This is a genomic window from Nocardioides sp. NPDC000445 (assembly GCF_040300245.1).
Lineage (GTDB): Bacteria > Actinomycetota > Actinomycetes > Propionibacteriales > Nocardioidaceae > Nocardioides.
Map to the genome: position 1 here is coordinate 56,075 of NZ_JBEPDH010000023.1, position 52,764 is coordinate 108,838.

61 protein-coding genes and 3 pseudogenes (1 of these 64 running past the window's edge) are annotated in these 52,764 nt (G+C 66.8%); 28 read left to right on the forward strand and 36 right to left on the reverse strand.

Annotation, left to right across the window (positions count from 1 at the left end):
• Window positions 1–938 carry the 3' portion of a putative type IV secretion/conjugal transfer ATPase gene (locus ABT304_RS25740; RefSeq protein ID WP_350719574.1) on the forward strand. The gene continues 367 nt to the left of window position 1, outside the view, so 938 of the gene's 1,305 nt are visible here — the last part of the coding sequence; its start codon lies beyond the left edge, outside the window; the stop codon is at window positions 936–938.
• Between the two features lie 101 nt (window positions 939–1,039).
• On the opposite strand, the pseudogene ABT304_RS25745 reads toward ABT304_RS25740, so the two are convergent.
• From ABT304_RS25745 to ABT304_RS25800, 12 genes and pseudogenes are all read right to left on the reverse strand, one after another.
• A pseudogene (locus ABT304_RS25745) lies at window positions 1,040–1,376 on the reverse strand (YnfA family protein).
• A 12-nt stretch (window positions 1,377–1,388) separates the two neighbouring features.
• Window positions 1,389–1,694, reverse strand: a complete 306-nt coding sequence (locus ABT304_RS25750) for a hypothetical protein (protein ID WP_350719576.1) — start codon at window positions 1,692–1,694, stop codon at window positions 1,389–1,391.
• Window positions 1,691–2,113: a MerR family transcriptional regulator gene (locus ABT304_RS25755; RefSeq protein WP_350719577.1), complete on the reverse strand. Its 423-nt coding sequence runs from the start codon at window positions 2,111–2,113 to the stop codon at window positions 1,691–1,693. The genes ABT304_RS25750 and ABT304_RS25755 overlap by 4 nt, the downstream gene beginning before the upstream one ends.
• Complete coding sequence (locus tag ABT304_RS25760; protein WP_350719579.1) at window positions 2,110–2,433, reverse strand: hypothetical protein; 324 nt, start codon at window positions 2,431–2,433, stop codon at window positions 2,110–2,112. Before ABT304_RS25760 ends, ABT304_RS25755 begins: the two co-directional genes overlap by 4 nt.
• A gap of 122 nt (window positions 2,434–2,555) precedes the next feature.
• Window positions 2,556–3,029, reverse strand: coding sequence for a YdeI/OmpD-associated family protein (locus ABT304_RS25765; RefSeq protein WP_378901115.1), 474 nt, complete (start codon window positions 3,027–3,029; stop codon window positions 2,556–2,558).
• Entirely contained in the window at window positions 3,026–4,054 is a 1,029-nt protein-coding gene (locus ABT304_RS25770) for an alkylmercury lyase family protein (RefSeq protein ID WP_350719583.1), read from the reverse strand. The genes ABT304_RS25765 and ABT304_RS25770 overlap by 4 nt, the downstream gene beginning before the upstream one ends.
• Window positions 4,051–4,473, reverse strand: a complete 423-nt coding sequence (locus tag ABT304_RS25775; RefSeq protein WP_350719585.1) for a MerR family transcriptional regulator — start codon at window positions 4,471–4,473, stop codon at window positions 4,051–4,053. Before ABT304_RS25775 ends, ABT304_RS25770 begins: the two co-directional genes overlap by 4 nt.
• A 312-nt stretch (window positions 4,474–4,785) precedes the next feature.
• A complete protein-coding gene (locus tag ABT304_RS25780; protein WP_350719587.1) occupies window positions 4,786–5,103 on the reverse strand; it encodes a hypothetical protein in 318 nt (105 codons plus the stop codon).
• Entirely contained in the window at window positions 5,100–5,633 is a 534-nt protein-coding gene (locus tag ABT304_RS25785) for a hypothetical protein (RefSeq protein WP_350719589.1), read from the reverse strand. Before ABT304_RS25785 ends, ABT304_RS25780 begins: the two co-directional genes overlap by 4 nt.
• 123 nt (window positions 5,634–5,756) lie before the next feature.
• Window positions 5,757–6,503 (reverse strand): cation diffusion facilitator family transporter, encoded by a 747-nt coding sequence (locus ABT304_RS25790; RefSeq protein WP_350719591.1) that lies wholly within the window; start codon window positions 6,501–6,503, stop codon window positions 5,757–5,759.
• Between the two features lies 1 nt (window position 6,504).
• A complete protein-coding gene (locus tag ABT304_RS25795) occupies window positions 6,505–6,876 on the reverse strand; it encodes an ArsR/SmtB family transcription factor (RefSeq protein ID WP_350719655.1) in 372 nt (123 codons plus the stop codon).
• 56 nt (window positions 6,877–6,932) lie between these two features.
• Window positions 6,933–7,493: a hypothetical protein gene (locus ABT304_RS25800; protein WP_350719593.1), complete on the reverse strand. Its 561-nt coding sequence runs from the start codon at window positions 7,491–7,493 to the stop codon at window positions 6,933–6,935.
• A gap of 137 nt (window positions 7,494–7,630) precedes the next feature.
• On the opposite strand from ABT304_RS25800, the pseudogene ABT304_RS25805 reads away from it, so the two are divergent.
• The 4 genes and pseudogenes from ABT304_RS25805 to ABT304_RS25820 all read left to right on the forward strand — a co-directional run.
• A pseudogene (locus tag ABT304_RS25805) lies at window positions 7,631–7,957 on the forward strand (transposase); the annotation flags it as partial.
• Window positions 7,958–8,059: 102 nt separating this feature from the next.
• Complete coding sequence (locus ABT304_RS25810) at window positions 8,060–9,130, forward strand: ArdC-like ssDNA-binding domain-containing protein (protein ID WP_350719657.1); 1,071 nt, start codon at window positions 8,060–8,062, stop codon at window positions 9,128–9,130.
• Window positions 9,127–9,579 (forward strand): hypothetical protein, encoded by a 453-nt coding sequence (locus ABT304_RS25815; RefSeq protein ID WP_350719594.1) that lies wholly within the window; start codon window positions 9,127–9,129, stop codon window positions 9,577–9,579. The genes ABT304_RS25810 and ABT304_RS25815 overlap by 4 nt, the downstream gene beginning before the upstream one ends.
• Window positions 9,579–11,471 (forward strand): type IV secretory system conjugative DNA transfer family protein, encoded by a 1,893-nt coding sequence (locus ABT304_RS25820; RefSeq protein WP_350719596.1) that lies wholly within the window; start codon window positions 9,579–9,581, stop codon window positions 11,469–11,471. The genes ABT304_RS25815 and ABT304_RS25820 overlap by 1 nt, the downstream gene beginning before the upstream one ends.
• Before the next feature lie 430 nt (window positions 11,472–11,901).
• Here ABT304_RS25820 and ABT304_RS25825 read toward each other — a convergent pair.
• The 7 genes and pseudogenes from ABT304_RS25825 to ABT304_RS25855 form a co-directional block, all read right to left on the reverse strand.
• Window positions 11,902–12,212 (reverse strand): annotated as a pseudogene (locus ABT304_RS25825) (IS3 family transposase); the annotation flags it as partial.
• A gap of 157 nt (window positions 12,213–12,369) precedes the next feature.
• Entirely contained in the window at window positions 12,370–12,825 is a 456-nt protein-coding gene (locus ABT304_RS25830; RefSeq protein WP_350719598.1) for a hypothetical protein, read from the reverse strand.
• A gap of 78 nt (window positions 12,826–12,903) precedes the next feature.
• A complete protein-coding gene (locus tag ABT304_RS25835) occupies window positions 12,904–13,062 on the reverse strand; it encodes a DUF1059 domain-containing protein (RefSeq protein WP_350719599.1) in 159 nt (52 codons plus the stop codon).
• A gap of 3 nt (window positions 13,063–13,065) precedes the next feature.
• Window positions 13,066–13,647: a class I SAM-dependent methyltransferase gene (locus ABT304_RS25840; RefSeq protein ID WP_350719600.1), complete on the reverse strand. Its 582-nt coding sequence runs from the start codon at window positions 13,645–13,647 to the stop codon at window positions 13,066–13,068.
• A gap of 8 nt (window positions 13,648–13,655) precedes the next feature.
• Window positions 13,656–14,258, reverse strand: coding sequence for a DUF305 domain-containing protein (locus tag ABT304_RS25845; RefSeq protein WP_141780808.1), 603 nt, complete (start codon window positions 14,256–14,258; stop codon window positions 13,656–13,658).
• A gap of 31 nt (window positions 14,259–14,289) precedes the next feature.
• Complete coding sequence (locus tag ABT304_RS25850; RefSeq protein ID WP_141780809.1) at window positions 14,290–15,813, reverse strand: multicopper oxidase family protein; 1,524 nt, start codon at window positions 15,811–15,813, stop codon at window positions 14,290–14,292.
• A complete protein-coding gene (locus tag ABT304_RS25855) occupies window positions 15,810–16,019 on the reverse strand; it encodes a hypothetical protein (RefSeq protein ID WP_141780810.1) in 210 nt (69 codons plus the stop codon). Before ABT304_RS25855 ends, ABT304_RS25850 begins: the two co-directional genes overlap by 4 nt.
• Window positions 16,020–16,142: 123 nt before the next feature.
• On the opposite strand from ABT304_RS25855, the gene ABT304_RS25860 reads away from it, so the two are divergent.
• The 6 genes from ABT304_RS25860 to ABT304_RS25885 all read left to right on the forward strand — a co-directional run bounded on the left by ABT304_RS25860 (window position 16,143) and on the right by ABT304_RS25885 (window position 22,913).
• A complete protein-coding gene (locus tag ABT304_RS25860; protein ID WP_350719602.1) occupies window positions 16,143–18,653 on the forward strand; it encodes a heavy metal translocating P-type ATPase in 2,511 nt (836 codons plus the stop codon).
• A gap of 3 nt (window positions 18,654–18,656) precedes the next feature.
• Complete coding sequence (locus ABT304_RS25865; protein WP_141780812.1) at window positions 18,657–19,382, forward strand: response regulator; 726 nt, start codon at window positions 18,657–18,659, stop codon at window positions 19,380–19,382.
• An 11-nt stretch (window positions 19,383–19,393) separates the two neighbouring features.
• Entirely contained in the window at window positions 19,394–20,527 is a 1,134-nt protein-coding gene (locus ABT304_RS25870; protein WP_350719604.1) for a HAMP domain-containing sensor histidine kinase, read from the forward strand.
• 214 nt (window positions 20,528–20,741) lie between these two features.
• Window positions 20,742–21,596 (forward strand): sialidase family protein, encoded by an 855-nt coding sequence (locus ABT304_RS25875; RefSeq protein WP_350719606.1) that lies wholly within the window; start codon window positions 20,742–20,744, stop codon window positions 21,594–21,596.
• Between the two features lie 26 nt (window positions 21,597–21,622).
• Window positions 21,623–21,970 (forward strand): BlaI/MecI/CopY family transcriptional regulator, encoded by a 348-nt coding sequence (locus ABT304_RS25880; protein ID WP_350719608.1) that lies wholly within the window; start codon window positions 21,623–21,625, stop codon window positions 21,968–21,970.
• Window positions 21,963–22,913 carry a M56 family metallopeptidase gene (locus ABT304_RS25885; protein WP_350719610.1) on the forward strand — a complete coding sequence of 317 codons (951 nt, stop codon included), beginning with the start codon at window positions 21,963–21,965 and terminating at the stop codon, window positions 22,911–22,913. Before ABT304_RS25880 ends, ABT304_RS25885 begins: the two co-directional genes overlap by 8 nt.
• A gap of 9 nt (window positions 22,914–22,922) precedes the next feature.
• Here the strand turns inward: ABT304_RS25885 and ABT304_RS25890 are convergent, their stop codons facing one another.
• A complete protein-coding gene (locus ABT304_RS25890) occupies window positions 22,923–23,423 on the reverse strand; it encodes a M15 family metallopeptidase (RefSeq protein ID WP_350719612.1) in 501 nt (166 codons plus the stop codon).
• Between the two features lie 260 nt (window positions 23,424–23,683).
• Window positions 23,684–24,307 (reverse strand): GNAT family N-acetyltransferase, encoded by a 624-nt coding sequence (locus ABT304_RS25895; protein ID WP_350719614.1) that lies wholly within the window; start codon window positions 24,305–24,307, stop codon window positions 23,684–23,686.
• Between the two features lie 188 nt (window positions 24,308–24,495).
• On the opposite strand from ABT304_RS25895, the gene ABT304_RS25900 reads away from it, so the two are divergent.
• Window positions 24,496–24,750 (forward strand): hypothetical protein, encoded by a 255-nt coding sequence (locus ABT304_RS25900; protein ID WP_350719615.1) that lies wholly within the window; start codon window positions 24,496–24,498, stop codon window positions 24,748–24,750.
• Between the two features lie 31 nt (window positions 24,751–24,781).
• Here ABT304_RS25900 and ABT304_RS25905 read toward each other — a convergent pair whose 3' ends face one another.
• Window positions 24,782–25,171, reverse strand: coding sequence for a M23 family metallopeptidase (locus ABT304_RS25905; protein ID WP_350719616.1), 390 nt, complete (start codon window positions 25,169–25,171; stop codon window positions 24,782–24,784).
• Between the two features lie 672 nt (window positions 25,172–25,843).
• Between ABT304_RS25905 and ABT304_RS25910 the strand changes: the two genes are divergently transcribed.
• The 6 genes from ABT304_RS25910 to ABT304_RS25935 all read left to right on the forward strand — a co-directional run bounded on the left by ABT304_RS25910 (window position 25,844) and on the right by ABT304_RS25935 (window position 30,549).
• A complete protein-coding gene (locus ABT304_RS25910; protein WP_350719618.1) occupies window positions 25,844–26,293 on the forward strand; it encodes a DUF6153 family protein in 450 nt (149 codons plus the stop codon).
• Window positions 26,294–26,378: 85 nt separating this feature from the next.
• The gene (locus tag ABT304_RS25915; RefSeq protein ID WP_350719619.1) at window positions 26,379–26,945 is read left to right on the forward strand and encodes a DUF305 domain-containing protein; all 567 of its coding nucleotides are present in this window, start codon (window positions 26,379–26,381) and stop codon (window positions 26,943–26,945) included.
• A 63-nt stretch (window positions 26,946–27,008) separates the two neighbouring features.
• Window positions 27,009–27,857 (forward strand): F510_1955 family glycosylhydrolase, encoded by an 849-nt coding sequence (locus ABT304_RS25920; RefSeq protein WP_350719621.1) that lies wholly within the window; start codon window positions 27,009–27,011, stop codon window positions 27,855–27,857.
• 12 nt (window positions 27,858–27,869) lie between these two features.
• Window positions 27,870–28,703 carry a DUF3152 domain-containing protein gene (locus ABT304_RS25925; RefSeq protein WP_350719623.1) on the forward strand — a complete coding sequence of 278 codons (834 nt, stop codon included), beginning with the start codon at window positions 27,870–27,872 and terminating at the stop codon, window positions 28,701–28,703.
• Window positions 28,704–28,792: 89 nt separating this feature from the next.
• The gene (nicT, locus tag ABT304_RS25930) at window positions 28,793–29,869 is read left to right on the forward strand and encodes a Nickel transporter NicT (protein ID WP_350719625.1); all 1,077 of its coding nucleotides are present in this window, start codon (window positions 28,793–28,795) and stop codon (window positions 29,867–29,869) included.
• Between the two features lie 272 nt (window positions 29,870–30,141).
• Window positions 30,142–30,549, forward strand: a complete 408-nt coding sequence (locus ABT304_RS25935; protein WP_141780824.1) for a four-helix bundle copper-binding protein — start codon at window positions 30,142–30,144, stop codon at window positions 30,547–30,549.
• A 9-nt stretch (window positions 30,550–30,558) separates the two neighbouring features.
• Here the strand turns inward: ABT304_RS25935 and ABT304_RS25940 are convergent, their stop codons facing one another.
• Window positions 30,559–31,098, reverse strand: a complete 540-nt coding sequence (locus ABT304_RS25940; protein WP_350719627.1) for a DUF2269 domain-containing protein — start codon at window positions 31,096–31,098, stop codon at window positions 30,559–30,561.
• On the reverse strand, window positions 31,095–31,346 hold the full coding sequence (locus ABT304_RS25945) for a hypothetical protein (protein WP_350719629.1): 252 nt from the start codon (window positions 31,344–31,346) through the stop codon (window positions 31,095–31,097). The genes ABT304_RS25940 and ABT304_RS25945 overlap by 4 nt, the downstream gene beginning before the upstream one ends.
• A 57-nt stretch (window positions 31,347–31,403) precedes the next feature.
• Here ABT304_RS25945 and ABT304_RS25950 point away from each other — a divergent pair, with 57 nt between their 5' ends.
• Window positions 31,404–32,006, forward strand: coding sequence for a TetR/AcrR family transcriptional regulator (locus ABT304_RS25950; protein ID WP_350719630.1), 603 nt, complete (start codon window positions 31,404–31,406; stop codon window positions 32,004–32,006).
• A 78-nt stretch (window positions 32,007–32,084) separates the two neighbouring features.
• Here the strand turns inward: ABT304_RS25950 and ABT304_RS25955 are convergent, their stop codons facing one another.
• The 6 genes from ABT304_RS25955 to ABT304_RS25980 all read right to left on the reverse strand — a co-directional run bounded on the left by ABT304_RS25955 (window position 32,085) and on the right by ABT304_RS25980 (window position 38,152).
• Window positions 32,085–33,431: an MFS transporter gene (locus ABT304_RS25955; RefSeq protein ID WP_350719631.1), complete on the reverse strand. Its 1,347-nt coding sequence runs from the start codon at window positions 33,429–33,431 to the stop codon at window positions 32,085–32,087.
• Window positions 33,432–33,701: 270 nt separating this feature from the next.
• Window positions 33,702–33,914, reverse strand: coding sequence for a heavy-metal-associated domain-containing protein (locus tag ABT304_RS25960; protein WP_141780828.1), 213 nt, complete (start codon window positions 33,912–33,914; stop codon window positions 33,702–33,704).
• A gap of 118 nt (window positions 33,915–34,032) precedes the next feature.
• Window positions 34,033–36,405 (reverse strand): heavy metal translocating P-type ATPase, encoded by a 2,373-nt coding sequence (locus ABT304_RS25965; protein ID WP_350719633.1) that lies wholly within the window; start codon window positions 36,403–36,405, stop codon window positions 34,033–34,035.
• A gap of 52 nt (window positions 36,406–36,457) precedes the next feature.
• Entirely contained in the window at window positions 36,458–37,495 is a 1,038-nt protein-coding gene (locus ABT304_RS25970; protein WP_350719635.1) for a DUF8832 domain-containing protein, read from the reverse strand.
• Between the two features lie 74 nt (window positions 37,496–37,569).
• On the reverse strand, window positions 37,570–37,794 hold the full coding sequence (locus ABT304_RS25975; protein WP_141780831.1) for a heavy-metal-associated domain-containing protein: 225 nt from the start codon (window positions 37,792–37,794) through the stop codon (window positions 37,570–37,572).
• A gap of 52 nt (window positions 37,795–37,846) precedes the next feature.
• Window positions 37,847–38,152 (reverse strand): metal-sensitive transcriptional regulator, encoded by a 306-nt coding sequence (locus ABT304_RS25980; protein WP_211352433.1) that lies wholly within the window; start codon window positions 38,150–38,152, stop codon window positions 37,847–37,849.
• A 154-nt stretch (window positions 38,153–38,306) separates the two neighbouring features.
• On the opposite strand from ABT304_RS25980, the gene ABT304_RS25985 reads away from it, so the two are divergent.
• Complete coding sequence (locus ABT304_RS25985; protein ID WP_141780833.1) at window positions 38,307–38,612, forward strand: CDGSH iron-sulfur domain-containing protein; 306 nt, start codon at window positions 38,307–38,309, stop codon at window positions 38,610–38,612.
• 82 nt (window positions 38,613–38,694) lie between these two features.
• Here ABT304_RS25985 and ABT304_RS25990 read toward each other — a convergent pair whose 3' ends face one another.
• The 4 genes from ABT304_RS25990 to ABT304_RS26005 all read right to left on the reverse strand — a co-directional run bounded on the left by ABT304_RS25990 (window position 38,695) and on the right by ABT304_RS26005 (window position 44,044).
• On the reverse strand, window positions 38,695–40,122 hold the full coding sequence (locus ABT304_RS25990) for an MFS transporter (RefSeq protein ID WP_350719637.1): 1,428 nt from the start codon (window positions 40,120–40,122) through the stop codon (window positions 38,695–38,697).
• Window positions 40,119–41,120, reverse strand: coding sequence for a 2,3-diaminopropionate biosynthesis protein SbnA (gene sbnA, locus ABT304_RS25995; RefSeq protein ID WP_141780835.1), 1,002 nt, complete (start codon window positions 41,118–41,120; stop codon window positions 40,119–40,121). The genes ABT304_RS25990 and sbnA overlap by 4 nt, the downstream gene beginning before the upstream one ends.
• Window positions 41,121–41,199: 79 nt before the next feature.
• Window positions 41,200–41,709, reverse strand: coding sequence for a hypothetical protein (locus ABT304_RS26000; protein ID WP_350719639.1), 510 nt, complete (start codon window positions 41,707–41,709; stop codon window positions 41,200–41,202).
• Between the two features lie 328 nt (window positions 41,710–42,037).
• Window positions 42,038–44,044, reverse strand: a complete 2,007-nt coding sequence (locus ABT304_RS26005) for a copper resistance CopC/CopD family protein (RefSeq protein WP_350719659.1) — start codon at window positions 44,042–44,044, stop codon at window positions 42,038–42,040.
• 264 nt (window positions 44,045–44,308) lie between these two features.
• On the opposite strand from ABT304_RS26005, the gene ABT304_RS26010 reads away from it, so the two are divergent.
• The 3 genes from ABT304_RS26010 (at window position 44,309) to ABT304_RS26020 (ending at window position 46,296) form a co-directional block, all read left to right on the forward strand.
• On the forward strand, window positions 44,309–45,415 hold the full coding sequence (locus tag ABT304_RS26010) for a sulfite exporter TauE/SafE family protein (RefSeq protein WP_350719641.1): 1,107 nt from the start codon (window positions 44,309–44,311) through the stop codon (window positions 45,413–45,415).
• 16 nt (window positions 45,416–45,431) lie between these two features.
• The gene (locus ABT304_RS26015) at window positions 45,432–45,707 is read left to right on the forward strand and encodes a heavy-metal-associated domain-containing protein (protein ID WP_141780840.1); all 276 of its coding nucleotides are present in this window, start codon (window positions 45,432–45,434) and stop codon (window positions 45,705–45,707) included.
• Between the two features lie 109 nt (window positions 45,708–45,816).
• Window positions 45,817–46,296, forward strand: coding sequence for a DUF2752 domain-containing protein (locus ABT304_RS26020; protein ID WP_141780841.1), 480 nt, complete (start codon window positions 45,817–45,819; stop codon window positions 46,294–46,296).
• A gap of 56 nt (window positions 46,297–46,352) precedes the next feature.
• On the opposite strand, the gene ABT304_RS26025 is transcribed toward ABT304_RS26020, so the two are convergent.
• Together ABT304_RS26025 and ABT304_RS26030 are read right to left on the reverse strand one after the other, a co-directional pair.
• Window positions 46,353–46,988, reverse strand: coding sequence for a methyltransferase domain-containing protein (locus tag ABT304_RS26025; RefSeq protein ID WP_350719642.1), 636 nt, complete (start codon window positions 46,986–46,988; stop codon window positions 46,353–46,355).
• Window positions 46,989–47,401: 413 nt separating this feature from the next.
• A complete protein-coding gene (locus ABT304_RS26030) occupies window positions 47,402–47,947 on the reverse strand; it encodes a hypothetical protein (RefSeq protein ID WP_350719644.1) in 546 nt (181 codons plus the stop codon).
• A gap of 281 nt (window positions 47,948–48,228) precedes the next feature.
• Between ABT304_RS26030 and ABT304_RS26035 the strand changes: the two genes are divergently transcribed.
• From ABT304_RS26035 to ABT304_RS26055, 5 genes are all read left to right on the forward strand, one after another.
• On the forward strand, window positions 48,229–48,651 hold the full coding sequence (locus ABT304_RS26035) for a single-stranded DNA-binding protein (protein ID WP_350719645.1): 423 nt from the start codon (window positions 48,229–48,231) through the stop codon (window positions 48,649–48,651).
• An 8-nt stretch (window positions 48,652–48,659) separates the two neighbouring features.
• On the forward strand, window positions 48,660–49,211 hold the full coding sequence (locus tag ABT304_RS26040; protein WP_350719647.1) for a hypothetical protein: 552 nt from the start codon (window positions 48,660–48,662) through the stop codon (window positions 49,209–49,211).
• Between the two features lie 132 nt (window positions 49,212–49,343).
• Window positions 49,344–49,670 (forward strand): hypothetical protein, encoded by a 327-nt coding sequence (locus tag ABT304_RS26045; protein WP_350719649.1) that lies wholly within the window; start codon window positions 49,344–49,346, stop codon window positions 49,668–49,670.
• Between the two features lie 311 nt (window positions 49,671–49,981).
• On the forward strand, window positions 49,982–50,974 hold the full coding sequence (locus ABT304_RS26050; RefSeq protein WP_350719651.1) for a hypothetical protein: 993 nt from the start codon (window positions 49,982–49,984) through the stop codon (window positions 50,972–50,974).
• Window positions 50,975–51,347: 373 nt separating this feature from the next.
• On the forward strand, window positions 51,348–52,178 hold the full coding sequence (locus tag ABT304_RS26055) for a DUF7669 domain-containing protein (protein ID WP_350719653.1): 831 nt from the start codon (window positions 51,348–51,350) through the stop codon (window positions 52,176–52,178).
• Window positions 52,179–52,764: the final 586 nt, after the last annotated feature.

Sequence of the window (52,764 nt, forward strand, 5' to 3'; positions counted from 1 at the left end):
TCGGCGGACGCGCCATCGCCCTCGGCCACGGCATGCCCAACCGCCTCAACCCCCTCGACGAGGGTCACCGCCCGGCGGGGCTCGACGACGTCCATTGGGCCGCTCAGGTCACCGCGCGCCGCCGCGACCTGCTCGGAGCACTCGCCGAAACCGTCCTCGACAGGACCCTCACACCACTCGAACACACTGCGATCGACGTCGCGCTTGCCGCAGTCGTCCGGTCGTACGAGGTCCCAATCCTCCCCCTCGTCGTCGACCGGCTTCTCTCCCCCGACCCCGCCGACGACCCCGACCACCGGCTCACCGACGATGGCCGCCTCGCCGCCCATGCCCTCCGCCGACTCGTTGCGGGTGACCTCGCCGGACTTTTCGACGGACCCTCAACCGTACGGTTCGACCCCACGCTGCCCATGATCTCGCTGGACCTGTCCCGCGTCACCGAGAACGCCATGCTGATCTCCGTGCTGATGACCTGCGCCTCAGCCTGGATGGAGTCGGCACTGCTCGACCCGGCAGGTGGACAGCGGTGGGTGGTGTACGACGAGGCGTGGCGCCTGATGTCGCACCCTGCGCTCCTGCGACGGATGGACGCCCACTGGCGACTCGCCCGCCACTACGGGATCGCGAACATGCTGATCTTCCACAAGCTCTCCGATCTCGACAACGTGGGCGACCAGGGCAGCGCAATGCGCGCGCTAGCCTCGTCGCTCCTCGCGAATGCGGAAACCCGGATCGTCTACCGCCAGGAGTCCGACCAGCTCGGCTCGACCGCGACGTCTCTTGGATTGACCGGGACCGAGCAGTCGCTCCTACCGACCCTCGGCACCGGTCAAGGGCTGTGGCGCATCAAGAACCGCTCGTTCGTTGTCCAACATCAGCTGCATCCGGCCGAGCTCGAATTGTTCGACACCACGGGCCGGATGAACGCGGCGGGTTAGAAGTTCGCATGAATATTGACGGTTTCAGCCTGAACCTGGGCATCCATCGCGCTCGGAACGTACGTGGGTGCTCAGGTTCGGTGAACCTGCAGTGCTGTGGATCAACTGGTTCGTGGGGAGTACATGATCACGGCGACGCCGGCCAGACAGATGAGTGCGCCGGCGATGTCGTAGCGGTCGGGCTTGAACCCGTCGAGCGCCATGCCCCAGGCGAGCGAGCCCGCGACGAACACGCCGCCGTAGGCGGCAAGGATGCGTCCGAAGTGGGCGTCGGGCTGGAAGGTGGCGACAAAGCCGTAGATCCCCAGGGCGACGATGCCGGCGCCGATCCAGGCCCACCCTCTGTGCTCTCGGACGCCCTGCCAGACCAAGCCAGGCACCGCCGATCTCGGCGATGGCGGCGGCGACAAACAGGGCGATCGATCGAAGCGTGTCCACGAGGAAGTCTTGTCAAGGGCGCGCGTCGGAGTCCTTCGGTGCATCCGATGGGCGAGCGCGGATGACCACATCGACCGGTCCGTCCTGCGCGCAAACTGCCGAGGCGACGACGCGGCGGCGGCGTGCCCACACGGCGAGCGCGGACGCGGCCAGCACGACGGCGCCGAAGGCGAGTCCGGCGAACGCGACGGTGGCGATGGTCGCGGCGAGGCCGGCACCTGCGATACCGAGCAGCGCGAGGAGTGGTGGTACGCAGCAGAGCGCGCATGCCGCGACTCCGGCCCCGAGGAGGTGCCGGTCCTTGATCTTCGCGCTCACGCGGTGGCCTCTCTGGTGGTGATCTCGACGAATGGGAGCGGGCAGCAGTCGCTGGTGGCGCACTGGTGGAGGTCGTCGCAGCCGGCGTCGAGGGCCGCGCGCAGGTTGTCACGGATGGCGGCGAGGTCTGCCATCCGGTTCTCGACCTCGAGGAGCTTGGCGTGAGCGCGGGCCTGGAGCCCGGAGTCCCGGCCCCGGCGTTGGCCGACCTCGATCAGATCGGCCACCTCGTCCAGGGTGAATCCGAGGCGTTGGGCGGCCTTGATGATCCGCAGAGTCTGTACCGCGCGTTCGTCATAGAGACGGTGTCCGCCTGGGCTGCGCTCGGGCGGGTCGATGAGGCCGCGACGTTCGTAGTACCGCAGCGTTTCCCGATTGACCCCGGCGGCCTGGGCGACCTGGTTGATCCGCAGGCTCACGCCGAGAGTTCCTCGGCGCGCTCGACCAGAGCGGCGAGGATCTCCTGGCGTGCCGGCGGTACCGAGATGTCCAGGATGAGGGCTTCGTCGGTGCCCTCGATCCCGAAGGTGAAGAACGAGCAGCATGAGGACTCCCGCTCGGTCAGGTCGCGGACGTGGTCGACGAGGCCGTCCCCGCCGGTCAGGTGGATCCGGACGTCGTCTCCTCGGCGTTCGACGGTGCGTACCGCGGTGGCGAACAGATCGTCGAACTCCGCCAGTCGAAGCGGTCGCTCAGCGGTAGGCATGGTGCAGGCGTCGGTGGTCAGCAGGTTCTCCATACCGACCACGGTAAGTCCGTACCTGCGTACAACTTGCAAGCCCTTGGTCGACCCCGAATTCGGGGCCGCGGCACTTCGGCCTGAACCCGACCTCGATCGTGGTGGGCTTCGTCTGGCCGAGGTCATGGCCGCTCCTTGTGGCCTTCGGCGAGCAGTCGGACCATCTCGGCGATCCGGACCGGGCGCTGGTCGGGTCGGCGCTTGGTTGAGTCGATCCACCGCAGCCACTGGTTGCGGTAGAACTGCGCGAGCCCGTCGAAGAACGCCGCGGCCGTGGGCGCAGCGTCCAAGGCTTCGGCGATGTCGGGCGCCAGGTCCTCCCGTTGTGGCCCTTCGGGCTCGAGGACGACGTCGACCTCGGCGCCGTCGTGAAGCGGGAGACAGGTCCAGGCGGGACCGAGTTGGATGACCGGTCCGCTGCCGCGCTTCTCGATGATGCCGCGCATGGAGTGGTTGTCGACCGTCCCGGTGACCGGGTGCCGCGGCTTGGTGCCCCAGGCTTGGTCGGGGTCGAACGGGATCGGGAGCAGGGTGCGTCCCCGTCGGTCGACTGCGACGGCGGTGCGGAACCGCTGCTTCTTGCTCACGGGTTTCATCGTGGCATCGGCCGCGCGTGTAGGGCTCCGAACAGGGAGGTGGCGAGCTCTTCGGCCTCGATCTTGGTCAGCACTTGTCCAGGAACCCTCGGGTGCGCGGCCGCCCACGCCTGTGCGGTGGCGCTGCTCGTGAAGAGGTTGATGTAGTCGCAGCAGCAGTCCGCCGACGGGCCGCCGCCGGCGTCCGCGCCGACGAACGCGACCGCACCAGGTGGGTTCCAGGTGGTTCGTCCGGCGGTGCTGGTCACGGTGATCGGATCGCCTGTGACCGGGTCGGTGGTGTCGATGCGGACGTCCTCGTGGAGCATCGCGGAGATTCCCAGGGCGTCGATGCCGCACATCGCATGGACTGTGACGCCGTCACCGATGCGGACGCGGTGTCGGGTCGGCCTTGCGGAGAAGGGATAGGCGACCGCGACCGCACCCCTGCTGTCGAGCCGGATGGCGTCGGTGTCGTGGAGCCGGCCTAGCACGCCGTGGAGCACGGGGCGGCTGGCTGCGGACTCATGAAGCAGGTCCTCGAAGGAAGGAGGTTCGCCAGTGGTGGCGAAGGTATGCAGGATCGCTTGGTGCACCGCCCGTTCCAGCGGGTTCATTGGCACCGCCTCGGTTCGCCATGCACTCAGGACACCCGCAGGAGACCTCGTCCCGGTGCCGTACCGGTCGGGCTCTTCGGGCAGAGCGGGCGCCGGTTGGTGCACTTTGGTCAGTGCTGCCCGGATCTGCTCGGCGGAGGGCGCGGACACGATCTGGTCGTTCTCGTCGCGGTATAGCCGGCAGGCGATCCCGCACTCGCAGGCGTCGGGGTCGGCGAACGGGTCGTCCCCGTTGATCAGCAGGGTGGGTGAGCCCGCCATGCCGAAGGCGGCTGCCTCGGCGTCGGTGCGGACCTCCCGTGTGGAGACGGGGATGTCGGTGACCTGGTGCAGGCGATTCAGCATCGGGGCCAGGTTGGGGCAGTCGGGGACGTGGAGGACCTCGATCCTCACGCCGCCCGTGCCGCTCGGCGGGTTCGCCGTGGTCACGGGGTGCTCCTGGTCGTTGAGGACAGTGACGGCATCGCAATCGCATCGAGCAGGGCGCAGGCTCGGTCAGCTGTGGGGCGTTCGCAGGTGGCGATCAGGTCGGTCAATGAGGCTTGCATGCGCTGCAGGTCGGCGACGCGCGCCTCGAGGTCCGCCCGGCGGGCCTCGGCCAGCGCGCGGGCTGCGTCGCAGCTGTCGGGGCCGCCGGCGTCGAGATGCAGCAGTTCCTCGACCTCCTCCAGGGTGAAGCCGAGTTCCTGGGCCCGCTTGATGAACCTCAATAGCTCAACCGTGGAGTTCGGGTAGTCGCGGTAGCCGCCGGGAGTCCGTGGCGGCGGCTGCAGGAGGCCACGCCGCTCGTAGTAGCGCAGCGTCTCCGGATTCACCCTGGCCCGTTCGGCCAGCTCGCTAGATCGCATGAACCAATCCTGAACCCCGGACCCAAGTACAGAGTCAAGTCCCGTCCGCGGCGCTACCGCGACGAACGAAAGGAGGCATTCGACGTGTGTGACCAGCTTGCTTCGGGAAACAGACGTTTGCCGGACCGGCCGCGCCTCATGGCCGGGTCAGGTTCGGGGAACTCGCTCGCCGTCCACGGCAAGATCGGGGTGTTCGACGGTCTGCAGGTAGCGGGTGGCGCCTTCGACGCTGAGTCCGACGAGGTCGTAGATGCGGCGGACGTCGCCGCCGATGGCGTGGATCTCGTACAGGATGCGGTCCTCGCGCAGCGCCTAGGGCCGCAGCGTGATGCCGCGCCAGGGGAAGCTGTGGCCTACGGGCACCAGCCGGGGTGCGGTGCGTCTGCTGACCAGCAGGTGGGGGTTGATGCAGCCAGGCCAGCGACGGTTGCGGTGGTCGAGCCAGGCTGCGAGCCGGGTCCGGACCGGGGCGGCCAAGGGGATCACGCGATCGCCGATGGTGAGCCTGCCGTCGACGATGTCGGTGAGCAGGACTGCTCGCAGCTGCTTTCCGGTCAGGACGTGGAAGGCGATCAGGGCGACCGCGAGTGCGACCACTGGGTCGGGGTGGTTGAGTTCGGCGCGGATCACGGCGGGTCCAGAGCGAGCGGGATGGTTCGTGCGACCGGCGTGTGCTTCATCCCGAGCATGGGGCTGGCGAAGATCAGACGCCGGCCCTTGAGAGTCTTGAACAGCGACCTCAGCGCGAGCTCGGCGGCGTGCCGTCGTCCCGGGCCCAGCGGCGCCAAGGCGGTCTCGATGTCGAGGCGGGTGATCTGGGCGAAGGACTGGTAGCCGGCAGCGACCCATACGTCGACAACGGTGACAAGACCCATGATCTGAACTCGGACGGTCTGCGCGTCGCGGGGTACCTGACGAGGTGCGAGTCGGGAACCGTCGAGCATGACCTGCAGCCACAGTTCGAGGTGCTCGCGGATCTGCGGCGGCAGGCTGACGGTCTTGGCGGCGAAGTAGACCTCCACCCGGCTGGGGCGGTCCTCGATGAGCAGCTCGCCTTCGGCGAGGAGGTCGATGGTGGAGATGATGTTGCCGTCGTAGCGCGGCAGGGGTGGGGAACCGACGTCACCTGCGCAAACGCGATTCGAGGCCTCTGATGCCACGGATCGAACCTAAGTGCCTAGAGACAAATTGCTAGAAGTTCGAACGAATATTGACCGGTCTCGCTCGGAACTTGAGCGTCCCCAGCGCGGCCGGGAGACGCTGGATGCTCAGGTTCGGGGATCTCACGATGGCTTGGTGCTGGTGCAGCAGCTGTCGGCGCAGCCATCGACAGTGGTTGCCTCGTCGGTGGGCTGGTTGATGGCTGTGTGGCCGCAGGCGCAGCCCTCACCGCGCCATGCCTCGAGTCCTTCGCGTATGGCGACGGCCGCGATGATCAGGCCGGCGATGGGGTCGGCCCAGGACCAGCCGAGGGTGGCGTTGAGTACCAAGCCGGCCAGGAGCACGGCGGAGAGGTAGGTGCAGAGCAGGGTCTGGGTGGAGTCGGCAACCACGGCGTTGGAGCCGAGGGCCCGGCCTGTGCGGCGCTGCGCCCAGGACAGGAACGGCATGATGGCCAGCGAGGCGATCGCGAGCCCGATGCCGACCGGGGAGGCCTCAGGGTTGTGACCGGTGGTTAGGGAACGCACGGACTCGAAGGTTACGTAGCCGGCGAGTGCGAAGAACGAGAGGGCCATCAGCCGCAGGGCCTGCCGCTCGCGGGCCTCAGGGAGCCGATGGCGGAACTGCCACAGGATGATCAGTCCGCTGCTGACCTCGACGATCGAGTCCAGGCCGAACCCGACCAGGGCGATTGAGCCGGCGACCAGTCCCGCGGTGATCGCGATGACGGCCTCGACCACGTTGTAGGAGACCGAGGCGGCCGCGAGCAGTTGGGCTCGGCGGCCAAGTCGCTGGCGCAGGTCCGGGTCCTGCACGTAGGTGGAGGCATGGACGTGGCCAGAGGCCTGGTTGGGGGTGTGAGTGGTCATATCAGGCGGTTCCTTCGCCATAGTTGGGGCACAGCACCACGGCGTCGCCAGTGGCGGCCAGAAGCTCCTCGGCCGCGGCAAACACCTTCAGCACCGCATCAGGGTGGGCCAGCGAGAACACCGACGCGCGGCCAAGGGGGCGGGAGTCCACGAGCCCACAGTCGCGCAGGCAGGCCAGGTGCTTGGACACGGTGGACTGAGCCAGCCCGAGGTGCGTGGTCAGCTCGGCGACGTTGTGCTCGCCGAGCAGCAGGTGCCGCAGGATCACCACCCGCGAGGGGTCACTCATCCCGCGGAACAGGCAGGCCGCCGCCCGACCAGCGGCTGCCTCATCGAGAACATCAGAGCTCTGGGGCACCGACTTGGTATTCATCGCCATACGGCGATGTTATCGCTATCGCTTCGCAGGGTGTCAACACGCTGGACGGGTTAGCTCGGCGCCTGGGGCGACTCACGGCTGCCCGGAGGTCGCCGGTTCTCGTTGATGGCGTCAAGGTCCGAGCCTGTTCGCCTTCGATGGTGAAGTCGGGGTGTTCGACGGTTGCGAAGTAGCGGGGTGGCACAGGCGTTGCTGAGTCCGAACATGTCGCAGACTCGGCGCATGTCGCCACCGGTGGCATGGATCTCGTGGAGGATTCGGACCTCGCGCAGTGCTTGGGGCCGCAGGGTGATCCCGTTCCAGGGGCAGCTGATGCCGACGGGCACGAGGCGCGGCGCGATGCGTTTGCTGACCATCAGGTAGGGGTTCAGGCTGCCCGGCCAGGTCTGGTTGCGGTTGTTGAGCCAGGCGGCGAGCCTGGTCTGGACTGGCGCTGCCAGCGGTATGTCGCGGCCGTAGCGGTGGGGGTGGCCGTCGATGATGTCGGCCAGCCTCACGTGTCGAAGCTGCTTGTTGGTCAGCGCATGGAAGGCCACGAGGGCCACAGCTAACGCGACAGCCGGGCTGGGTGAGTTGAGCTCGCCACGGATCACCGATAGGGACAGAGTCACGTCGGGTGGAGCCGGAGGTCAGCCCGCCAGCCGACCCCAGGTCAGCGGAGAACCATTAAAGATAGGGACAGGGCAACCAGGACGTCGCCGAGCTCGGCGTGGCTGGTAGGTCTCTCTTCGTAACGTGGGCGCCGGGAGCCCGCATCCTCCTTGAAGTCGGTGACGGATCCTCGTTCCCGACCAGCGGCCACCTGGCCGCCTACGCCGGGCTGGCGCCCGTCACCCGCCGATCCGGGCTCAGCATCCGCGGCGAGCACCCATCCTGAGCCGGGAACAAACACCTCAAACGCGCCTTCTTCCTGGCCGCGTTCGCCGCGCCGCAGGACCCGACCAGCCGGGCCTACTACGACCGCAAACGAGCCCAGGGCAAGAAACACAACGCCGCGCTGGTGTGCCTGGCCCGACGCCGCATCGACGTACTCCACGCCATGCTCAAACACGGCACCCTCTACGAAGACCGATCAGCACCCGCTGCGCTTGACGAAGACCATAGGGGCACCCCCGTGCTCATCCGATGCCGGGTAGTCCCCCGCACCTGCCTGTCGACACGACAGCTGGAGGCGACGATGTCGACGACACTCACCGAGCGACAGGCACGCAAGCAAGCCGAGCGCGAAGCGAAGCTGGAAGCGGTCCAGCAACGGCTGACGACCGCGGTAGAGCAACTGGTGACCGGCGACGACTGGCGCCGCGCGCTGGAGTTCTCGGCAAAGTTTCGGAGCCGCAGCTTTCGGAACTCGATGCTCATCGCGGTCCAGCATGCCGAGGCATACGAGCAGGGTCGCGTTCCGACCCCGTTCCCGACCTACGTCGCAGGCTACAAGCAATGGCTCACCCTCGGTCGTCAGGTTCGCAAAGGAGAGGCCGGCTACCAGATCCTCTCACCAAAGACGGCTCGGTTCGCCACGTCCACGCCGTCCGATCCATCGTCCTGGCGGCGCCTGGCAACCAACGAGAAGGCACAGCCGGGCGAAACAGTCCGGACCCGGATGACCGGGGTCCGCTTGGCGTACGTCTGGGACATCTCCTTGACCGAAGGAGACGATCTGCCGACTACTCCCGCACCGCAGATTCTGAAAGGCGAGGCACCCGAAGGGCTCTGGGATGGGCTGGCAGACCTGATCACCGAGGAGGGATACGAGCTGCGGCTGGTCTCGAACGCCGCGGCGATCGGGGGCGCCAACGGACTGACCGACTTCCAGACCCGGGAGGTCTCTGTCCGCGTCGACATGGACGACAGTGCCCAGATCAAGTCGCTGTGCCATGAGCTCGGGCATGTTCTGCTGACCGATCCCGATAGCCCGGATGCACCGTTCCATCGCGGGATCGCCGAGGTAGAGGCCGAGAGCGTCGCGCTCATGGTCGGTGCCGCGCACGGCATGGACACCTCCGCCTACAGCGTCCCCTACGTCACGACCTGGGCGAACACCGTGCCCGAGACGAACCCTGTCGAGGTCGTCCAAGCCACTGCCGAGCGGGTACGCCGCGCAGCGCTCGGGATCCTCGACCGACTCGACACACACCAGACCGCTACCGGGGCACCGCCCGGACTCGAACCTCGCGTGCCGACCGCCAAAGCACCGCAGGCCGAACGCACCGTGCAGCACGTGAAGCCGAGTGAGGCGATCGGGCTATGACCTCCTCGCGTCACCCTCACCTGCGAATCCACATCAATGAGGCTGGTGCTCCGTCCTTCACGCTCAACGGCGACACCTACACACCCCCTGGCGGCCCTCAACTGGCAGGCCGCGAGTCCGTACGCGGCGTCCTCGACGCCGTTCGCACGGATCTCGGCGCCGTCCGGGTCGAGATCATCGAGGCAGACGGCAGCATCTACAGCGACGTGCTCGGCCCCGACGACGTGACGGAGGCATCCGGCTCGACGAGCGACGAGCCTGATACGTACGCGTCAGGGTTCCTGCCGGGCGAGCCAGTCGCCGTCGCGGTGATCATCAGCGAACACCCCGCCTCCGACGACGGAACGACCCACGTACGTCTACCGGCGGCCGTGCTCGCCCGCCGCGGCGGCACCGTGATGCTGCTGGGCCGTTCCTCAGGCACCCTTACCTTCCTCGGAGCCGACTGATGAACCCGAACGCCCGGCCCATCGATGACGCGTTGGTCAACCTGGGACTCGGCCTCATCGCCGCGCTGGCGGGCCTCTTCGCGATCCTCTGGATGGCGGCAGAGGTGAACAGTCACCTCACCGGCGCGCGGGTACGTGGAAAGGGTCTGGCCACCGGCCTCGACGTGCTGAACGATCCGTTGAGTCCCGCCGGGCAGCAGCCCGTCGCGTACTGGCTGATCGCCACCGCCATCGTCGCGGTCCTCGGTGCGCTGGCCTGGTTCGCGTGGCGCCTGATCGGACTCACCCACCACCGGACCGTCCGTGACCCTCGGCGTCTCGCGGGCATCGCGACCAGCCGGGACGTACGCGCCGCGGCGTCCCGTCGAGCTCTCCTCCGACGAGCCGCGAATCTTCGACCCAGCCTCGCGGAGCCACGGCCAGAGGATGTCGGCTACCTGCTCGGCAGATCCCGGAACCACCAGGTGTGGAGCTCCGTCGAGGACTCGATGCTGATCCTCGGTCCACCTCGCTCGGGCAAAGGACTCCACCTCGGCATCAACGCGATCCTCGATGCCCCCGGCCCCGTGGTCACCACCTCCACCCGACCAGACAACCTCACTGCCACCATCGACCACCGTTCCGACCGCGGACCGGTCGCGGTCTTCGACCCCCAGCGCCTGGCCGAGGGCACCCCATCGGGGCTGCGCTGGTCTCCCGTACGCGGCTGCGAGGACCCCCTCACCGCGATGATCCGCGCCACCGGGCTGGCCTCCGCTACGGGCCTTTCCTCCGGCGGCGTCGAAAGCGGCGGGTTCTGGGAAGGCAAAACCCGCACCGCCCTCCAAGCCCTCCTTCACGCCGCCGCCCTCGACCAACGCACGGCAGCCGACCTCTACGCCTGGACTCTCAACCCCTCGGTCGCCACCGACGCCGTCGCGATCCTGCGCAGCTCCACCGGAGCAGCGGACGGGTGGGGCGACTCGCTCGAGGCCATGATCAGCGCCGACCCACGCACCCGCGACTCGATCTGGATGGGCGTCTCCCTTGCACTCTCCTCACTTGCCGACCCTCGCGTTCTCGACACCGTCACCCCCCGCGACGGTGAAGCCTTCGACCCCACCGAGTTCCTCACCAACAACGGCACCCTCTACCTGCTCGCCACCGGCGCCGGAGCCGGCGCCGCCTGGCCACTGGTCGCCGCGTTCATCGAAGACCTCGTCGAAACCGCCCGTCATCTCGCCGCAGCCTCCCCCGGCGCCCGGCTCGACCCACCGCTGCTGCTGGCCCTCGACGAGATCGGCAACCTCTCCCCCTTGCCCTCCATGCCCGTGCTGATGGCCGAGGGCGGCGGCACGGGCATCACCACCATGCCCGTCCTCCAATCCCTCGCCCAGGCACGCAACAAGTGGGGCGACCACGCCGCCAACGCCATCTGGGACGCCGCCATCGTCAAGGTCATCCTCGGCGGCGCCTCCGCCACCAAAGACCTCCAAGACCTTTCCGCCCTCATCGGCGAACGCGACGAACACACCGACACCCTCATCGTCGGCGATCACGGCTCCCGCTCGCTCCAACGATCCGTGCGCCGCGTCCCGGTCATGCCCCCAGAAACGATCCGAACGCTGCCCTTTGGCACCGGCCTTGTCCTGCTCCGCAGCACACCCCCGATCGTCACTGAACTCCGGCGCTGGACCGATCGCGCCGGCCCACCCCGATTGGCTCCGTTAATCGCCAGGTGCGGTGTGCCCTGGCGGCACAAAGTCCTCGTCACGACGCCTCCTGGGTTCGGCTCGGTCCTGGAGTGTCCCGGCGACCACCATCACGGGATTGCCGTCACATTGGACGCGGACGGCTCACTTCGCGACCTCGATGGCGGACTCGTACGCAACGCGACCAGGTCACCCGAATGACGGAGGCGCTGGTCGACGCCTGCGGAATCGCCGGTCCCGGATTTGCGCTCATCCTGTTCGTGCCGCGGGCTCTGCGCTGCTGGCGCCTCCGGCGGAGTCCACAGTCGTTGTCAGGCATCTCCCGCAGCGGCATGGTCCTACTACTGGCCAATGCGATCGCGTGGGCGGTTTACGGAATGGGCAACGGCGCATACTGGACGGCCGTCCCGTCGGCGTTGAACGCGCCTCTCGCTGTAGGCGTCCTCTGCCTCCTGTCCCAGCACCGTCGGGCCTCGGGCCGTGTCGAGCCTGAACCATCGGACCGACCGCGAGCAGCCCCTGGCGAGAAACGCAGTCGCACCAGGCGACGGCCACATGAGACGGCAAAGCGTGTCTCGTATGCTCCCCGATGTCGCCGACGGAGGCCTCGGCGAGCTCGGCGCGGGTGATGGGGGTTCTTCAGCCACCGGTAGTAGGGCTGACGGGCGATACCAAGGACCCGGCACGTCACCGCCACAGGCACCCGCACCGGGGCATCCTCAGCGGCCAGCTCACGGACGAGCGGGTACATCATTTCCCCGGCAGATTGGCCTGAGCGAAGTAGGCCGCTGCTTTGCGTAGGACCTCGTTCTCCTGCTCCAGCAACCGGATCCGCTTCTTCGCCTCACGCAGCTCAGCAGACTCCGAGGCCACCAGCCCGCCAGAACCGGCCGAGCCCGAACCACCGCTGGCCTTCTCATCCTGGGCCAGCCATCGCTGCAGACACGAGGCCCTTCAGGCGTGACTACCTGCGCGACCTCTTAGGCACGATCTACATCCTTCCAGCAGCGACCCACATCGCCACAGATCAGACGTCACTGTGCAGCAGTCCCATGAAGCTCCACCAGGCGGAAGGACAACCAGCCCACAGTGGTCCACTTCAACGAGCACTAGACGCGGTGGGTTGTGGGCCGACTCGGCATGCAAGAACGGTGCGCCGTCGCGCCCAGAGCGCGTAAACGAGAAGAGCGAGCGATCCGATCGCCAAGAGCGGCTGGATCGGGCCGAACCAGTTGAGAGCCCCGCTGACCCCTATGGCCATGACGACTAGTTTGTTGCAGACCGGGCATCCGACCGCGAACAACGAGAGCACGCTGCCCAAGAAAGTCTTGCCTCCCTGGGTGGCAGGCACCGGAAGCTCCGGATCGCGGACGTACGTCGCAACGAGCGCGCCCGTGAGGAGAGCCGATGCCGCCCAGACCGGATAGTTCCACCAGAGCACTGGGGTCATGCGCTGGTACCACGGCGTCTGGATTATCCCTGTCGGAATCCCGATTACGAGCGCGGTTGCGATCGCCGCGATCCCACCGATCGCCAATCGACGTGCCAGCAGCATGTCTGCACTCCTCTAATACTCATCAGCGTAGTTCGTCGTCGTAGTCGGCCACCACCACGGAGTGGGCGCGGCGGCCGTTCATCTGTTTTGCAGGTGGATGCGCGCGAACACGTGATCCCGCGGCGGGGTGCTCCCGTGGATGCTTCGGGCATGTCTGGTCGCGAGCTCGGCCAACTCATCGTCCGTGTCGGCGGTGAGAACGACGTCGCAGGCATCGCAGGCCAATTCGAGCGGCATCGGTCATCGCCTGGTCGTCGTCGCGCGGAACCGCATGAGATGGCGCCGTGCTGACAACACGATGCCGATGTCGCCGAATCCGGCTGCGGCAAGGCCCTCCATCAACTCGTCGGGGGCGATGATGCGGTGTGGCGAGCCGTCGAGCCGGTGTGTCAGCCGGGCCAGGTTGGTGTCTGTGAGGTCGTAGCCGACGAGGATCCCGCCGGGCCGAAGCACGCGGGCAGTCTCCTGAAGTGCATCGGTCCAGTCGATGATGTGATGCAGCATCAGGTAGGTCGTCACGATGTCGAACGATCCGGTGGCGTACGGCAACGATGTGACGTCTGCTTGTTCGACCTTGATGTTGGGGTGATCTTGGAGCCGGCGGCTGGCGGCGCTCACCATGGCGTCGTCGACATCGGTGACGGTGAGCCGGATGTCGGGGAACCTGCGGGCGACGCCGTCGGCCATGGCGCCGCTACCGCCACCGATCTCCAGAACATCGCCGCGGAGCTCGAGGCCGTTGAGCGCCCAGGGCAGGACCCAACGTCTGGCGAGGCACCGCCACGGACCGCTACGACAGAACGCGCCTTCAATGGCGGACATCACCGGCATCAGCCCAACAGCCCCTTCATCGTGGTGATCTCGTTGGTCTGAGCGGCCTCGATCTGCTTGGCCAAGGCGACCGCGTCGGGGTAGGAGCCGTTGGCCTGCTCGGACTTGGCCATCTCGATGGCCCCCTCGTGATGCTCGATCATCATCGTGAGGAACATCTGGTCGAACTCGTTACCGGTGGCGTTCGCCAACTTGTCCATGTCGTCGCTGCTCATCATGCCGGGCATCGACGAAGACATGTCCATGCCAGTCATGTCCTCGGGCACCGGCTCGCCCCAGGACGTCAGCCATTCCGACATCGTCTGGATCTCAGGATCCTGCGCACCCTTAATCTCCGCGGCGAGCTCCCTGACCTCGGGGTTCTTCGCCCGGGACTTTGCCAGCCCGGCCATCTCAACCGCCTGACGGTGATGGGGAATCATCTCGGTCGCGAACGACACGTCGGCATCGTTGATGCTGAGGCTCGAATCGGTTGGCTCGGCGGGCGTCGAGGAATCCATGCCCGACATGCCTGGCATCGAATTGTCGCTGTCGCCGCACGCGGCCAGGGTAAGGCCGCCGATGACCACGAAGGCTGCGGCTGCGAGTGGTTTGGTACGCAAGGTTGGTCTCTTTCCCTGGTTGGCGTTGGTTCTAGGACTGGTACACGAGCGCGGCCATCATTCCGGCCTCGGCGTGGTAGATGTTGTGGCAGTGCGCCATCCAGTTGCCGGGGTTGTCGGCTTGGAACTGGATGTTTAATTTCTGCATCGGCTTGAGCAGAACGGTGTCTTTGCGTAGCCCGTTTGGCAGCGCGAAGGTGTGGCCGTGCAGGTGCATCGGGTGCGTCATCATCGTCATGTTCGAAAGTTGGACCTGGATACGTTTGCCTGGCTGGATCGTCAGCGGCTGGTTCTCGGGGTACGCGGCTCCGTTGACCGCCCAGGCGTATGGGCTCATCTGCCCGGTCAGGGTCAAGGTGAGTTCTTGCTCGATGTCTCGTTCTGGTAGGCGTGCCGATTCTTCCGGGGTCAGGTCGGAGCCGATCAGGATCGCACCGTTGAGTTCGGCGACAGCATCGCCTGGTGTAGGGGCCGCACCCGTGGCCGTGCGGATGAGCGCGAATCCCTGCCCGGTCTTACCGATGGGCTTCGCGATGAGCGGGAAGACACCCTCCCTGAGGGTGACGACCGCGTCGTACCTCTCCCCCATGCCGATATAGAACGCACCGGCTTGTTGCGGTCGGACAGGGAAGCCATCCGTGTGGGTGAGTGACAACGTGTGGTCGCCGACGGCGACGGCGAAGATCGTGTCGGCTGCGGCGTTGATGAACCTCAGCCGCACCCGCTGACCGGGCTTGGCGCGCAGGACGTCCGGGCTCGAGCCGACTCGTCCGTTGATCAGGTAGTGGGGGTAGTCGACGTCACCGGCGTCGCCGAAAGGTGACTCCGGAGACCCCATCGACATTCCGTCCATACCGTCCATACCGTCCATCCCAGGCATCGAGGAACCGGACCCCATGTCCATGCCATCCATTCCACCCATGGGACCGGCAGAACCGGAACTGGTGGCGACCAAGCCGGCGAGGACGTCGTCGGGAGTCGTCCCGGTGCCGTCGATCCAGTCGTCGAGAATGACGATCCACTCGTCGTCGTAGTCGCCCGGTTCGGCGGGGTCGTCGATCACGATCGGGGCATACAGACCGCGGTCGAGCTGTACCCCGACGTGTGGATGGTAGAAGTACGTCCCCGGATCGGGGGCGACAAACTCGTAGACGAATCGCGACTGCGGCGTGATCGGATCTTGGGTGAGGCCGGGCACACCGTCGGCAGCGTTGCGTAGCGCGATGCCGTGCCAGTGGATGCTGGTGTCGGTCGGGAGCTGGTTGTCAACGGTGATCCGCACCAGGTCTCCCGCGGTCGCCCGGACCAGCGGCCCAGGGACCGTGTCGCCGTACGCCCATGTGTTCATGGTCGTGCCACCGAGGTCGATCGTCGTGGCCCGCGGTGTCAAGGTGCGCTCAACCACCCGTTTCCCCGCAGGCTGAGTCATCGGTGACTGGGTGGGCAGAGCGAGGCCCGACGGCTGCATCGCGGGGTTGCCCGAGCAGGCGGCGAGCAGGCCGCTGCTGGCGCTGCCCGCAGCGCCGAGCAGGAGCGAACGGCGCGAGAGCCTCATGAAAGCCGCTCTTCGTCGCTGAAGTCCGGATCAAGGTCAAGCTCGCCGCTTGCGAACCTGTGGTCGAGCGTGCCCCGCAGATCATGGCCAGCGTCTCGGGTGCGCGAGCCGATGATCGCGCGACAGACGAGGACGACCACAGCCCACACGGCCGCGAGCCCGAGAACCACCCAGATCCAGGTCACGTCCCATGCACCGTCCGTCATGGCTCCAGCCTGGAGGTCGACCTTTGTGATTGGCTCGCAGATTTCATGAAGGTTTGACGAAGGTCGGCTCGCGGAGGACCTGAGCCGGTCGCGATCGTCGTCGACGGCAGTCAGAATGGGGTCATGAGCAGCCACGCCCACGAGCCGCCGCCGCATGCCGCTGACCCCGTGTGCGGGATGAGTGTCGACCCGGCGAACACGCCGCACTCGGTGACCTACCGCGGCGAGCGCTATTTCTTTTGCTCCGCCGGCTGCCGACAACGGTTCATGGCCGATCCGGTCACCTACGCCGGGGACGCTACGCCCCCCGCCGACCACGACCACAACGCCAGCTACGGCCACCAGACGCCTGACCGGCACGCACACGCGGATCACGACCAACACCATCACGAGGAGCACCACCCTCATGCGGAGGCGTCGGCCCAACCCGCGGAGGCTTCCGCGCCGCCTGCCACTGAGTGGACGTGCCCGATGCATCCAGAGATCCGCCGTCCGGGTCCGGGCGCCTGCCCGATCTGCGGGATGGCGTTGGAGCCACTGATAGCGAGCGCCGAGGAGGGCCCAAGTCCCGAGTTGCGGGATATGACTCGCCGGTTCTGGGTCGGTGTCGCTCTGGCCGTACCGGTGGTGGTCTTGGAGATGGGTGGTCATTTTGTCGACGCGATTGGCGAGGCCATCCCGCAGTCGGTGTCGAACTGGGTTCAGCTCGTTCTTGCCACACCCGTGGTGTTGTGGGCCGGGTGGCCGTTCTTCGTGCGGGGGTGGGCGTCAGTTCGAACCCGCAATCTGAACATGTTCACGCTGATCGCGATGGGCACCGGGGTGGCGTGGCTCTACAGCGTCGTCGCGACGGTGTCACCAGAGATCTTCCCCGACTCCTTCCGTTCGTCTGCTGACATGGCCGGCGGCATGGGATCTGGGGCGGTCGATGTCTACTTCGAGGCAGCGTCCGTCATCACCGTTCTCGTGCTGTTGGGGCAGGTGTTGGAGTTGCGAGCCCGCGAGCAGACCTCGGGGGCTATTCGCGCTCTGCTCGATCTCGCTCCGAAGACCGCCCGCCGTGTGCGTGCCGACGGCACCGACGAGGAGATCGGCCTGGACGACGTCATCGCCGGGGACCGACTCCGCGTACGTCCTGGTGACCAGATCCCTGTGGATGCGGTAGTGACGGAAGGCAGGTCGTCGGTCGATGAGGCGATGGTGACCGGTGAATCGATGCCGGTGTCCAAGTCCGAGGGTGACCACGTGATCGGAGGCACCATCAACACCACCGGTGGCCTGTTGGTGCGTGCCGAACGTGTCGGGCGGGACACGATGCTGGCGCGGATCGTGGCGATGGTTGCCGACGCTCAGCGCTCCCGCGCCCCGATCCAGCGCACTGCGGACCGAGTCGCCGGCGTGTTCGTACCCGTCGTGATCGGGATCGCCGTGCTGGCGTTCGTCGTCTGGGCGGTGGTTGGTCCGGAGCCCCGGATGGCCCACGGTCTGGTCGTCGCGGTCGCCGTGCTCATCATCGCCTGCCCGTGTGCGCTCGGCTTGGCCACCCCGATCAGCATCAAGGTCGGCGTAGGTCGTGGAGCCGAGCATGGCGTCCTGATCAGGAACGCCGAGGCGCTGGAGCGAATGGAGAGGGTCGATACGGTCGTGGTCGACAAGACCGGCACCCTGACCGAAGGGAAGCCCTCAGTCACCACGATTGAACTGGCCGACAGGGACGGAGACGTCAACGACGCACTGCGCCTTGCCGCCTCGGTCGAGCGTGCGTCGGAGCATCCCTTGGGGCAAGCGATCCTCGATGCTGCTAAGGAGCGCGAGTTGGGCCTGGCGGATGTGGCCGACTTCGATTCTCCCGTCGGCCGCGGCGTCGCTGGCACCGTGGAGGGCAGGCGGGTCGTACTGGGCAGTGCCCGCTTCCTCGCCGACGAGGGCATCGACCCCATGCCTCTGGTGGCCGTCGCCGATCGGCTCAGGTCCACGGGAGCGACTGCGATTCTCATGGGCACCGATCAGCGGCCCGTTGCCGTGTTCGCGATCGCAGACACCGTCAAGCCGACCACGGCCGAAGCGCTCGCCGACCTCAAGGAACAGGGCGTCGAGGTGGTCATGTTGACCGGCGACAACCGCGTCACCGCTGAGGCCGTCGCCAGCAGTCTGGGAATCACCCGGATCGAGGCCGAGGTCCTACCCGACCGCAAGGCCGAGGTCGTGCAGAAGCTCCAGTCCGAAGGCAAGGTGGTCGCGATGGCAGGAGACGGTGTCAACGACGCCCCCGCCCTGGCCGCGGCCGATGTCGGGCTCGCGATGAGTTCGGGCACCGACGTGGCGATGGAGTCCGCAGGTGTGACCCTGCTCAACGGCGATCTGATGGGCATCGCTCTCGCACGACGGCTCTCGGACAAGACGATGCGCAACATCAAGCAGAACTTGCTGTTCGCCTTCGTCTACAACGTCGCCGGCATCCCGATCGCCGCTGGCGTCCTGTACCCCGTCACTGGCCTCCTGCTGTCCCCGATCATCGCCGCCGCCGCGATGGCCCTGTCTTCCGTCAGCGTGATCAGCAACGCCTTGCGGCTGCGTGGCGTGCACCTCGGCCGATCGGGCACAAGACCGCACCAGGCGACGAGCGAGAGCTGACCTATGACAGCACCCATCCCGGTCCTGGTGGTCGAAGATGAGCGTCCCCTCGCCCAGATCGTGGCCGACTACCTGACCAAGGGCGGATTCGTCGTCACCCAGGTACACAACGGCCCCGACGCGGTCGATCTCGCCCGCACTCAAGACCCCGACCTGATCCTCTTGGACCTGGGTCTACCTGGACTGGACGGCGTAGAGGTGTGCCGCATCATCCGCACATTCTCTGACTGTTACATCATCATGCTCACCGCCCGCGAGGACGAGATCGACAAGCTCATCGGTTTGGGCGTGGGAGCCGACGATTACATCACCAAGCCGTTCTCCCCACGCGAAGTCGTAGCTCGAGCCCAGGCGGCGGTACGACGCCCACGGCTCAGCAAGCTCACAACACCGCAGACCGGCGACCTGCTCCGCTTCAACGGACTCACCCTCGACCTCGCGGCCCGTGAAGTCAGCCTCAGCGACGGGCCTGTGCACCTGACCCGGACCGAGTTCGATCTACTCGTTGCCCTCGCGCAGGCTCCTCGGCGGGTCTTCTCCCGACGCCAACTCGTCGATGCCGTCTGGGGCGAAGGATGGGGCGGTGACGAGCACATCGTCGACGTCCACATCGCTCACCTGCGCAGCAAACTGGGCGAGGCCGCCACCGAGCCCCTCTTCATTGACACCGTCCGCGGGGTCGGCTACCGGTTCAAGACGGATCAGATCAAGACAGTGCAGAGCCGATGAGGCTACGGCAATTGCGGATCGGAACCCGGCTCGTCCTGGCGCAGGCGCTGGTCCTGCTCGCTGCGATTGTTACCGCCGGAGTTATCGCCGCTGTTGTGGGGCCGCCCCTGTTCCATGAGCACATGCTCCAGGCAGACCACGCGCCCGACCCGTCCGAACTCGAGCACGTCGAACGTGCATTCCAGACGGCGAGCATCATCTCCCTGGGTATCGCCATCGTCGCCGCCGCGGCCCTGGCGTTGGCGGTCAGCTGGTTCCTGAGCCGACGGTTCCAGGAACCGTTGACTCGGCTGCAGCGCGCCGCCGCAGAGGTGGCCGCCGGCCGCTATGCGACCCGTGTCCCCGTCGGTGACGCCGGGCCTGAGCTCGACGCGCTGGCGGAGTCGTTCAACACCCTCGGCACTCAACTTGCCAGCACCGAGGACACCCGTCGGCGTCTCCTGTCCGATCTGGCGCACGAACTCCGTACGCCGATCGCGACCCTGCAGGCCTACCTAGAAGGCCTGGACGACGGCGTCAGACATTGGGACCAGACCACGCGCAGCGTCCTGGGTGAGCAGGTGACACGCCTGGCACGCCTCGCCACGGACCTCGACGCGGTCTCCCGAGCCGAGGAGGGCCACCTGCGGGTGACCCTGGAGCCGGCCATCCCAGCAGAGCTGATCGCGGCCGCACGGGACACGGTCGCCGGGCGGTTCGAGGAGAAGCACATCCGGATCGATGTGACGGCGACCGGCTCAGGACAGGTCGAGGTCGACCGGACCCGGTTCCTCCAGGTGCTCACGAACCTTCTCGACAACGCGCGCCGACACACACCGGCAGGCGGAACCGTCACCATCGACACCCAGCGCGAGGAGGACTGGATCACAGTCTCCGTCACCGACACCGGAGACGGAATCCCACCGGCTCAATTGCCACACATCTTCGAGCGCTTCTATCGTGGCGACGCTGCCCGCAGCCGCGACGAACAAGGATCCGGGATCGGCCTCACCATCAGCCGCGCAATCGTCGAGGCACACGGAGGGCGCCTCGACGCATATAGCCACGGGCCCGGTAGAGGCGCAACCTTCACAATCAGGATCCCAACCCTGGCGGTTAACGGAGAGGGTGCGTCATCCGGCCTCCGCGGTAGCGGACAGGGATGAGTCGCTCCACCTCCGAGGACGGCGGCGACATCCTCCTGGCTCCTGGGCTCGAGCATGGGGCAGCTCACGCCGATCACCACGACCGCCACAAGCGGGGCTCGGCCCGCCCCCGTTCGGGCCGCTACACCAGCTCGCATCTACTATCCTTCATAGTTGATATTAGATGGGACGCCCCTGCCATCTCGAAACTGGAGCAGCGAAGGATGTACCGCCGATGACCGCCCACACCAGCGACCGCAAGCTGGGGCTTTCTCCGAAAGCCCGCCGCGTCATGATTCCAATGCTCGCCCTCGCGCTCGCCACGATGATCGTGGGCACGCTGCTGACCCGCGGCGGAGGGGACGACATGGCTGGTCCGGTCGTGGGTGATGACCTGCATGTGGTGGGCGAGCTGGGTGATCGGCTGTTCGTCGGCGGGCACGGCGGCGCAAGTTCCCGCCGCATCACCGGTCGCTGGACGCAGATCGACACCCTCGACAACAAAGACGTCATGGGCTGGGCTCAATCGGGCGGCGGGATTCTGGCAGGTGGCCACGCGGGGCTATATCGCTCCAGCGACGGCTCAGCATTTGCGGCCGTCCCCGGTCTTCCGGTTTCAGATGTACACGCACTAGGTGCCGCCGACGAGCGGGTCTACCTCGGCTCACCGGCCGGCGTTCTCGTCTCCGATAACGGCGGCCGGTCCTTCCAACGTGCGACCAGCGCCGGGCAGGATCTGATGGGAACGATCTGGGTTGACCCTGCAGATCCCGACGTCGCCATCGCCCCCTCGATGAAGTCGGGTGCCGTCAAGACAACGAATGGTGGTGCGACATGGGCTCCGATAGGGTCGCTGCCCGGATCCATGGCGGTCGCTGTCGACGGTTCAGGCGAACAACTCGTCATCATCGGAATGGGCGGAGCCGAGTCCAGCGATGACGGGGGTACGACTTGGTCAACCCTGGATGTGCCCGAGGGCACGAGCGCGGCCACCTACACTTCCAAGGGCGATCTCGTGGTGGCCACCCTGTCAGGTGACCGCGCAAAGGTCTTCCGGGCCGTGGATGGCGAGTGGGACTCGCTGACGTGAATACAGATCATTAGGAAGGGGCGAGCATGCGTCCACTGGGCGAACTCGAGGCTGTCGTCATGGAGCACCTGTGGTCCTCCGACGACGCCTTGACCGTACGCGAGGTGCTGGGGCGCATCGACCGCGAGCCGCCCCTTGCATACACGACGGTGCTGACCGTCATGGACAACCTCCACCGCAAAGGATTTCTGGAGCGGGTGAAAGCGGGCCGCGCCTTCCGCTATCAGCCGACGAAGGGGCGGGCGGAACACACTGCTGACCTGATGCATGAGCTGCTCAGTGACAGTGGTGACAGCTCCATCACGCTGATGCGGTTCCTTGACCGGATGTCAGACAATGAGGTCGAGCGGCTGAAGCGAGCGTTGGATGATTAGCGCCGCGCTGCTCCTCGTCTTCGCCGTGACCGCAGGCACGTGGGGTGCAGCCGTGCTCACCCAGTCGACCTGGACCACCTCGGCCCCTCGATTGGCGATCGCGGCGTGGCAGGCCCTGGCCTCATCGATTCTGCTGAGCCTGCTTGCCGGTGGCGTTGCCTTGTCGATCGGGTTCCAGCACGCCCGAGGTGACATCGCGCGACTGTTCGATCTGTGCGCCGAGAACCTGAAGCACGGCTACTCCTCCCCAGGTGGCGCATTTCTTGCGACCCTCGGGTTGGCCACGGCCGGCGTGTTGTTGGGCCGGATATTGTGGTGCGCCCTTCGTGTCTCGCTACAGGACCGACGTGAGCGCCGAGCACGCGTAGCGGTGCTCGATGTGATTGGACGCTCCGGCATCGTCCCCGGAGTCCTGGTGTTGGAGCACGAAGCACCCTATGCGTTCTGCATAGGCGGCAAGAGGCACCGGGTCGTGGTCACAAGCGGTCTGCTAGCGACACTCGACCAGCGGGAGATCGACGCCGTTCTCGCCCACGAGGCAGCCCACCTGCGACAGCGACACCACCTCGCGCTGGTGACGTGTCGCGCGTTGTTCGGAGCCCTGGCGCCATTCTTTCCCGCATTCCGCGCAGCGATGCGGCACGTCCACCTCTTCGCCGAGCTGTCCGCCGACGACTGCGCCCGTCGCCAGATCGGCGCCAGGTCCCTTCGCTCTGCACTTGAGCGTCTCGCCGTCCTCCCATCGCCCACGGGCGCTATGGCGGCAAGTGGTAGCGATGTCGAGCAGCGCTTGCGCCGGCTAGACGACAACGCCGTGACCTTGCGCGGCCACATCGCGATCTTCACGGGGCTCGCCATTGCGACACTCGTGGTCATTCCACTGTCACTCGTAGCGGCGCCCGCAGTTGCCATGGCATGGAAGGGCATCTGCCTCATCGGCTGATCGCGCCGCTCACCCCACGTCGGGGTCCGAGCGGAATGGCTTAGACGGATAGCCCGTGTCGAAATGCATGTAGTCGGGGACGTCGATGTCTTGCCAGATCCACCCTTCCTGGCGGAACGCCTTCCAGACCACGCCGCCTCGGACGATCACTCCAGGGCCTTCCTTGCGCGCCCGATTCTCATCAGAGGGAAACCAGCACTTGCAGCGGAGGTCCTTCCAGGGGTTCTCGAACGGGTTGATGTCGATCGCCCGCCCGTTTGCGTGAGGAGACTCCCGAAATGGAGCGTTGATCTGGTCCGCCGTGCGGCAGTTGTACGCGGAGGTGTTGTCGTCGGCAAGACTGGCATTCGCGTCGCCGTCGTACTTCTCCACTGGTCGCATCTTCCGAATCGGAAATCGAGCGTCGTACAGAACACTGAAGATTCGGGCCACGCTGGCCGCCACATCCCGGTTGACCACCAACTGACCTCGCTGCTTCATACCCTCGAAGTCGACGAAGCCCACCCGCACGGAACGCAGTTGACCGCGTCGCACGATGGGACACCCCGGTCGAACCATTCCCGCCCTCTTCATCGCCTGCCACTGACGTAGGGGAACCGGTTCGATCACTGGGTTGGCGGAGTCCACCGGCGATGGCTTCCCAGACGGGCTCGCAGACCCCGTCGCAGATGTGGTCTTTTGCCCTTTCTGCTGGCCGCGGTCCTCCGCGCTGGCGCATCCCGAGAGCACCAAGGGCAGGACCAGTATGGCGGCCACCCGCTGGACCGACCTCACACGATCTCCGACAGATCGCGTTCGAAGTGGGAGAGGCGTTGCCCATCGGCTCCTGTTGCATCACGCGTGTGCTGCCAGACTGATTTCGTGTAGAACGAGCCGGCGCCGTCCGGGCCGGCGACGGTGACCAGACATGCGCGATCCCGTCCCGCATCGCGCGCCTGAGCCAGGAAGGCGTCCACCAGCAGCGTCCCTAGTCCGAAGCCGCGGGCGTGCTCCGCCACGACAACATTCGACAGCACCGCAAGTCGGGGCCCATCCACGGACTCGAGGGCGCGATCGCGGGAGCGGGTCAATGTGGTCAAGTATCGGCGTGCCCGCGTCAGGAGGAAGCGGGTCAGTACCGTCGGCCTGCGCATCAGACCGATCAGCCCACATGCTGCCAGCGCGACTCCGTGATAGGTCAACAGAAGGCGTCGGTGCTGGACGGGATCCAGGACGCCGACGAGGTAGCCCGATGGCACTCCTGACACCTCGACGATGAGTGCTACCGCCAGCGGACCGTCGAGGAACGTCCGGTAGTAGCGGCGCAGGAACCGCGGTCCGAGACGCGCAAAGAAGCCGTTGGGGAAATGCTGGCGATGAGCGGCAACGACGTCCGGCAGATCCTGCAAGCCCATCCGCCTGATCCGCACGGTCACGTCATCGACGGGTTCGTTCGGCGCCGTCCCGCCGCCTGGTGCAGTACGTCCTTGTGCGGTACGTCCTGGTGCAGTACGTCGTAGCAACTGCCTGCCGCCTCCCTAGGTGATCTACTATCGTCGATAGTAGATCGTCTCCAGGCTCAGATTTCAAGAAGGAACACCACGTGGCACGTACTCGACACGGACAGAAGAAGAGTGCTGCCGAGGGGCAGTTGTCGAAGTGGACCCGGCGGCGCATGCTGTCGACATCCCTGTTCGCGTCGGCGGGACTGGTGGCAATCCAGCACCTGCTTGCGCACGGCGGCTTCCAACCGCTTCCGATCTCGATGGGGTGGCAGGATCTCCTGGTCGGCTACCCCATGGCGATCCTGCTCGCGATCGGCGGAGGCCTCGCCTTGGATCCCGACCCAGGGGCCTGAGGCCGCGCCTCGTTCAGTAGTCGGGCCCGCCCTACGGGCGAACGCCATGTTCTGCGAACGCGACCTTCGGATCGATCGGTTCCCCGCCGTCCGGGCGCACCTCGATATGCACGTGAGGTCCGGTGCTGTTGCCGGTACTCCCGACGTCACCGATCGCCTGCCCTCGATCGACCAGCTCGCCGGGATCGACCTCGATGCGTGCCTGATGGCAGTACCAGATCTCCGTCCCATCGGGTAGCTCGATGATCGTGCGGTAGCCGTACGAGCCCGCCCAGCCGGCTTCGACGACGCGCCCACCTGCCACCGCGACGATCCTCGACCCCCATGACGTCGCAAAGTCGAGGCCCGTATGCGTGTTGCTCCACAATGAGCTTCCCTCGCCGAAAGTGCCGGTGAGGCGATATGAGTCGACCGGGAGCACCCATCGCTCATCCGTACGCTCGACCGCGAGCCTTTCGACATGACGGGGCCGCTCAGGCTTGCCCTTCGGAGGCCGACTAGGGCTGGGAGTGGGAGGTTCGCGCCGTCTATCCACCGAAGGCCGCCGCTCTGCGGACCTACTCACGCTGTCCTGCCGATCAAGCGCCGCCGGCGGTACCGAACTGTCGGCCGTCGGCTCCGTCGATGTTGCCGGGTCCACCGAATCTCGAACTACAGAACCGCCGCCCAGAACGCCCGCGACCGCAACGACAGTCAGGACCTGCGGCACTGCCCCTCGCCAGCCGATCGCACCGCGACGTTCGTGTCGATGCCGACCGTCGATCGGCCCCAGCCGATGCGGGGTCACCATAAGTCTTCTAGCGTCAGCCTGCGACCGACCCTGCCTGTTGTCATCTATCCGCTTGTGTCGACCAGGACGCACCTGTTCTCCTCGTCCCACCGAATCGCGTACACGACCGCGCCACAGGCATGAAGTGGTGGGTGCCCATAACGGGGAAGCCGGGCACCCACCAAGGGAGGGAGAAATCCCGCTTCTACTATGGACCGTAGTAGATCGGCGGTTGCGGACCAACTCGGGCGTGTCATGTCGAACCAGTCGGGATTCATCCAAGCGAGTTCTCGTTACGCGTGGCGTATGCCTAGTATCGATGCCATGCAGGACCTCCGGACGGCAACGCATACAGGTGGCGCGCGCCTTGCGCTCGCCGCGGCTGCGGTCGCGCTGTTCGGACTCATGTCGATGCACGGCTGGGGGTCCCACGCCGGCGCTCACTCCATGAGCGCCGACCCCGAGGGCGCGAGCGTGCTGGTGGCCGTCGGCCACGGTGGCCCGCACGAGCTCGCCGCCGCTAAGAACGAATCCGTGGCCACTCTGCCCGACGGCGCGGCAGGTTCCGAGGTGCCTGGCGGCGTGGGAGATGGAAGCATCCTCGGTCTCTGTCTCGCGATCCTCACCGGATTGATCTTGGGCTTCGCTCTGCTGATGGCTAGGCGCGGCATCCGGGTCCTCAGGCACCTGGTTCCCACCTGGTCGGCCACGGTCCTCTACGGACGAGACCGTGACCCGCCTGATCTGCTGCAACTCTGCGTGATCCGCTGCTGATAGGCCCGAGCCACGAGGCACCCATCCGGGTGACTCGGACTTTCGCCTGCCCAGACCCAGATCACACACAGATGGAGCAATACCCATGCGTAAGGCCCTGATGGCCGCGACCCTTGCGGCCGCGCTGGTCACTCTCGTTGCGTGCGGCAGCGAGGACAACAGCGCCACCTCCACCGACCACAACGATGCCGACGTCACGTTCGCCCAGCAGATGATTCCGCACCACCAGCAAGCCATCGAGATGGCAGAGATCGCCGAGACCCGGGCCGAGAGCCAAGAGGTCAAGGACCTGGCCGCCGACATCGAGGCGGCGCAAGGCCCGGAGATCGAGACCATGACCGGCTGGCTCGAGAGCTGGGGCGAGGACGTTCCAGACGAGGGCATGCCCGGCATGGATCACGGCGACATGTCGTCGGATGAGATGACCGGGATGATGTCGGAGGAGGACATGACCGAGCTCGAGAACGCCTCGGGCGCCGAGTTCGACCAGATGTTCATCACGATGATGATCGAGCACCACGAGGGTGCGATCGAGATGGCTCAGACCGAGCAGGCCGACGGCGAGTTCCCCGATGCCAAGGCCATGGCCGCGGACATCGAGACTGCCCAGACCGAGGAGATCAAGACGATGCAGGCACTACTCAAGTCCTGACCGTCATCCAAGCCGGGCAGGCCCCGCACCTGCCCGGCATCTTCTCAAGACCGGAGCCTTCTCATGAAACGAACCTCCCGCCTCACGATGGTGGTCGCCGTGGCAACGGCCCTCCTTTCAACTGCCTGCGCCGCCGACTCGGAGTCCAGCCCAGCCGCAACCGACAACACCGCGGACGAGAGTTCAGTCGGCCACATCCACGGCCTCGGGATCGACCCCGCCGATGGCAGCTTGTATGTGGCAACCCATTTCGGCCTCTTCCACGTTCCCGACAGCGGCAAGCCGACCCGGGTCGCCGACAGATGGCAGGACACCATGGCGTTCACCGTCGTCGGTCCCGGCCACTTTCTCGGCAGCGGACACCCCGACCTGACCGAGGACCTGCCTCCACACCTGGGGCTGATCGAGTCCACCGACGCCGGCGAAACCTGGACGCCACTCGCGCTGCAAGGTGAGGCCGACTTCCACATCCTCGAATCGGCCGGCGACGTCCTCTACGCGTACGAAGCCACCACCAAGCGCCTGCTCCGCACCGTCGACCAGGAGCGGTTCGAGGAGATCCTCTCGGGCGACCTCATCAGCGTCGCCGCCACCAAGGAAGCCGGTCAGCTGTTCGCAACCACCGGCAAGGGCAAGCTGATCAGCATCGATGCATCCACGGGACAGACCCGCGAGCTCGGAGGCCCCATCACCGCCTATCTCGACGCCACTGCGGAGGGCGACCTGGCAGGCATCGGGCCCGACGGTGTCGTTCGGGTCAGTCAAGACGCGGGCAAGACATGGCAGGAGACTGGATCGATCGGTGGCCAGCCGGCGGCCTTCACGATCACCGAGCACGGTTGGTACGCCGCCACCTCGGACGAGGCGTTCCGCTCGGACGACAACGGCGACACCTGGGAACAGGTCCTGTAGGTCGGCGAGACGATGAGCAAGCACCGAACTGCATCTCACCGACGCCGGGAACCGCAGCGCGCCCGGCTCGTGGCCGAGGATTCCGCAGGCCACGCCGGTCTCGCCGTCCTTCTCACGGCGCTGGCGATCACCCTCCCGCTCGTCGCGATGGCGCGCGACGGTGAACCCGCCAACAAGAGTGAACGCGCCCCAGTTTCGTCGGTTGCCGCCCCGCCTTCGGCTTCGCCGACCTCGGGCACGGAGCTTCCCGACGGCGAAGTTGCCGCAGCCGCGGGACCGGTCCCCCGGCCAAACAAACCGCCAGCGTCGCCGGTGGCGATACCCGAGCGCGGGTCCGGGAGGTTTGAGGTCGCGGCCGCTCCATTCAGCCCGCTGGAGGACGCGACGACATACCGCGTCGAGATTGAAAAGGGGCTGCCGTATGCGACCAAACAAGTCGCTCGATTCATTGAGAAGACACTGTCTGACGACCGTGGCTGGGCTGCCGAGCACCGGCTAGCACGCGTCGACGGCCACGCCGACCTGCGGATCGTCCTGGCCACACCCGAGACCGCCGACGAACTTTGCGCTCCCCTTGACACCGACGGCAGGCTGTCGTGCCGCAACGGCGACGATGTCGTACTCAACGCCTGGCGATGGCACTTCGGCGCCGACAGCTACGCCAGCAAACTGACGGCCTACCGTCGCTACGTGGTAAACCACGAGACCGGCCACGCGCTCGGCTACCCGCACGTCGGATGCCCGGGCAATGGCGCGCCTGCTCCGGTGATGCTGCAACAAACCAAGGGACTGGACGGCTGCACCGCCAACCCGTGGCCCGCTCGTGTCGATTTGGCTGGGCACTGACTCGAGCCAGCGGCCCATCCGGTCGATCCTCGGTGTCCAGCCTGTGCCACGAGGATGTTGCTGCAAGTGATTCGCGATAAGGTGCTGCCATGTTGATGACCGCCCGCCGCCGTGACCGGATCGCACTGCTGGCGATGGCGGGCGTGGTCCTGGTGTTGAACCTCGTCGGTTGGGTCGTCCTGATCGCGGTGGTCGCGCCGCAGGAGTACCGGGTCGGCGGTTCCGGTGTGTTCGGCGTGGGCCTCGGGGTCACGGCGTTCCTGCTGGGCGTCCGACATGCCTTCGACGCCGACCACATCGCGGCGATCGACAACACCGCGCGCAAGCTGGTGGGTGAGGGCAGACCCGCCAGCGGCGTGGGTTTCTGGTTCTCGTTGGGCCACTCCAGTGTCGTCTTCGGGCTTTCCCTGTTGCTCGCGGTCGGGGTGAGTGCGCTCGCCGGCCCGGTGCAGAACGACGACTCGACGTTACAGACCACACTCGGGCTGGTGGGCACTCTTACCGCCGGGACCTTCCTGATCGTGATCGGGCTGACCAATCTGAGCGCACTGTTCGGCATCGTCCACGTGTTCCGGCACATGCGAGCCGGAACCTTCGACGAGGACAAGCTCGAGCACCACCTGCACCAACGCGGCCTCATGGCGCGGCTCTTCAACCGGGCCACCCGCCGGGTGACCAAGCCTCGCCACCTCTACCCGATCGGTTTGCTGATGGGCCTCGGGTTCGACACCGCGACACAGGTCGCGCTCCTGGTCCTCGCCGGCGGCGCGGCCAGCACGCTGCCGTGGTATGCCATCTTGGTGCTCCCGGTCCTGTTCGCTGCCGGGATGACCCTCTTCGACACCGCCGACGGCGTCTTCATGGCCCACGCCTACAAATGGGCATTCCTCAGCCCGGTCCGGAAGGTCTACTACAACCTGACCGTCACGACCTTGTCGGTCCTGGTCGCCCTGGTAATCGGCGGCATCGTCCTGCTGCAACTGCTCGCCGAGCAGTTCCACCTCGCCGTCTTGTCGTGGGTGACGCGGCTCGACCTGCAGTATGTCGGCTACCTCCTGGTCGGCCTCTTCGTCGTGGTCTGGACGATCAGCCTGTTCGCGTGGAAGCTCGGCCGTTTCGAAGAGCGAATCGAGATCCGCCCCACCGAATCAGCCACACCTCTTTAGAGGTCTGGCTGATCGATGAGCTCATCGAGTGGGTCCGGCTCGGCAGAACTGGGATGGTCGCCTTGACCTCGACGTTGTCGATCGCCGAGATGACCCAGGTGGTCGTGGGTGGCTGCACTGCCATTCCCTGGCCGCCCGGGTGGATCTGGTTGGACACTGACCTCGGTGATTCTTGGGTGCGTGGCGCTCATGGATAGGCCGCGGGCGGGTACCTCTTGGGCATCGGGCCATCCGGCTCGTCGACAACAGTGCCATTGACGAGAGGGAGTGCCATGCACACCGTCGAGCAGATGCTGAAGACCTACCCCAAGGACTTAGGCGGCATCGACACCGCCAAGCTCGCTGCGACGATCCAGAGCCTGGTCGAATGCGCCCAGGCCTGCACAGCGTGCGCGGATGCCTGCCTGAGCGAAGACACCGTCGCAGACCTGACCAAGTGCGTCCGGAGCAACCTGGACTGCGCCGACGCATGCTCGGCAACCGCGAACATCCTGTCGCGCCACACCGGCTACGACGCCAACATCACCAGGACGTTCCTGCAGGCTTGCGCGACGGCGTGCAAGGCCTGTGGTGACGAGTGCTCGCGCCACGCCGACATGCACGAGCACTGCCGCGCCTGCGCCGAGGCGTGCCGATCGTGCGAGCAGGCATGCCGCGATCTGATCGCGAACCTGGGCTGACCAGGTCCCTCAGGCTGACGTCGACGTACGCGTCGTTGCGGCGCGAGAACGCGCCGCCTGCTCCTTGCGCCACCCGTACTTCGTCAGGCCGCGAGGCTTGTAGATATTCAGTACGAGGATGCCGATCAGCATGAGGAGCCCGATGACGGCGTGTGGGATGTCGCTGCCCATCGTGAGCAGCCCCTCCTCCCCCAGCGTCCGCGCCCGATCGGCCTGAGCGGTGACGTCGGGCATGTGCATGATGAGGACGGCGGTGAGTACGACCGTGCTCACCAGCGAGATGAGCACCCAGTAGTGGCGTAGCAGGCCCCACTTCGTCGCCGCGCCCATCAGCACACCGGTGGCAAGCGACCCGAGCGCAAGCGGCACGATCGCGTACCAGCCGACGAGCTCCATGCCGATCCAGGCCGCTCTCACGACCGCGGGATCATCCGTGGCCGGCACTGCGAAGGCCAGCGCCAGGTAGGCGCATACTGCGCCGATCCAGCCGACTGAGCAGCTCAGGTGCAGGGCCAGCAGGAGCCGGCGTACGCGGGGGCCGATAGTCACAGGCTGATCCCGCGAATGGCCGCTTCCGCTGCCGGAGCGGAGTGCATCCCGCCGCCGTGACGTCCCGGCCTATGCTCGCCGCCGAGGAGAATCATTGCCAGCACGGCGAGCACGATCACGGCCAGCAGTGCCCCGAGGAGGAGCTTGACCCACGACGGCATGCCTGGGGGCATCTCGTGCTCACCCGAAGCGGTCGGTGTCTGGTTGTCGCCGGGCGCCATCGCGCACTCTCCTCGTTTGTAAGACATTGTGTCTACGTAAGTGTGCATGGTGTCTTGCTCTGCGACAAGGCGTATCGTTGATCCATGCCGAAGCTTTGGAAGGACACCGTCGAGGAGCACCGGCATGACGTGCGGACGGCGATCCTAGAGACCGCTTGGGCGCTCGCGCGCGAGCGGGGTGTCCGAGGAATCACGATGGCCCTCGTCGCCGAGCAGACGGGCATCAGCCGCGCGACGCTGTACAAGTACTTTCACGGCATCGACGAGATGCTCGTCGCCGGTCATGCCGAGCACGTCGCGCAGCACCTCTCCCACCTCGAAGCGGTCCGCAGCGAGGCGCCGACTGCCGGAGCCGGGTTGCGCGCGATGCTCCAGGGCTACGCAGGAATCTGTTTCCACCGGGGAGCATCAGCCACAGCCGACCTGCACGGCCTGGTCCACCGTGGCAAGGAGCACGAGCGCAACAGCGCGGATGTGATGACCCTGTTCACCAAGGCCGTGCGCGAAGCACAGGACCGCGGACAGGCGCGAACCGACATAGCGGCCGAGGAACTGGCCGCCTACAGCCTGCACGCACTCGAGGCTGCCGGGCAGGCACGGGCGGCGAGCGCGATCGACCACCTGGTCGAGCTCGTCGCGGAATCTCTGCACCTGCATGGGAAGACCGTCGGGTCCGAGAGCGACTAGGACCCGACGGCCAACACCATGCCCTGGTCTGCCCGAGGCCTCAACTGCAGGCAGGCACCGGCCCCAGGATTGAGGGACTCACACAGCGTGCACGCATGAGCACTGGCACGCGGCGAGGGTGCCTTCGGCTGTCTCCGCAGCCGTGCGGACGAGCACATCGACACCGCCGCGATCCGCAGCGCTGGACGATTCAGTGATCGGCTCGGCCGCCGATGCTCCTTCGTCCAGTGCTGCTTCTTCGCGGGTCCACAGGGCCGGTGCTGCGGCGGCGCCGATCGCGGCGAGGATGGCGAGGATGGTCCAGGTGGTGGGGAACCCGGCGTTGGTGGCAACCCATCCTGCGATCGGGTAGGTGATCAGCCAGGCGAGGTGCGAGAGGGAGAACTGGGCGGCGAAGACCTCGGGGATGGCATCGGGTTCGACCGCGCGCCGCAGCACTTGGCCGGTCGGGGTGATGATGAGCGCCATCCCGCCGCCGATCGTGACCCAGATGAGCGCGGTGAGCTGCGGAAGGGCGAGATCCAGCGCGACCGTTGCCAGGGCCGCGGCGACTGCGATGACCAGCACGGTAGCGCCAGTGAGCATCACGATCCGTTCCCCGGTGCGGTCGAGGATTCTGGGGAGGACGAGGGCTGCCAGGAGGGTGCCGGTTCCTGAGGCGGCGAGCATCCAGGCCACGTCGGACTGTGTTCCACCGAGCACGTCACGGACGTAGTTGACGGTGTTGACGACGACGATCGACCCGGCGGCAGCAACCACGAGGTTCAGCGCCATCACTGCGCGCAGGCTGGGCGTGGCGGCGAAGGTCCGGATCCCGGAGACAACCCGGTCCACGGCGCTGACGTGCGCGCTCGGGCGGGCGTTGGGGATGCGGGTGGAGAGCACGAGCACCGCGGAGGCGGCGAACCCGAGCGAGGTGCCGAGGAACAGCAGGTTGAAGGACATGAGCGAGAGTGCGACTGCCGCGAGCACCGGGCTCAGCAGACTCTCCATGGTGTAGGCCACCTGCGAGGCAGAGAGGGCGCGCGTGTAGTCGGCCTCTTCGGTGACGATGTCAGGGATGACGGCCTGGAACGTGGGGGTGAATGCCGCAGACGCTGTCTGTAGGACACCGATCAGCACATAGATCTGCCAGACCTCGGTGACGAACGGCAGGGCAAGGACCACCAAGGCACGGACCACGTCGAGGACGGTGAGGAACAAGCGCCGAGGCAGCCGATCGACGTACGCCGCTGCCAGGGGCGCGACCACGACGTAGGCGACCATCTTGATGGTCAGTGCGGTTGCGAGCACCGCGCCGGCGCGAGGACCGGCCAGGTCGTAGGCGAGCAGACCCAGCGCGACGGTGGCCAGACCGGTTCCGAACAGTGCGATCACCTGCGCGCTGAACAGGCGTCGGTAGTCGCGGATCGCGAACAACCCCATGGTTCTAACCTTTCTCAGGCCAGGCCGCTTTCATGGCCTGGCGTCGTGGTTTCTCTCGAAGAGAACATGTCTCGCGTCGCTGTCCCTGGTCTGTCCGGCCACCGTCCAGCCGGAGCGCCTTCTCCGCTCTGGACGGCGACCGTGGGTTGGGCGCTATTGGCGCCCGGCAGAGCTACTCGTCGTGGATCCGATACTCCCGGCCCTTCGCCGCGCGTACGCTGACAACGCCGGTCGGGCCGGGAGTGTCGGAGCCTTACGGTTTGTGCGGTCTCAGGCGGTGGCGAGCTTGTAGCCGGCCTTTTCGACGGCCTGCTTCACGGACGCGTCGCTGATGTCGCTCTCGCTGGTGAGAGTGATCGCGCCGGCGGCGAGGTCGACGTCGACGTCGAGGACGCCGGGGATCTGCTCGACCTGGTCGGTGACCTTGCCGGCGCATCCGCCGCAGGTCATGCCGGCGACGTTATAGGTGGCGTTGGTTGCCATCGTGAAACCTTTCTGGTGGATTCCGTGCCCGGGTTGGGCCGGGTGTTGTGGTCCTGCCCCTCCGAGGGGCAGGTCCTCTGGGCCCCCGATTCGTCTCGGGAAGCCCAGAAGCGCAGGGTCAGGCGTTGACTGGCTCGGGCCTGGACACCTCTGTGGCGGCATCGGTGCCAGCTCGGGGGTCGCTGTTGGTCGCTCGGAAGCTGCGCAGCCGGAGGCTGTTGGAGACCACGAACACCGAGGAGAACGCCATGGCGGCTCCGGCGAGCATCGGGTTGAGCAGTCCAGCGGCTGCCAGCGGTAGGGCGGCGACGTTGTAGGCGAAGGCCCAGAACAGGTTGCCCTTGATGGTGCCCAGGGTCCGCCTAGAGAGCCGGATCGCGTCGGCGGCCACGCGGAGGTCTCCGCGGACCAGGGTCAGGTCGGAGGCCTCGATCGCGACATCGGTGCCGGTGCCCATGGCCAGACCGAGGTCGGCCTGAGCCAGTGCCGCGGCGTCGTTGACACCATCGCCGACCATGGCGACAGTCCTGCCCTGCTCCTGCAGTCGCTTGATCACATCGACCTTCTCCGACGGCATCACCTCGGCGATGACCGTGTCGGGGCCCGCATCGATGCCCACCGCGGTCGCAACCGCCGTGGCGACCCTGGCGTTGTCTCCTGTGAGCAGCACCGGGGTCAATCCCAGGGCGCGCAGCTGGCCGACGGCTTCGGCCGAGGTCGGCTTGATGGCGTCGGCCACGACCAGAACCCCGCGGGCTCGGCCGTCCCACCCGACCGCGACCGCGGTCTGGCCCTTCTCCGCTGCCTCGGTCATCGCCGTTTCCAGGGTCGGGGTCAGATACTGGGACCACTCGGCAAGCAGCTGCGGTCGTCCGACCAGGACGGCGTGCGAGGCCTCCCCGTCGATGACGATCCCCTGCACGCCGAGGCCTTCGATGTTGGCGAAGTCCTCCACTGTCGGCAGGTCCCCGACTCGTGCCGCCGCCCCCTTGGCGATGGCCTGGGCGATCGGGTGCTCGGAGGCGTCCTCCAGGGCGCCGGCGAACCGCAACAGCTCGTCGACGTCCTCACCGTCGGCGACGACCGTACGAACCAGGGTCATCTGGCCAGTGGTGACGGTGCCGGTCTTGTCCAAGACGATGGTGTCGACCTTGCGCGTCGACTCCAACACCTCGGGACCCTTGATCAGGATGCCTAGCTGGGCGCCACGACCCGTGCCCACCATGAGGGCGGTCGGCGTGGCCAACCCGAGCGCGCACGGGCAGGCGATGATCAGCACCGCGACGGCCGCCGTGAAGGCGGCGGCGATCCCGCCGCCGGTGCCTGCCCAGAACCCGAAGGTCGCCGCAGCCAGGCCGATCACGATCGGCACGAAGATCCCCGAGATCCGGTCCGCCAGTCGCTGGGCCTGAGCCTTGCCGTTCTGGGCGTCCTCGACCAGCTTGGCCATCTGCGCCAGCTGGGTGTCGGCACCCACCCGCGTCGCCTCGACCACGAGCCGGCCGCCGGCATTGACGGTGGCCCCGATCACGAGATCTCCGGGGCCGACCTCGACCGGCACGGATTCACCGGTCACCATGGAGGCGTCCACAGCTGAGGAACCTTCGAGGATCCGACCGTCGGTGGCGATCTTCTCCCCGGGGCGGACGACGAACCGGTCGCCCACGGCCAGTTGGTCGATGCCGATCCGTTCCTCGGTGGGGCCGCTGGGGCCGTCGCGGAGGACCGCGACCTCCTTCGCACCCAGTTCGAGCAGTGCCCGTAGCGCTGCGCCGGCGCGGCGCTTGGAGCGCGCCTCGAAGTAGCGACCCGCCAGGATGAACGTGGTCACGCCTGCGGCAGCCTCGAGGTAGATGTTGCCGGATCCATCGGTGCGGGCGATGGTGAGCTCGAACGGGTGGGTCATACCCGGGGCACCGGCCGTGCCGAAGAACAGCGCGTACAGGGACCAGCCGAGCGCTGCCAGTGTGCCCATGGAGATCAGCGTGTCCATGGTCGAGGTGGCGTGCTTGAGGTTGGTCCAGGCTGCCTTGTGGAACGGCAACGCGCCCCAGACCACCACCGGCGCGGCGAGCGTCAACGAGAGCCACTGCCAGTAGTCGAACTGCAGGGCAGGGATCATCGCCATCGCGATCACCGGCACGGTCAGGACCGCCGAGACGACCACCCGGTTGCGCAGGGCTCGAACGGGGTCATCCTCTGCTCCGGTTTCAGAGGTCGACGTGGCCGGCGTTCCCTTCGGTTCCGGGAGTCGCGCGGTGTAGCCGGCCTGTTCGACCGTCTCGACCAATGCGGTCGGCTCGATGCCGTCGGCGTAGGTGACCTTGGCCTTCTCGGTGGCGTAGTTGACCGTTGCGGTCACGCCCTCGAGCTTGTTCAGCTTGCGCTCGATACGGTTCGCGCAAGAGGCGCACGTCATGCCACCAATCGCGAGCTCGACCTGGTTGCCAGGGACACCGCTCTCAGGTGTGACGTCGTTGAGCGCACTCATGGTCTTTCCTTCCTCATCGGGTGCTTCTCGTTGCGTAGGTCTGTTCGTTGAGTCAGTGGCTGTGCTCGCCCTGGTCGCCTGAACCAGAACCGCTGGGCTGGGCGGCGGGCGCAATCGAACTGCCTTCGCGCGGCGCCGGGACAGGCTCGCCGGCCTGGGCGGTGAACTCGGCGGTGCGAACCACGCCGTCGTGCTGGAAGTCCAGGTAGAGGCGATACGGTCCGGCGGAGTGGGCGGTTGCGAAGAAGGTGATGTCCGGGCCGGGCTTGGTGGTGCCATCCCCGGGCTCACCGTCGGGGTGCACGTGCAGGTAGGCCAGGTCTCCCGAGCGCAGCGCCACCAGGTGCCCGTAGGCAGCGAGGTAGGGCTGCAGGTCAGTCACTGGCTGCCCGTCGCGGCTCACCGTCAGCGTCAGCTCCGAGGACTCACCAGGGACGAGTTGCCCCTTCAGCGTGACGGTGTAGCCGTCGACCTCCGCGGTCTGGCTGACCGGCGGCAGCGGCTCCGGCTCGTAGGCGCCCGCGACCGATACGTCGCCGCCCAGCGTCATGGTCTCGCCGTGTTCGGTGGCGCGGAAGTCGGCGAAGACCCGCCACGCTCCGGGTGTGAGATCGAGCTCGGTCGACCAGGTGCCCGCCTCATCACCTGACGTGGCCAGGGTGGGGTGTACGTGCTGGAACCCGCTCATGTCTCGCCGGACGGCGATGAAGTGGAGCTCCTTGTCGTGGGTGGGCTCGTAGTCGGTGACGGGCTGCTCGTCTGGTCCGGTCACCCGGAACTTCACTTGGGTTCGCCCTGCCGGCAGGATCGTCGAGTCCAGGTCCAGCGTGTATCCGTGCTCGGAGATCATCAGCCCGCCGGGCTGCTTGGCAGCAGCTCCGCCGTGGCCGGCGTGACCGCTGGCGCCACTGCCCGTGCTTTCGTGACCGGCCTCTTCGCGGCCTGCGTCGTGCTTCATGTCATCTCCTGAGTGGCTGGTGGTCTGCGCGGCTTGGCCGATGGGCCCGATGGCGTTGCCGACGCCGAATGAGGCGGCAAGGATGGCAGCGAGGGCGGCGATGAAGCCGCCGAGCTTGAGAGAGGTCTTCACAGGAGGCTCCTTAGTGGGACCAAGTCGGAATTGGCCGTTGAGGGCGATGCCGCGGAACGGGCACCGCGCTGTGGCTAGCTGGCGTCGGCGACTCGATAGCCGGCTTCATCGACGGCCGAGCGAATGCTGGCTTCATCGAGCGGCGCGTCGCTGGTCACGGTGAGTCGGCCGGTGGCGAGGTCGATGTCGACATCGGTCACGCCACTGACTTCGCTCACCTCTTCGGTGACCGAAGCGACGCAGTGGCTGCACGTCATGCCGACGACGGTGAAGTTGGTGGTGTGGACTCCGGTGGCCATGGTGGGTACTCCTTAGGGGTAGTGGTCTGGTTGTGCGGTCGAAGTCTGGGGATCAGGAGCGGACCAGGCGGCCGATGGCGTCGGAGGCCTCTTTGATCTTCTCGTCGGCTTCCGTCCCACCCGCGGCGGCGGCCCGCATGAGGCAGTGGCTGAGGTGCTCATCGAGCAGGGCGAGGGAGACAGACTGCAGTGCCTTCGTCGTCGCGGACACCTGCGTGAGGATGTCGATGCAGTACTTCTCTTCCTCGACCATCCTCTGCAGGCCGCGCACCTGGCCCTCGATGCGTCGCAGTCGCTTGAGGTAGTCGTCCTGTCGATGCATGTAGCCGTGCTCGTTCTGGTGCTCGTGGCTTTCCATGTTCATTCCTCTGCTGGGCCGATGCCGTCTTCGTTTGCCTCAACACCATACCCCGGTATGGTATGCCCGTCGCGGTGAAAGGAACCATACCCCCCTAAGGTACGGATGTCTACCGCGACAGACCGGACCAGCAACGCAGAAGGAGCACCCGCACATGACCGACAGCTCGGCACCGCAGCCCAGCAACCAGGCCAAGCCCACCACCATCAAGACAGTGGACAACGGGCCACTCCAGATCAAGGGCCCAGCGCAGCTCGTCGACCACGACGGCAACAGTTTCAGCACGAGCAGAACGATCTTCTTGTGCCGCTGTGGCGAATCCAGCAACAAGCCGTTCTGCGACGGCACCCACGCCAAGATCGGCTTTGCTGCCAGCCAGCGCGCGACCCCAGCGCAGGATGACCAATCTGTCCAGTCCGAGGGCCTTCGGGCCGGTAGCGAGGAGACAGCCGCCAGCTGACGGCACATCGGCCTCTGGCCCGACGGGACGGTTCGCGTCGGGCCAGAGGAAGTGTTCCGCGAGAAGTGGTTCTGCCCCAGGACTACACTCGTCGGTCGACTCTCGGTCGGGGCTCGCGGGGCCGTGCGGATACTCCATGTGGTGGCAAGGCCGGGGCCCGCCCCGGACCTTCACCGCGTATCCGCCGTCCCGCCCTGCTTCCATTGCGGTGCCGCGATCGACGAGGGGCTGCGTGTCGACCGACCGGCCGGGTACGGCGGCGCCTCGAGGCGAACGGTGTCGCCGCCGCTTGGGCGGCGTCACTGCTGGATCCGTGGGCGGCTGCGATGACCGGGGCCAAGACGAGCAGAGCCGCGGCGGTCACGCAGATCCCTGTGATCAGCACGCCGAGGGACGGGCTGAGCAGCGCCATCGCGCTCCCGGCCGAGAGCGGGCCGAGGAACTGCCCACCGAGCAGGAAGCTGTTGGCGGCACCGACGTACCCGGCGCGTTCGTGGGGGCCGGCCTTCTGGGAGGCGTACAACATCAGTGACTGTGCCAGTGCCGCGAAGCAGAATCCCTGGATGAATCGCAGCGGTACCAGCGCCGGTAGCCAGCCCACCATTGCCTGGACGAGCACGGTCGCGGCCGTGACACCACTCGCGATGACCAACGTCTGCAACGGGTGACCGGTTCTGTCGTTGACTCGGCCCCACCACAGTGAGCCGACCAGGGTTCCGGCCCACATCACCGCATGTAGCCCGCCCACCCACGGTCCGACCTGCTGCGGATCGGGTACCAGCTCGGTGAGGAAGGCGGCATAGATCGGGATCAGACCGTAGACGCCGAAGAATGCGAGGAATCCCCCGGCCAACGGGATCCAGCCGATCCGCGCGCACACGGACACGAGAGCGGCGCGCGCAGGTTCGGTCCCGTTGGGTGGTCGTCTTGGATCGTGGGGGTTCCGCAGGCGGATCGTGCAGACACACCCGAGCAGCAGGGCCGCGAGGGCGATCCCGATCAGGAGCGGTCTGAGATCACCGGTGGCCACCAGGGTGCCGCCGGCGACCGGGCCGGCCAGGGCGCCGGCGGCGGTGGCGCTGTAGGAGCGTCCCAGTGCGCGACCCCGGCTGCCCTCGGAAGCAGCCGACCCCACGTACGCCGCCGCGGCCTCGACCACACCGCCCAACGTGCCTTGCACGATCCGGGCGGCCAGCAACGCCAGCGGGCTGCCGGCGGCGGCCATCAGAGCCATCGCCAGACACAGGCCCGCCAGGGCGCGGACCACCATCCACTTGGGACCGATACGGTCACCCAGCCGACCCCACAGTGGCGTGGTGATCGCCAGCGGGAGGGCGGGGGCCGCGATCGCAGCCCCCGCCCAGACCCCGACGGTGGCGTCGGAGGCGCCGAGTGAAGCCATGTACAGCGGCATGATCGGCACCAGCGCCATCAGCCCGGCGGTGTTGACGAACTGGGATACCCACAGCAGCCCCATGTCCGTCCGCCGCAGGGTCAAGTGCTCAGTCATGCCCGAGTCGAGGCATCCAGTCGCTGATCAGATGCGCCGCCAACGGTGGAGACCATCTCGAGCCACTGGTCGTCATAGACCAGGTCGAGGTAGCGCTCCCCCCGGTCCGGCAGCACCGTCAGGATGCGGCTGCCGGGCGGTGTGGTCGGCAGGAACTGCGTGATGGCTGCGACCACCGCACCCGAGGAACCGCCACCGAGGACACCCTCAGTGGCAACCAGGTGCCGGCAACCCAGGGCAGCTCGGGCATCGTCGATGTGGACCACGTGGTCGATCTCCGTGCGGCTGAGCAGCTCCGGGACCCGGCTGGCGCCGTACCCGGGGATCTCACGCGGACCCGCTGGGGAACCGAAGATGACCGACCCGACCGCATCGACAGCCACCACCTGCATCGCGGGATAGCGCTCGCGAAGGCGTCGAGCCAGCCCCAGGATCGAACCCGTGGTCGACACGGCCGCCACTAGATAGTCCACCGGGGTCTGGATCGCCTCGAGGACCTCGCGGCCGGTCGTCTCGTAGTAGGCGCGCCAGTTGAGATCGTTGGCGTACTGGTTCACCCAGACACTGTCCGAACTGGCATCAGCCAGCTCCTGTGCCCGCCGAACCCGAGTGTGCAGATAGCCGCCGCTCTCGTCGCGCTCGGTCACCAGCTCCACATCCGCGCCGACGGTCTGGAGGAGCCGAAGGTTGGTCGAGGTGGTCTTGGGGTCGACCACGGCGGTGAAGTCCAACCCATGAAGCCTGGCCATCGTTGCCAGCGCGACCCCGAGGTTCCCGGAGGTGCTCTCCACCAGCCGCATCCCGGGCCGCAGTTCACCTGAGGCCAGTCCAGATTCGATGATGAAGCGGGCCGGCCTGTCCTTCATGCTCCCCGCGGGGTTGAGCATCTCGAGCTTGGCGATCACCTCCCGATCCGGGTCTGGGAAGCAACGTCCCAGACGCAGCAAGGGAGTGTTGCCGACGCACGTGGTGAGGGAGTTGTGGATGTTTTCGGGCATGCCAAAGTTCCTTCGTTCATGAAGTCGAAAGTGCTTGAAGAGGGGCAGGAGGGCGTCGTCAAGAAACGACACCGGGCTCCTACACCCGCTGCACGCCGAGTTCGCGAACGAGATGCGGGGTCCATCGCGGCAGATCAGCAGGCCGCTGCGATTCGATGAGACCACCCTGGCGCGGAACTACCCACAGGCACCCCAGCGCCGGAATCAACTCCGAAGCAGCCACCCCAAGACGCGACTGAGTGATCTCGCCACACTCCACCTCGCCATGGGGGTGCTCGACCTTGATGACGTCGAGCTCACCAGCGGGGCCGCCGTCGCCGACCGACGGCTGATCAGAGGACCGGTCGTGATCATGCTCGACCGACCCACGATCAACCCCATCTACATGGGCGACCGACAGCGCTGCGGACTCGTCCACAGACCCCGCGACGTCATGACCGGCATCGCCGTGATGCCCGCTGTGCATGCTCAGCAGGTGCACCGCAAACACCATGGCAGCAACCAAAGCCACCACCACGCGCGGCCGACCCCCAGAGAACGGGAAGGAACGGAAACGGGAGGCGAACGCCGAGTCAGCCCGCGAGCCCATACGCCTCCTTGCGTCATCATCCTTGATGGTCCGGCGCAGCCAAACTAACAGTCGACCCTGAAGAAACCCTGACACCACGACGTGACATTCCGCACTATCCGCAGGCGACTCTTATCTGTCAGTTCTCGTCGCGTCTCATCCATTTGCTTCGTGAGGTGGTTCTCTCGTGCCTCGGCCTCGTACGTACTCCAGCGATCGATCTCATGTCGGCACCACCGTTGCCTGCACCATCGTCGAAGGCGTGATCGCGGCCATCGCCAGGATCCTCGCCGAGACGATCCGAAACAGAGCAGGCTGCGCGACTCAAGGCCGCACCGACTCAGGAGACTCAGGAACGGTGCTCATGGTCGGGGTAGACGAGGGTACGCGTTACGAGGTGGTTGGGCGCGGCGAGCACTTCGCGGATGATGCGGTCGTGGTGGTCGAGCGTGAGACGGACGTACGTCGCCTCGCCCGGGTATCCGAGGGCGATGGTGCGCTCGCCGTCCGCACGGTCGAGCAGGACCACGATTGGTGCCCTGCCGGAGCCGTAGGGGCCGACACCGACGTACTCATCGCCGGCCATCGGGAGTCCGGTGAGGTCGCCGAGTCCGCTCCTGGTGTCGCTGGTGACCTGTTCGTAGACGACGAGTTGTCGTTCGGCGCCGGTGGCCTTGACCGCGGCCTGGAGGAGTTCGGGCCGCTGCGCGGGGAGCCACGGAATGACGACGGCCGCGCTGCCGCCCGCGAACCGCTCAGCGTCGGCCTCAAGAGTGATGGTGCTGTGCCCAGGGGCCCAGTCGACAGCGGCGACGAAGCACGCGGCCCCGCAGTGGCGGAACCGCAGCTGATGTTCGGTGGCATCCGGGGCGGCGAGGTTGCCGACGAGGCTGTAGTCCTCGGCGGCCGCTGGGTCGAGGCCGCCGGTCGTATCGGGTGTCGAGAGACGGATCACGAGCTGGCCTTGGCTGGCAGTGGCACCGATACCGATCCACCCGGCGCGGTCGCCGACGGCGACGACAGGTCCGACGGCGGGCGGCGGGAATGGCAGGGGCAGGTCCTTTGGGGCCGGTGGCGCGAGCGCAGTGAGCGCGGCGGAGGTGACCAGGACGCAGGCCAGGACCACGGCTTCGATGCGTACCGCCGCCAAAGGTTGGCTCCTGCGGCGGGCCATGTGCCAGCGGGCATACACCGCGAGGGCGAGGGCGAGCGCGACGAGGACGAGCTTGGCGATCAGCCAGCGGCCGTAGGTGGTGCCTGGGATCACCGAGGGCACTTCACCAAGAGGGATCACCACGAGCGCGGAGAGAGTACCCGCGGTGACGACTACGACCGCCAGCCACAGTGCAATCCGGGCGTAGGCGACGATGATGGCAAGAGTGGCCTGCCCCGCGCGGCGTCGAGCGAAAGCGATGCGGACGACGTGGATGAGGGCGCCTACCCAGATCACGGCCGCGATCAGGTGGACCGTGACCACTGCCGCGCCCCACCCGGGGAGCATCGCGTCCGGGTGTGCGCGGAGGCCCTCCAGTACGGCCACCCCGACCGTGAACGCGACAGTGGGCACGACGACGGGCGGGGCAGTGCGTGCCGTTCGACGGGCTACCAGCAGGAGGAGACTGGTGATGCTCAGCAGGAGCAGTTCGAGTGCGGCGAGCCGTCCAGGCCCGGAAGCGAGCATGGACGACACCGACGGGTCGAGGACTCCCTGGACGAGGGATCCGCCGCCAGCCTGAGTGAGAGCGAGGCCGAGGGCACCGAGCGCAGAGATGAGCGCCCCCTGCACGAGCCAAGGGCGCGGCGTCGGGACGCCGACCGCGGTACGGCGTAGGAGCCCGTCCCCCACGACACCGCCAAGGAACAGCGCGAGGCCGGCGAAGAGCAGCCATCTGAGTGCGGTGATGAGTCCGGCAGCGCGAGTGCCAGTCGTGACCGCGGCCTGGCCGAGGCCGACCCCCGAGCCGACGGCGAATCGGAACTCGCCGGTCATGGTGTCGCCATCCTTGGCAGTGACCAACCACTCGACTACGTACTCGCCCGTGTCGAGATCGGTACCCACCGGCGCCGTCACGGTCTGCCCCTGATGCCCGGAAGTCACCTGTCCGAGCGGCACCGTCGCCCCATCAGGTCCGGTCACGGTCAGGGTCGATCTCGTCAGGACCACGGGCTGATCGAAGACGAGCTGGACCTCCGGCGGGGAGTCGGGAACTGCACCATCGACTCTCGGCGTGGTGAACAGGAGCGTCGCGTGTGCATGCGCCGGCGTCGCGAAGACGATTGCCGCAACGAGGACGAGCAGCAGGCTCGCCAGGGCCCGCCGCCCAGCCCCATGGCGAGGCCGGGTCAGGGGGCGCACAGCAAGGGTCGGGATGTGACACAGCCGAAGGCCGTTGCTGGCGGTGGCGGCCCCAGGAACGACGACGGGATCGTCGCTTGTTGGATCCTGCAAGAGAACGTCCTAAGCGTGAGCGCGCGCTTGCTGGGCCCTGGCCCCGACACGCAACCTCCGATTATCTACTATCTGCGATAGTAACCGCCTCCTAGGCCACGCACCTCGATGCCCTACCACCGTGATCGGAGTCTTCTTGAGCACCACCTTGACGAGCAATCTGCGGGCGGAGTGGATCTGGTGAACCTCTGGGCTGTACTTCTTACCGGCCTCCTCGCTGGCGGCGTCTCGTGCGCCGCCGTCCAAGGCGGCCTCCTCGCCGGGCTCGTCACGCGACAGCAGCGCGCCGAGGCGGCAGCGACGCCCAAGAAGGGCCGGACCCCGCAGGACGGGCCGGGCGCTACCGCGACGGCGATCTCGCAGCCAGCCGGCTCCTGGCGCGGACAGCTTGGCGATGACCTTGCTCCGGTGGCCGGATTCCTGGCCGGAAAGCTGGTATCGCACACTCTTTTCGGGGCCCTGCTCGGTGCCCTCGGCTCGGCCATCGAGCTCTCCGCTCACCTGCGCGCAACCGTCCAGATCCTGGCCGGGCTGCTCATCGTCGCCTTCGGCCTCGCCCAGCTCGGCGTGCCTGGGTTCAAGGGCTTCACCCTGTCTCCCCCGGACTCGTGGGTACGCCTCGTCCGCATCCGCGCCCGCTCCACCAGCGCCTTTGCCCCGGCCATCCTCGGCTTCGCCGCCATCCTCATCCCTTGCGGCGTCACCATCTCAGTGATGGCTATCGCCATGACGACTGGCTCGGCCTGGCAAGGCGCCACCACGATGTCCGTGTTCGTCATCGGCACCGCTCCCCTGTTCACCCTCATCGGGTACGCCGCCAACAAAGCCGCCACCTCTTGGAAAGGTCGACTGGCGACTGCGACCGGCCTCGTGGTCTTCGCTGCCGGGTTGTACACGTTCAACGGAGGGCTGACCCTGATGGGCTCCCCGTTGGCGGCCCAGAACCTCACCCGCGCCGTCGGCATCGGCCAGGCCGCCGCTCCGGACGCCTCGACGGTCACAGTGACCGAAGGCATTCAGACGGGCGTCATCACGGTCACTGCCGGCCGTTACAGCCCCGCGAACTTGGCTCTGAAGTCCGGCTTCCCAACCACCCTGATCTTCCGGTCGCAAGATGCCTTCGGCTGTGTGGCCGCGCTCGAGGTCCCCTCCGTTGGCGTGCAGGCGGTGCTGCCAGCAACCGGCGACACCCCGATCGACCTTGGCGTCATCAAGGCCGGCCAAATCGACTACTCATGCTCGATGGGCATGTACTCCGGCACCATCACCGTCACCTGAGACAGAGGAGAGACCCGTGGCGACCACCACTCACACCTGGCGCGTGTCCGGAATGCACTGCACCAGCTGCAGCATCCTCATCGACGAAGCCGTCGAAGAGCTCGACGGCGTGACGTCCTCGACGACCTCGCTGAAGAAGAAGCTCACCACCGTCACCCTTGACCCGGCTGTGTGCGAGCCCGACCGAGTCGTCGACGCCATTCGCGACGCCGGATACGAGGCCACCCCTGCAACCGAACACGACCTCACGCCGACGCGGCGATCATGGTTCCGACGGCGCGCCACGTCATGATAACCCCGACGAATGGCCGCTCGCGGACGAGCCTGTGGCCGGTCCACGCCTTCAGCGCCTTCTTGCTCGTTGGGTTCGCGCTTGCAGCGCTCGGCGCACGGACCTGCATATGAACACCCCGACCACGCATCGCCTCGCGGTCCGACTGACTATCGAGCCACGCGATCCGTATCGCTGGGTCACCCTCGGCGCGACCGGACTCGTCACCCTCGCCGTAGCGATGGCCGTCTTCGGCCTACCGCCGATCGATCTGCACCCGCCGACTCACTGGTTCGGAATCATGGACCCACTCTGCGGCGGCACCCGCGCGGCCCGCTACACAGTACTCGGCCAGTGGGCAGCAGCCTGGAACTACAACCCGCTCGGGATCCTCGCCGTGCTGGCCGTGAGTGCTCTCCTGCTCCGCGGCGCCGTCGGCCTCGTGACCTGCCGCTGGCCGACACTCCGGGTGACCTGGTCACCCCGCGCTCGCCAGATCATGATCGCGGTGGCGGTCATCCTGGTTGTCCTGCTCGAGGTCAGACAGCAAGGTCGAGCAGAACTCCTGATGGACGACACCTTCACCTTCGTCGACTATCCCCTCTTCTGACGCCAGACCCACCTCCCTCGCGGCTTCACCTGGCGAGGGGTCCGGCGGTGCGATGGTCAGCGTGTGCAGACCAGGAGGCTGTACGTAGATCCATCGCGGTCAACCTCGAGCCGCTCGACGACGAATCCTGCCTCTCGGAGTTTGCCGATGACATCGTTGATCGGGCGCAGCGTGAAATTGTGCTTGGCGAACGGTTGAGCGGCCATCCAGTCCGGATCAGCAACGCCAAGAACGCCGCGGCCATCTGGAGCAAGGACCCGTGCCAGCTCAGCGAACGCGGGTTCCAGGTCAGCGATGAAGTAGATCGTGTTGAGGCTGATCCAGCCACCGAGAGTCGCATCGGCGATCGGAAGCGACGACATCGCCGCCTCATGCAGGACGAGTTGTCCCGACCGCAGTTCATTCGTGAAAGTCCGGCGTGCACGCGCGAGCATGTCGGTCGACGGTTCGATCCCCTGCACACGTCCGTTCGGGACCGCCGCAAGAAGCAGCTCAAGCCCAACGCCGCCGCCAAAGCCGATGTCGGCCACCATCTCGTTTCCTCCGAGTTTGAGGGCATTGACGGCGGACTCGGTTGCGGTGCGATTGCCCTTGTTGAGGAGGCGTGCGACCACGGCACCGAGTGGTCCTGCCGGGCCGCCGAGCTGGCGGCTGAGCATCCGAAGCGCAACGTCGGGAACGGGGATCTTCACGCCGCCACCATTGCACGGCCCGCCAAGCAAACCTTCGTCGGAGCAGCGACCAAGCAGACGAGCAACGAGCGCGCCCGCGTTCCCAGTGAGAGGTGGCGGGCCACATCTCCGACATTCGGTGCGGCGCCTCAATCCGTGACTGATCCGTGCGTATCGCTACGAAGACAGTTTCCGGCCTCAGGGATCAACGGAGCGGGAACGATGCCTCGACAGCCCGCAGCAGCACGAAGACCGTTCGTCGCCGAACCCGACCAGGCCGGCGTTCAAGATCTGTCGATATTCCAATCAGATCCGCCGCGGTCCTGATCCCGAGTCGCGTGATGCTCGGCCGGGCTGGATACGGCACCGACCTGTTACCGAGTCCAGAGCGCCAGGTAAAGGTCCAGGCCTTGCGGACTCTGCGCCGTTGACCGCTATCGGGCGAGCTTTGCCGCAGCCGCGGTGACCACGGGGTCGAAGACGGCGTGGTCGCAGGTGCTGTCGTCATCTCCACCCGTGAGTTTCATGACGATCAGGGCATGGCCGGCGTCGACGTACGCAAGCCGTGTTGAGCCGGAGCGACCGTCGCTCGCGGCCCATGTCTGCACGATCTGTACGCCTCGCACGCCGCCGCTGAGGCTGCAGCTACGCAGATGCGACTCGACTGTGATGCCGTCAGCAGCCACCAGGACGTCCGAACACTCGTGAGTCTGCCGCACGAGACGCGCGACGAGGTGACTAGCGTCGAGCTGACGGTCGGCGACGATCTCCTGCTTCAGCGTCATGTCACCACCGAATGACTGCCATGTCCCCTCGACGGCGACATCGGCATCGGCCCAGCGCGAGGCCTCTTCCAGCACCTGGCCTGTGGCCTCGCCGCACTCGGACTCCAGGCCCCCTGAGTCATAGATCGAGCTGTCGCTACGGGCAGGTGCCTCCGTCGTACGCCATTCGCCGGGAAGGTCGCTCTCCACGAGCATCGCGCTCCTTGCGCCAGCCACGGTGAAAGTTGCGCCGTCTTCGCCTGTTGCCAGTGGAGACGCGCAGGCAGACGTCGCGGCCGCGACGAGGGCGGCGCTGCTGAGACCACGTCGGAGATACATCGGCTGGCTCCATGGATCGCTGGGCGTTCCGCCGGTGCGGCGGATTCCTCAGCCAGGTGTCCCACTCACGTCGCCCACGGGCCGCCGGGCAGGTATGCGCACCTCATCGCCGAGAGCTGCCACGACCGCAGTGGCCGCGAGCACCGCAGGAGGACGTCATGACGATCCCGACCCAGATGAGCCTGCATGGGTTCATCGCCACCGTTCCGAATCTGACCTTCGGCGATACCGGCATCGCCCGGTTCTTCGCCCGCGTCGGCGTCGAGCACTACCGCAAGGAGGCCGACGGGAACTTCACCAAGCTCGATCCGACCTTCCACAACATGGCGATGTTCGGGACGAAGGCCGAGAAGGCATACAACCAGTTCCAGGTCGGTGACCAGATCATCGCCTCGGGGTACGTCAACGAGTACCAGGTCGAACGCAACGGCGCCGTCGAGCAGCGCGAGGAGTTCATCGCCCGTCAGATCGGACACGATGCGCACCGCACCCGCTACACCGTCGCCCGCGGACCATCACCCACACCACCAACGCCTCCGCCAGCCACCCAGATGCCAGCCCCGAGTCTGCACGCGATCTGAGCGGCGCCATGTCTGATACCCCCGACGCCCCCGTTGAGCCCGACCCCGAGCCCTGGCACCCGCCTGAGGACGACGCCGACGAACTCCCCACCGACCGCACTAATCTCGAGATCCCTGAACCCGCACGTCCGATCGACTGGAACAGCCTCACCGCCGAGGAGGCGGAGGCGGAGTGGCGCGATCTCGACGAGTGGGTCGACTGGCTGCGTCGCACCTACGGGCTGCCGGCGACGATCGTCCCTCCCCTGTGGCACCGCCACGACGAGCTTGTGTGGGAGCTCTCCGCGCTCCAGACCCACTGGCGTGAGTGCTACGACCCGAACTCCTCAGGCTCCGCGCCGCTGCAGTGGCATCACGACTTCACCGAGGCCCGCGCGCGGCTGCGTGAGTGGGTCTCCACCTGCGGCACGCGCATCGACCGCGACCGTCCAACGCGCCAGACGCCCTGGCCAGGTGAGGCGGACGCAGGCACCACCGCCGAGAACCCGATCCCGAACCGCCGCGCTGACTTCGAACAGTTTCTGGCCGAAGACGCGGCCGCTCGCAAGAGCACGAACTGAAACGTACGCCGCTCCATTACGGCCCACGCCCGGACCGGCTTCTCCACAGGCCACCAGGTTGTGCGCCGTCAAGAGCGCACCGTCGCTCAGCCTGCACCTTTCTCAGCACCCACTCCGCGAACGGAGACCGTCATGCTGCTCGCACACGCCGTCACCCTTGCCGAAGCACGCTCCTACCTCGCCGCGCTCGCCGACAACGCCCGCACCGTCGAGGGCTCCATCGCCTACGAACGCGTACTTCTCCAACTCGACCTGGTCCACGGCGACCAGTCCCCGGCACACGAAGAGATTCTCCCCGGCCTGCTGCCCGCCAATCAGCTTTACGTCCTCGCGGTCAAGACCATCGAAGACCTCGTACGCCACGGAGTCGACGCCCTCCAGATCGAACTCGTCCTCGCAGCTCTCCTCGAGGCCCGCGAGACAGACACCACGGTGAACGGCAGCACCGGGCGGTCGTGATGTACGGCGAGAACGGCGGTGAACTCCGCAACGCACTCGTCACCTTGCTCGGCCAGTACCGAGTCAACTACCGCCTGCTCCTCGAGATCAGCCGAACGCACCCGCCACATGGCGCCACGTCCCGACAGATCGAGTTCACCAAGCAGATCCTCCGTTACCGGCGGACCATACTGACGTGGTGTCAACAAGCACTCGAGCAGGCCAACCCGAACCCGAAAGCCGAGCGCAGCCCGGAACTCTATGAGCCACCGGACTGGCTGTGCAGAGCACTGACCCGATTGCGGCACCGCAATCCTGGACCGCTGCCATCCTTGAGCGAGCTCGCCTCTCCTCAAGAAATCGGCATTCTCGAAAACTGGCGCCGAGCGGCCAAGGCAGCAGCCCTTGCCGAGCACGACCTCGCCGGCGGCCTCGGCGGCGGAATCCTCCCCCACCGCGAGTGGGTCACCCTCGTCGGCGACATCGCCGACATCACCAAAGCCCTGCGCGTCCTCGACCACCGCTACCGCAACCTCCCGGGATGGGAGCGCCTCAAGGGCGTACGCGGCCTCGACCAGCACATCGACGACTGCGCAACCCACAGCCAGGCGCGCTACGGCATCCCCGACTACAACATCGACTGGCGCGGGTGGCACCCACCGCAGCCGGAGATCTCCCCGGACGCAGGCACGATCACCCATGTCCTCGCCGCCGAGCACCGCCTCCTCAGCTCCCTCAAGACCGTCCCCTCGATGGCCAACCTTCGGCACCTGCTCGATTCCCAGCGCGAACTCTCCAACCTCGCCGCCCTCCGCGCCCGAGACATCGCACCCGAACAGGCGGCACAGTTCCGCAGACGCGAGCAGAACCTTGCCAAGGTGTCGAAAGCTGCCCGAACCGCCGGCGGCCTGGCCGGCACCGGCGCCAGCGCCACTCAGCACAGCGCCGACGCCACACGTCTACTCATCACCATCCCCGCCGGCGCGATGATCGATGTCGATGCGTTCCGCAACCTCGACAAGCTCTTCCGCCACGTCGACAACGCCCTGCACCGGGCCATCGAGCACGGCTTCAACACCCGCATCTACCTCGTCCGCAACACCCTCCCCCGCATCGACCCCGCAGACGGCCTCCAGCCCCACCAGGCACGCCAGATCTTCGAGCCACTCCAGCGCGAAGGACGTACGCCCCTCATAGCCGTCGCACGTCGCTCCCTGCGCGCCGACCCAGTAAGGATGGCGCCGCCAGGGTATGCCGCGATCTCCCGTGCTGACCTCCGCAGCGCAGTCAACCATCGACGCAGGACCGGCGGGGCAACCTTTTAGCATCCGCCCGATTGCTCCAGCTCGAGGGTCGATGGTCCCTCGTAGTTCCCACTTTCACCAACCGTCAATTGCTGGTCTGGTGCGCCGTGGCGGTCTCCTGCGCGGCGTCGTGCAGCCACCTGACGCGGTCAATGACCCAAACTTGACCATCGCGATAGCGATCGATTCCATCGAGATCCTCAGCCGAATCCCTGCTCACGCCGGCCTCAGTGCAGGAGTTCGCCGAGCAACGTCGCGAACGCCGATCACGCCAGCCCAAGCTCCTCCGGCCCATACGCGGCGAAATGACGCGAGTGGTCGGCGAGAACACCTAAGCCGGACCGATGTCTCTTGGGGCTCGTAGGCATCGCGGACGTATGGAAGTCTGGACCCCGTGGAGGTGAACGAGTCGCCGACGGTATGGGACCGGTTGCGTGAGTACGCCGCAACGCAGTCAGGACCCTTCACGTCTCAGGAGGCGCTCTCGTGGTTTCGACGACATGCACCGTCGCAAGCCAAAGACCGAACCGTGCGTACACACCTCCGTGGAGCCTGCTGGAACACAGACGACCGTTCCTGGTTCGCTAAGAAGGAGCCATTCCTCACCCGTATCGATCGCGGACTCTTTCGGCTAGCCACGCTTGACGAAATCGAGAGCTGGCGCGCCGGGGGCGCCGCGGACACGGCGAGCAGGCAGCAACTGAGGATCGACGACGCTGCCAGTTCGGTCGAATCCGGTGCCTCTACATTGGGCCCCGCTTCGTCCGAAGCGGAACTCATGGAGACGACGCAGGCGGAAGGTGAATGGTACGCCGAAGCCAACGTCCAGGCCGTGTTGGTGACCGCGCTCGCGATCGACGGCTGGCGCATCCTCTCCGTTGCCAACCCGGCCACCAAGGAGCACGGCATCGACGTGATTGCTGCCCGGGACGGACAGACGGTCGGCATCGAGGTCAAGGGATTCCCGAGCCGCGCGTACGCGGATCCAGCGCGCGCACTCGAGCCGAAACGAACGCACCCCAGTACTCAAGCTGGGCATTGGTATTCGCAAGCCGTCCTTGCGGCAATGCGACTTCGCGGGAAGGAGCCCAGTTGGCGCAGCGTGATAGCCCTTCCCGACTTTCCACGCTACCGGGACTTGCACTCAGAGACTGTTGGCTCACTGGCGGCGGCAGGCATAGAGGTGTGGTGGGTTGACCAGGCAGGCGCGCTTCAACGCCCTTGAGTCCGCCTCGCGGCGAAACGACGCGGCGAGGTTGACCGCGGAGGTCGCCTTCATGGATCTCGCGCTGCCGGGATGGGAAGCGGCGGCTGTCGGCGCCGCGCCTGAACGAGACTATCGGTACGCACGCCTAGAGTTCGTCAGGTGATTACACAATGAGCAAGGACGCCGCAATGCGGGCGATGCGCGAGGCCCGGTATCGCGAAAGGCAAGATGCGTCGACCGACGACTCGACGCCAACCAGATCGGCGGTTCGACCTGCGAAGGCCCAGGCCGCCAGGACGGCTTCTCCGCCGTCGCCCGCCGAGGCGCTGTGTGGCCACCGTTCGATGAATGGACGCACCTGCACACGCGAGCAGGGCCACGCGGCAAAGAGCCACCGCTACTCCTAGCTGTATCCGGGAGTCAGTCGGGGTCAGGTGGTGCCAGACCCCGCGCCGCCCCGTGTCAGCGACTGCTGGATCTGCCATGCAGCGAAGGCGGTCAGCAGGCCCCCGGCAATGCCGACCCACCCGGCGGAACGTACCTCGCCTTCCTCGCCGATCGCCACCCAGGCCGCTATGACGACCCCGACGTAGTGGACTGCGGT

Coding starts and splice junctions, on each gene's coding strand:
- ABT304_RS25760 (WP_350719579.1), bottom strand. CDS start 2,433: ATGGAGAACCTGCTGACCACCGACGCCTGCACCATGCCTACCGCTGAG.
- ABT304_RS25765 (WP_378901115.1), bottom strand. CDS start 3,029: ATGAAACCCGTGAGCAAGAAGCAGCGGTTCCGCACCGCCGTCGCAGTC.
- ABT304_RS25775 (WP_350719585.1), bottom strand. CDS start 4,473: ATGCGATCTAGCGAGCTGGCCGAACGGGCCAGGGTGAATCCGGAGACG.
- ABT304_RS25790 (WP_350719591.1), bottom strand. CDS start 6,503: ATGACCACTCACACCCCCAACCAGGCCTCTGGCCACGTCCATGCCTCC.
- ABT304_RS25795 (WP_350719655.1), bottom strand. CDS start 6,876: ATGAATACCAAGTCGGTGCCCCAGAGCTCTGATGTTCTCGATGAGGCA.
- ABT304_RS25810 (WP_350719657.1), top strand. CDS start 8,060: ATGTCGACGACACTCACCGAGCGACAGGCACGCAAGCAAGCCGAGCGC.
- ABT304_RS25815 (WP_350719594.1), top strand. CDS start 9,127: ATGACCTCCTCGCGTCACCCTCACCTGCGAATCCACATCAATGAGGCT.
- ABT304_RS25820 (WP_350719596.1), top strand. CDS start 9,579: ATGAACCCGAACGCCCGGCCCATCGATGACGCGTTGGTCAACCTGGGA.
- ABT304_RS25830 (WP_350719598.1), bottom strand. CDS start 12,825: ATGCTGCTGGCACGTCGATTGGCGATCGGTGGGATCGCGGCGATCGCA.
- ABT304_RS25835 (WP_350719599.1), bottom strand. CDS start 13,062: ATGCCGCTCGAATTGGCCTGCGATGCCTGCGACGTCGTTCTCACCGCC.
- ABT304_RS25840 (WP_350719600.1), bottom strand. CDS start 13,647: ATGTCCGCCATTGAAGGCGCGTTCTGTCGTAGCGGTCCGTGGCGGTGC.
- ABT304_RS25850 (WP_141780809.1), bottom strand. CDS start 15,813: ATGAGGCTCTCGCGCCGTTCGCTCCTGCTCGGCGCTGCGGGCAGCGCC.
- ABT304_RS25855 (WP_141780810.1), bottom strand. CDS start 16,019: ATGACGGACGGTGCATGGGACGTGACCTGGATCTGGGTGGTTCTCGGG.
- ABT304_RS25860 (WP_350719602.1), top strand. CDS start 16,143: ATGAGCAGCCACGCCCACGAGCCGCCGCCGCATGCCGCTGACCCCGTG.
- ABT304_RS25865 (WP_141780812.1), top strand. CDS start 18,657: ATGACAGCACCCATCCCGGTCCTGGTGGTCGAAGATGAGCGTCCCCTC.
- ABT304_RS25875 (WP_350719606.1), top strand. CDS start 20,742: ATGACCGCCCACACCAGCGACCGCAAGCTGGGGCTTTCTCCGAAAGCC.
- ABT304_RS25880 (WP_350719608.1), top strand. CDS start 21,623: ATGCGTCCACTGGGCGAACTCGAGGCTGTCGTCATGGAGCACCTGTGG.
- ABT304_RS25885 (WP_350719610.1), top strand. CDS start 21,963: ATGATTAGCGCCGCGCTGCTCCTCGTCTTCGCCGTGACCGCAGGCACG.
- ABT304_RS25895 (WP_350719614.1), bottom strand. CDS start 24,307: ATGGGCTTGCAGGATCTGCCGGACGTCGTTGCCGCTCATCGCCAGCAT.
- ABT304_RS25910 (WP_350719618.1), top strand. CDS start 25,844: ATGCAGGACCTCCGGACGGCAACGCATACAGGTGGCGCGCGCCTTGCG.
- ABT304_RS25915 (WP_350719619.1), top strand. CDS start 26,379: ATGCGTAAGGCCCTGATGGCCGCGACCCTTGCGGCCGCGCTGGTCACT.
- ABT304_RS25920 (WP_350719621.1), top strand. CDS start 27,009: ATGAAACGAACCTCCCGCCTCACGATGGTGGTCGCCGTGGCAACGGCC.
- ABT304_RS25925 (WP_350719623.1), top strand. CDS start 27,870: ATGAGCAAGCACCGAACTGCATCTCACCGACGCCGGGAACCGCAGCGC.
- nicT (WP_350719625.1), top strand. CDS start 28,793: ATGTTGATGACCGCCCGCCGCCGTGACCGGATCGCACTGCTGGCGATG.
- ABT304_RS25935 (WP_141780824.1), top strand. CDS start 30,142: ATGCACACCGTCGAGCAGATGCTGAAGACCTACCCCAAGGACTTAGGC.
- ABT304_RS25945 (WP_350719629.1), bottom strand. CDS start 31,346: ATGTCTTACAAACGAGGAGAGTGCGCGATGGCGCCCGGCGACAACCAG.
- ABT304_RS25950 (WP_350719630.1), top strand. CDS start 31,404: ATGCCGAAGCTTTGGAAGGACACCGTCGAGGAGCACCGGCATGACGTG.
- ABT304_RS25955 (WP_350719631.1), bottom strand. CDS start 33,431: ATGGGGTTGTTCGCGATCCGCGACTACCGACGCCTGTTCAGCGCGCAG.
- ABT304_RS25960 (WP_141780828.1), bottom strand. CDS start 33,914: ATGGCAACCAACGCCACCTATAACGTCGCCGGCATGACCTGCGGCGGA.
- ABT304_RS25965 (WP_350719633.1), bottom strand. CDS start 36,405: ATGAGTGCGCTCAACGACGTCACACCTGAGAGCGGTGTCCCTGGCAAC.
- ABT304_RS25975 (WP_141780831.1), bottom strand. CDS start 37,794: ATGGCCACCGGAGTCCACACCACCAACTTCACCGTCGTCGGCATGACG.
- ABT304_RS25980 (WP_211352433.1), bottom strand. CDS start 38,152: ATGGAAAGCCACGAGCACCAGAACGAGCACGGCTACATGCATCGACAG.
- ABT304_RS25985 (WP_141780833.1), top strand. CDS start 38,307: ATGACCGACAGCTCGGCACCGCAGCCCAGCAACCAGGCCAAGCCCACC.
- ABT304_RS25990 (WP_350719637.1), bottom strand. CDS start 40,122: ATGACTGAGCACTTGACCCTGCGGCGGACGGACATGGGGCTGCTGTGG.
- sbnA (WP_141780835.1), bottom strand. CDS start 41,120: ATGCCCGAAAACATCCACAACTCCCTCACCACGTGCGTCGGCAACACT.
- ABT304_RS26000 (WP_350719639.1), bottom strand. CDS start 41,709: ATGGGCTCGCGGGCTGACTCGGCGTTCGCCTCCCGTTTCCGTTCCTTC.
- ABT304_RS26020 (WP_141780841.1), top strand. CDS start 45,817: ATGAACACCCCGACCACGCATCGCCTCGCGGTCCGACTGACTATCGAG.
- ABT304_RS26030 (WP_350719644.1), bottom strand. CDS start 47,947: ATGCTCGTGGAGAGCGACCTTCCCGGCGAATGGCGTACGACGGAGGCA.
- ABT304_RS26035 (WP_350719645.1), top strand. CDS start 48,229: ATGACGATCCCGACCCAGATGAGCCTGCATGGGTTCATCGCCACCGTT.
- ABT304_RS26040 (WP_350719647.1), top strand. CDS start 48,660: ATGTCTGATACCCCCGACGCCCCCGTTGAGCCCGACCCCGAGCCCTGG.
- ABT304_RS26045 (WP_350719649.1), top strand. CDS start 49,344: ATGCTGCTCGCACACGCCGTCACCCTTGCCGAAGCACGCTCCTACCTC.